Raw genomic sequence first — 56,193 nt, 5'->3', positions numbered from 1 at the left:
GGTTAAAATCACCCACACCGGCGTTTGCCATACCGATGCTTTCACGCTGTCCGGCGACGATCCGGAAGGCGTATTCCCGGCGGTGCTGGGCCACGAAGGCGGCGGCATCGTGGTGGAAGTGGGCGAGGGCGTGACCAGCCTGAAGCCGGGCGACCACGTTATTCCGCTCTACACCGCAGAATGCCGCGAGTGTAAGTTCTGTAAATCCGGCAAAACTAATCTCTGTCAGGCCGTTCGCGCCACGCAGGGCAAAGGCCTGATGCCGGATGGCACCACCCGCTTCTCCTACAACGGCGAGCCAATTTATCACTACATGGGTACCAGCACTTTCAGCGAATACACCGTAGTGGCGGAGATCTCTCTGGCTAAGGTCAACCCTCAGGCGCCGCTGGATAAAGTGTGTCTGCTTGGCTGTGGCGTGACCACCGGCATCGGCGCGGTGCACAACACGGCAAAAGTGAAAGAGGGCGATACCGTGGCGGTATTTGGCCTCGGCGGGATCGGCCTGGCGGTGATTCAGGGCGCGGTGCAGGCTAAGGCCGGGCGAATCATTGCCATTGATACCAACCCGGAGAAATTCACCCTCGCACGCGAAATGGGCGCTACCGACTGCATTAACCCGAAAGATCACGAGCAGCCGATTCAGGATGTGATCGTTGAGCTGACCGACGGCGGCGTGGATTACAGCTTCGAATGTATCGGCAACGTGAACGTGATGCGTTCCGCGCTGGAATGCTGCCACAAAGGCTGGGGCGAGAGCGTGATTATCGGCGTTGCCGGGGCGGGGCAGGAAATTAAAACCCGCCCATTCCAGCTGGTGACTGGCCGCGTCTGGCGTGGCTCAGCGTTCGGGGGCGTTAAAGGCCGCACTCAGCTGCCGGGCATGGTGGAAGAGGCAATGGCGGGCAAAATCAATTTGGATCCGTTCATTACTCACCGCATGCCGCTGGACAAGATCAACGAAGCGTTTGACCTGATGCATGAAGGCAAATCGATTCGCACCGTGATCCACTTCGGCGAAGAGTAAGCAGTAAAAAGGGAAGGCGAAATGCCTTCCCATATAGCGTTAAACCAGGGGAGGCCAAAAGCCTCCCTTTCGTTTTACTGCTGCAGGTCGAAACGGTCGAGATTCATCACCTTTGTCCATGCGGCGATAAAGTCTTTGACGAACTTCTCTTTGGCATCCTGGCTGGCATACACTTCCGCCAGGGAGCGCAGCACGGCGTTAGAGCCAAAGACCAGATCGGCGCGGGTGCCGGTGTATTTTACTTCTCGGCTAAGGCGATCGCGGCCCTCAAACACTTCGGAGCCTGCGTCAGCGGCTTTCCATTCGGTGCGCATATCCAGCAGATTGACAAAGAAATCATTCGTCAGTTCACCCGGGCGAGAAGTCAGCACGCCGTGCTGGCTTTCATCGTAGTTAACGCCCAGCGCGCGCAAACCACCGATTAAGACCGTCAGCTCAGGAGCCGTCAGCGTCAGCTGCTGTGCCTTGTCGATCAGCAGCGCTTCGGTTGAGGTTGCATTCGCAATGCGGCGATAGTTTCGGAAGCCGTCGGCGGCCGGTTTCAGCAGCTCGAAGGACTCGATGTCGGTCTGCTCCTGAGTGGCGTCCACGCGCCCCGGCGTGAACGGTACTTTGCTGTGGCTGGCCTTCTCAATGCCTACCACACCGGCCAGCACGATGATGTCCGCCAGCGACGCTTTGCCGGATGCCTTTTGAATTGCTTCAAGCACAGGTAAAGCACGGGCCGCCACGGCGTTCACTTCCCAGCCGCGCTGCGGAGCAAGTGCCAGCCGCGCCCCGTTGGCACCGCCGCGTTTGTCCCCGCCGCGGAAGGTTGAGGCAGATGCCCAGGCCACCGAAACCAGCTCGCTGACGGACAGGCCGGAATCCGCAATCGCTTTTTTCAGCGCGTCGATATCGGCGCTGGACGGCGCGTGGGTAGCTTTCGGCAACGGATCCTGCCAAATCAGATCTTCTTTTGGCACTTCCGGGCCGATATAGCGCGCTTTTGGCCCCATATCGCGGTGCGTCAGTTTATACCAGGCGCGGGCGAAGGCTTCGTTGAAGGCCTGTGGATCGTTCAGGAAGCGGCGAGAAATTTTCTCGAACTCTGGATCGAAGCGCAGCGTCAGGTCGGTCACCAGCATCGTTGGTTTGCGTTTTTTGGACGGATCAAACGGATCGGGAATGATATCCGGGCCGTTGGTCGCCTCAAACTGAATGGCGCCTGCCGGGCTGCGGGTTTGTACCCAGTCGTAGCCGAACAGGTTTTCGAAGAAGTAGTTGCTCCACTGGGTTGGCGTTTGCGTCCAGACCACTTCGAGACCGGAGGTTATGGCATCCGCGCCGACGCCGCTATTGTAGCTGTTTGCCCAGCCAAGCCCCTGCGCCTCAAGCGGAGCATCTTCCGGGTCTGCGCCAACGTGGGTGGCGGCTGCAGAGCCGTGGGTTTTACCGAGCGTATGGCCCCCGGCAATCAGGGCGACAATCTCTTCATCGTCCATCCCCATGTTGCCGAAGGTGGCGCGAATAGCAGGCGCTGCGGAAAGCGGGTCGCCGCTGTGCTCAGGGCCTTCCGGGTTGACGTAAATCAGACCCATTTCGGTCGCACCGAGCGGAGCCTGTGCCAGGGATTCCGGGTGGCGGTGCTCAAGCCACTCTTTCTCAGCCCCCCAGTTAACGTCGAGATCTGGTTCCCAGACATCTTCGCGCCCGGCACCAAAGCCGAAGGTGCGGAAGCCCGCATTTTCCAGCGCCACGTTACCGGCGAGAATAATCAGGTCTGCCCAGGAAATTTGCTGACCATATTTTTGTTTAATTGGCCAAAGCAGGCGGCGGGATTTATCGAGGCTGACGTTATCCGGCCAGGAGTTAAGAGGCGCAAAACGCTGTTGACCGCGTCCGGAGCCACCGCGACCGTCGCGGGAGCGATAGGTTCCTGCACTGTGCCACGCCATACGGATAAAGAGACCGATATAGCTGCCCCAGTCGGCAGGCCACCAGGATTGAGAATCCGTTAACAGCGCTTTGATGTCGCCTTTCAGGGCGTAATAATCGAGTTTGCTAAATTCTTTGCGGTAGCTGAAGTTTTCATCCAGCGGGTTGGAGCGGTTGGAGTGTTGATTCAACAGGTCGACGCGCAGCTGGTGCGGCCACCAGTCCTGGTTGCTGGTTCCCTCGCCGGCAATGTCCGTGCTCTGGCCGTGGTTAAATGGGCACTTTCCTGCGCTCGCTGAGGAAGCATTGTGTAAGTCAGTAGAATTGCTCATTTTGCTCTCCGTTATATGTATGCCCGATAACGATAATCTGTACGATCAATAATTAATATCTGGATGGGCCTACGAATTTGATAGCCGTTGCCTTTTAAACACAAAATTTTACAGCCCTATTATTTTAGTTCTGATTGAGTGGTTTGCAGGAAAAACCCGTCTGATTGTCTGGAAAATAGACGAAGCGGCAAGAAGGCTGGCGGGAGATACAGGGGAAGGACAGATGAACGCTCACGCAGGGCGGCATTCATCTGTGAAAAGCGGTTACTGAGCCGTCGGCTTCAGCAGGGTTTTTTCCGGGGTTTTCTGCGCCAGGAATTGCTGCTGGAAGATGCACATCCGAATGGCATCGCGGTACTGGCCGTTAATGAAGAACTCGTGGATCAGCTCGCCTTCCACGATAAAGCCCAGTTTTTTATAAATATGTACCGCTTTTTCGTTCTCTTTATCGACAATCAAATAGAGCTTATAGAGATTGAGCACGGTAAAACCGTACTCCATGGCCAGTTTGGCCGCGCGCGAGGCGAGCCCTTTGCCCTGGAACTCCGGCGTGATAATTATCTGAAACTCCGCCCGGCGGTGGATGTGGTCGATTTCGACCAGCTCAACCAGCCCGGCATTCACGCCGTTGCAGTCGATGACAAAGCGGCGCTCGCTCTGATCGTGAATATGTTTGTCATACAGGTCAGACAGCTCCACGAAGGCTTCGTAAGGCTCTTCAAACCAGTAGCGCATGACGCTGGCGTTATTGTCCAGCTGGTGGACGAAGCGGAGATCTTCGCGCTCAAGCGGACGAAGACGAATAGGCAGTTCGTTACTCATAGCAAATCCTTGCGCTGATGATGGTGAGGCTTCTTAAGCAGAAGCCTCGTTTGAGAGGGGAACTATTATGGATTGATCGCGCGGCCGGTGCGACGATCCAGGCAGCGCAGGGTGTTCGGCTCCCAGTAGGCGTTCACGTTGGCGCTCTGCTGGCATTTGTCGAAGGTATCCTGGGCGGCATCTTGTTTGGCCCAGTCTTTGTCCCCGCGCGCCGACTCACGGTCGAACACTTTTTCGTTATGGCGGTTGATCTTCTGGCGCAGGGTACGGGTGTCATTCCACTGCTCTTTTTCTTCCGCTGCGCGCTGGCGGGTCAGGGAGTTCTCCTGACCACCGACGCCGTTCGTTCCGCCCGGAACAACGATTACGTTAGTATCGGCCTGTGTTGGCATAGAAACCATGAATGCAGCTCCCAGCAAGGCTAACGGCATCCATGACAAAGACTTACGAAGGATTGAGTTCATTGCGATTTCCTTTTTAGTTTAATAAAACTAATCATATCATTGAGGCTGATTCGTGCCTAACGTCAGAGTTAGTGGGCATCATTATTACTGAAGAAAAGACAATATGATCAAAACAACGTTGCTATTTTTTGCCACCGCTTTGGCGGAGATTATTGGTTGTTTTCTGCCCTGGCTATGGCTTAAACGCAACGGCTCTCCGTTGTTATTGCTGCCGGCGGCGCTGTCGCTGGTGATTTTTGTCTGGCTTTTGACGCTGCATCCGGCGGCCAGCGGGCGGGTCTATGCGGCCTACGGCGGGGTTTATGTGGTGACGGCGCTGCTATGGCTGCGCGTGGTGGACGGCGTGAAGCTCAGCGTTTACGACTGGACCGGAGCGGCCATTGCTTTCTGCGGGATGCTGATCATCGTTGCTGGCTGGGGCCGGGCCTGATCGCTATGTGGTCAGATGAAAAAACGGGGCTGCAATGGCCCCGTTTCACTATGACTTTCGCCAGAATTACCCTTCGCGATGGACGCTCAGACCGGCAAACGTCTGGCTGACCGGCATCATTTCCAGCGTGTTGATATTGACGTGTTTCGGCAGCGTAGCCACCCACCAGACGGCCTCGGTAACGTCTTCCGGCGTCAGCGCGTTGGCGTTTTCGTAGGTTTTGCCTGCTTTGTCATCGTCGCCCTTAAAGCGCACGTTGGAAAACTCGGTGCCGCCCACCATGCCCGGTTCGATGTCGGTCACGCGAACGGCCGTTTTATGCAGGTCGGTACGCAGGTTCAGGCTGAACTGGCGCACGAAGGCTTTGGTCGCCCCGTAGACGTTGCCCCCGGCGTAAGGCCAGCTGCCCGCGGTGGAACCGATGTTAATAATGTGGCCGCGATTGCGCTCGACCATGCCCGGCAGCACGGCGCGGGTCATATAAACCAGGCCTTTGTTGTTGGTGTCGATCATGTTTTCCCAGTCATCGACGTTGGCTTTATGCGCAGGCTCCATGCCCAGCGCCAGCCCGGCGTTGTTGACCAGGATATCAATCTGTTGCCAGTCGGCCGGCAGAGAAGCCAGCGCTTCTTCTATTGCCGCGCGATTGCGCACATCCAGCTGTAGCGTAAACAGGTTGTCACCCAGCTCTTCTTTAAGCTCGAGCAGGCGTTCCTGACGGCGGCCGGTGGCAATAACCTTATGGCCATTCTTAACGAAACGGCGGGTAATGCTTTCACCAAAGCCCGCGGTAGCACCCGTAACCAGTACAATCATCTCTCTGTTCCTCAACGCTTTTGTCCGGCACTACCTTAGCACGCTAACGGGCCACGGTAATCTTAGTTTTTCTTTTAAGAAACGAAGCTAAATGCGCTATAACTAACCCACATTTCAGGTCACCGGGAGTAGAGGATGTTGCAGAGCAACCCGTTTTTCCAGCCGAGTTTATTGCCTTATCAGGCCCCGCATTTCGACGAGATAACTAACGACCATTACCGACCGGCTTTCGATGAAGGTAAGCGCATCAAACGCGCAGAAGTCGTCGCCATTGCCGGTGATCCGGCTGAGCCTACGTTTGAAAATACTTACCTGGCGCTGGAGAAAACCGGTGCGATGCTGGGCCGCGTGACTACAGTGTTCTACGCCATGACGTCGGCGCACACCAGCGATTTCCTGCAGCAGCTTGATGAAGAGTTCTCCACCGAACTGGCTGAGCTTGCCGATGAAATTCGCCTGAACGACACCTTATTCGCCCGGCTGAATCGCGTTTATCAGCAGCGCCACGACCTCAATCTGGATGCGGAATCCCTGCGGCTGGTGGAAGTGACCTGGCAGTCGTTCAAGCTGGCGGGCGCCACGTTAAGCCAGCAGGATAAAACGCAGCTGAAAGCGCTGAACAAAGAGAGCGCCCAGCTCACCAGCCAGTTCAACAATCGTCTTCATGCGGCGGATAAAGCCGGTGGCCTGGTGGTTGACCATGCTGAGGCGCTTCAGGGCCTGACCAGCGCGGAAATTGCGGCTGCGGCGCAGGCTGCGGCTGACAAAGGCCTGCCGGGGAAATGGCTGCTTCCGCTGCTGAATTTTACCCAGCAGCCGGCTTTACAAAGCCTGAGCGACCGCGCCACGCGAGAAGCGCTCTTTGAGGCTGGCTGGACGCGTGCCCAGCGCAACGATGCGAACGATACTCGCGCCATCGTCGCTCGCCTGGCTACGCTGCGGGCTGCACAAGCTCAGCTTTTGGGCTTTGAAAACTACGCGGCCTGGAAAATGGCCGACCAGATGGCGAAAACCCCCGATGCGGCGCTGCGCTTTATGCGGAACATCGTCCCTGCGGCCACCGGGCGGGCGCGCCGCGAACTGAAAGACATTCAGGACGTTATTGATGCCCAGAACGGGGGATTCCAGGCCACGGCATGGGACTGGCAGTTTTACGCCGAGCAGGTGCGTAGCGCGAAGTACGATCTCGATGAAGGGCAGATTAAACCGTATTTTGAACTCAACGGTGTGCTGACTAACGGCGTATTCTGGGCCGCCAGCCAGCTCTTCGGGCTGCGTTTCGTGGAACGTTTTGACATCCCGACTTACCACCCGGATGTGCGCACCTGGGAGATTTTTGATAACGATGGGCGCGGCATGGCGCTGTTCTACGGTGATTTCTTCGCCCGAGACAGCAAAGGCGGCGGGGCGTGGATGGGGAACTTTGTCGAGCAATCCACGCTGTTTGACGCCATGCCGGTGATCTACAACGTATGCAACTACACCAAACCGGCCAGCGGCGAGGCGGCACTGATTTCATGGGACGATGTCATAACGCTGTTTCACGAGTTCGGCCATACGCTGCACGGCCTGTTTGCTACCCAGCGCTATGCGAGCCTTTCGGGGACCAACACGCCGCGAGATTTTGTGGAGTTCCCTTCGCAAATTAACGAGCACTGGGCGAGCCATCCCGAGGTCTTTGCCAATTATGCCCGGCATCACCAGACCGGCGAGCCAATGCCGGAGTCGCTCCGCAGCAAACTGTTCCGCGCCGCGCAGTTCAACAAAGGCTACGACATGACCGAGCTGCTGGCGGCGGCGCTGCTGGACATGAACTGGCACAGCCTGGCGCCAGACACGGCCATTGACGATGTGGCGCGCTTCGAAGCTGAAGCGCTGGAAAAAGAGCACATCAAGCTGGCCGAGGTGCCGCCTCGCTACCGCAGTAGCTATTTTGCCCATATTTTTGGCGGCGGCTACGCGGCGGGTTACTACGCCTATATCTGGACGCAAATGTTAGCGGACGACGGCTATCAGTGGTTTGTGGAGCAGGGGGGGCTCAGCGCCGCAAACGGTCAGCGCTTCCGGGAGGCGATTCTCTCAAGAGGCAACAGCAGCGATCTGGAAGCGTTATACCGAGACTGGCGAGGGCACGATCCGCACAGCGAACCGATGCTGAAAAACCGCGGGCTGGCGGAGCAATAACGGCAAAGAAAGCGCTCTCACTAGTGTAGCCGCAGTGAAATCGCACTTAACGCAAACTGCAAAGCCCTGATTTGCGTTAAGTGCCTTAAAAATCAAACAGAATATATCCGTGCAATGTCCAGGGTTGCTGGCTATAAATTTCAAACCTGCTCGGGAAAATGCAGGGTACTTCTGGGTTATTTTGAACGATTACGGGGCCTGATCGATGTCGGCAGGCTCCCGGATTTTCCCTCTTAATCGCGGCGTCCGCTGGCGGTAAATAACGCGACTGTTCCTTCAATTTTTACGTCGACCCGTTCGAATCTCGCGGTCAAAACATCCTTTAGCAGCCCTGCTGAATCCTGCCGATTAGAAAAGATCCCTTTCTTGTTATAAACGTTCATTAGCTTGCGGCCAAAAGCATTGTGCGCCACGCCTTCACCCAGAATCGTCGCGCCAAAGAGCGTGCCTTCTGTTTTAAGCGCACGGGCAATGTTATCTATCGCCAGCGCTTTGTCGTTTAGCGAGCCGGGCAGGCAATGCAGTAAATAGAAAAGTGAGATGGAGTCAAAACGATCGTGCCAGCTCTGCGGCAGGGGCTTAAACACATCATGCTGCAGATGGTCTTTGATTCTGTGGCCCGCTTTCTCCGAGGCCGCCTGCAGGCTGCTGGTGTTCAAATCCATCAGGGAAAGTTCAACGGTGGCAGGCAGGTGAGGCAGGTAATAGCCCGTTCCCACCCCGATATCCAGATGATTTTCGCCGGTGTGGGCCTTGAAATGCGGGAGCAAGACGGTGTCTGTCGGACAACGCCAGGCGTACTGATTTGAGATCTTTAACACCCACCAGTCGTAAAGTTTTAGAGTGATAGGGTTGTAAGCCCTGACGCCAGCGTGAGTATTATTTTGCATAGTTCCCTCTGGTAATAATTTAAAGAGGAAATTAAAACAGCTGCCCTTAATACGGGCAACCGTTAATTAATGCAAAAATGTGTCAGCCATTCAGTGGGTTAAGCCTGAGATGACTCGTCGTCCTTGCCGTAGAACAGCTTGCCGATTTTAATCATCGGCCGGTTATTGGCTTTCCGGTGCAGGTTGGTGTCGCGCAGGGAATAGACGCAGCCGCAGTATTCCTGCTGGTAGAACTGTTCGCGCTTGCTGATTTCAATCATGCGAGCGGAGCCACCCTGTTTGCGCCAGTTGTAATCCCAATAGCTCATGCCTTCATAAGGCGCGGCGGCGCGGTGCCCGCAGTCGTTTATCTGCTGCATGTTTTTCCAGCGGGAAATCCCCAGCGAACTGCTGATGACATTAAATCCGTGCTCATGGGCGTAAAGTGCGGTACGCTCGAAACGCATATCAAAGCACATGGTGCATCTCACTCCACGCTCCGGCTCCCACTCCATCCCTTTCGCACGCTCAAACCAGTTATCGGTATCGTAATCCGCATCCACAAACGGCACGCCGTGCTGTTCCGCAAAGCGAATGTTTTCATCCTTGCGCAGTAAATACTCTTTCTGCGGGTGAATGTTTGGGTTGTAGAAGAACACGGTGTATTCGATACCGGACGCGTGTATGGCCTCCATGACTTCACCCGAGCAGGGGGCGCAGCAGGAGTGCAGCAGCAGTTTCTTCTCGTTGTTAGGCAGGTTCAAAACCGGCCGGATAAATTCTTGCATGCGGGTGATCCTAAGTCTTATTCACTTTTTTGCCAGAGGGTAGCAGGAACGAGGGCGTGGAATCACCATAAATCAGTAAAGAAAATAATGTTTGGGAGGTTTATGAACAATATTCAGGTGAAACGTGTGGTGCTTACCGGCGGGCCAGGTTCCGGGAAAAGTACCCTCATTAATGAGCTCAAGCGCCGGGGTTTTGATTGTCAGCCGGAGGCCGGGAGGAGCATTATTCAGCACCAGCAGCAAATTGGCGGACACGCCTTACCCTGGCAGGATCCTGCGGCATTTGCTGAGCAAATGCTTGGGTGGGAAATGCGCTCCTGGTATGGCGCAGACGAAAAACAGACTTATTGTTTTTACGATCGCGGCGTGCCGGACATCCTGGGTTATCTCACCCTGATGCAGTTGCCCATTCCCGATCATCTGTTGGAAGCCGTTAGACGGTTTCCCTACCATTCTGATATTTTCCTGACACCGCCCTGGAAGGCTATTTATGCCGGGGATGCAGAAAGAAAGCAGAGCTGGGAAGAGGCGGTGCAGACGGCTGCAATCATGGCTGACACTTACGGCAAGCTAGGGTATCGGATAATCTTGTTGCCGGAGGGGAGCGTGGAGTGGAGAACAGATTACATCCTCCAGGTGCTGGAGGAAGGCTAGCGAAGAGCGCGGTTGCCCTTCGCTAATCGATGTTAAAGCTGTTCCAGTGCGTTCAGTACGGCTTCCGGCATGGAAGGGCGGCCATTGGCCAGGCAGGTGGCGACAAACGTCGCTTCGGCATAAACCACGCCATCAACTTTGATTTGCTGCGCGAAGTTCACGCGGTTGCGTTTTTCGTTGCGTTCAAGCTGGCAGGTGACCTCAACGTTGTCGCCTTTCTGCAGGCTCTTACGAAAGCGCAGGGAGTACTCCAGCACCATGTAGAGCTTGCCCTGGCGGAACTCTTCCTCGATATCAATACCGAGCGCCTCGCGCATGTAGGCGTGGCGTGTCCACTCCATGTAAAACGGATAGTACAGGCCGTCGACTACGCCCTGAAAATCAATATGGCTTTCATCCACTTCATAATGCTTAGAAAACATGTTTCAGTCCTGATGTTGTTATAAAAGTTAAGCGCCAGAAATCCTGATCTGGCTGTTTTTTGAACAGCGCATTGGTGGTACAATAGTGCCGATTTCACAACCCAACAGAGGATTACCATGGACACCGAGATAACCCCAACCACCTTAGCGTTTGAATTTCTTCGTCGTGAACAAGAGCAGTTAACCCCCGCGCAATTCCTGATCCGCCTGCAACAGCTCAAGCTGGAGTTTGCCGATCTGCTGGGTTTAACCCACCTCGAACTGCGTGAAGAGATTTTCCATGCGCACCGGTTGGGGATTCACTGATCCCACTCTGTCTGAGCCACCGCAAGCGGTGGCTTTCTGTTTTTTAGCGTGAGAAGAAAATCAGCTTCAGCCCCAAAATCCCCATCACGCCGCCCGCTAAGCGGTCAATCACGGTTTTAAAACGCAGGTAGGCATTGCGCGGTTTCTCGGAAGAGAGCACCAGCGTGACAATTGAATACCATCCCGCATCAATCACAAAGCACAGCACCGGCAGCACGACGTAGTAGAACGCCGGGATCTCGCGCGGCAGCAGCGCGGTAAAAATACTGGCAAACACGACGGCGGTTTTCGGGTTGCTCAACTGGGTGAACAGCCCGTCACGGAAGGTGGCTATCATGCTTTTATCGCTTTTCCCCACGGCGCCCACGTGCAGCGGCTCGCGCGAGTGTTTGATTATCTTATAAGCCAGCCACAGCAGATAAAGCCCGCCGGCTATCTTGATCCCGGTATAGGCCACCGGCACCGCCAGCAGAAAAGCCTGTAAACCCAGCAGCGCCATCAGTGAAAACGCCGCCGCCCCGACGCCGGTTCCCAGCGCGGTCACCAGCCCATGCGCGCGTGAACGCGCTACGGCATTTTGGGCGACATAAACAAAGCTTGGGCCCGGGCTCATGGCGCCCAGCGCGATGGTGGCGGTAATAGCAAAAAGGGGAGTGATAACGCTCATTTACGGGATCCTGTTGGTGGAATAACGTTTTTTAACCTGAAAGCCGTGCGGGTGACAACCGCAAGTGTGTGCCGAGTTATTACCGCCGCTCGCGTAGTCGGTCGATCATCCAGCGGCCAGCCGGGCCGGGCGGCGTTTTGTTCGACCAGGCGACATCCACCTCAAGATTTTGCGGCCAGCCTTCCACCTTCAGCGGCTTAAGCACGCCGTGACCAAACTGGTTCACCAGCCAGCTCGGCAAAATTCCCCAGCCAAAACCCTGTTCCGCCATCTCAAGCAGCAGCAGTAAAGATGGAGACGACCAGATAGGGCCGCGTGCGGCGACCTTACCGGGGCGCACAAAGGTTTTAAGCACCAGTTGCCGCACGGTATGTAGCTCATCCATCCGCACCTCTGTCTGCTTCGCCAGCGGATGATCGCGATGGATAAAAATGGTCATTTCTGCACCAACCTGAAGGCGGGCGACGGTGATATCCGGCGGGTAACTCTCCTGAACACGCAGGACGCCGACGTGGGCGCGACCAATCTGCAGGCTATCAATCACGTCCTCATCCTCAGCAATAATGCATTCAAATTCGATGTCCGGGTAACGCTCGGAAAACTGCTGCAGGATGGATTCGTGGTGGGCGGTTTGCCACATGTCGGAAAGCACAAACGTCAGGCGCGGCTCGACGTTATCCGCCAGACGGACGGAAACTTCATCCAGCCGCTCGCTGGCGGCAAAAATAGCCTGTACATAGGGCAAAACGCGCTGCCCGTGCGGGGTAAGCGTGGGCTGCCTGGCGTGGCGATCGAACAGCGTCACGCCAAGGTCAGCTTCCAGGTTGGCAATAGCGCTGCTAACAGTGGACTGGCTCTTTTTCAGCTTGCGTGCGGCGGCGGAAAAAGAACCCGTTTCAACGGCCTGTAAAAAGGCTTCCAGTGATTCCGGGGAGTAACGCATAAACTATCGCTTTTATCGATGGCTGTTAGCTATATCATATCAATAATTACGATGATAATGGCGACCTTGTGAAAAAGGAGTCATCAAAATGAAATCGCAAAACAACAGAAGCCTGTCTGAGCGCATTGTGCATGCCGTCGGCTTCGAGGCTATCGCCATCGGTATCTGTGCGCCAACCGCCGCCTGGCTAATGAACAAACCGCTTTTCCAGATGGGTGCGCTGGCTATCATGCTGTCCACCGTCGCGATGGTCTGGAACATTATTTACAACGCCGGGTTTGATAAATTTTACCCGCCGTCACTCAAGCGTGGTATGGGATTGCGCGTTGCGCACGCGCTGGGCTTCGAAGGGGGCTTTATTCTGATTGGCCTGCCGCTTGCCGCCTGGATGCTGAATGTCACGCTGCTGCAGGCGCTGATGGTAGAGATTGGTTTCTTCCTGTTCTTCCTGCCGTACACCGTGGCTTATAACTGGTGTTACGACTGGCTGCGCGCCAGACGCTTTCAGAACGTGGCCAGCAGAGAGATGAAAAAGCAGTCCTGATTTGCAGGATTGTGCAAGCATCAAACAGGATTGCGCTACAGGAAAACGGCCGCGTTCGACGACACTTTAAGCGTCAGACACAACCCCCTGGAGCGCAATAAATGAAAACCATCGACACCCTCTATATTAACGGTCAGCACGTCACGCCCCACGGCACTGAGGTGCTGACCTTAATTCATCCCGTCAGCGAACAACCTGTCGCTCAGGTTCGCCTGGCAGACGAAGAAGACACCCGCCTCGCCATCGCCGCGGCAAAAGCCGCATTTCCGCAAATGCGCCTCTCCAGCCGTGAACAAAGAATGATTTGGCTGCAGCTGCTGCACGACGCCGTGAAAGCCCGTGAAGACGAGCTGGTGGAAACTATGGTGGATGAATACGGCTGTCCGGTCGCTTTCGCCCAAAGCACCGTGGCTCGCTCGTACAACAGCTTCCTCCAGGCTATCGATCTGCTGAAAGACTACGCTTTTGAATCACAGGCGGGGATGGCGAAAGTGGTCATGGAGCCGCTGGGCGTGGTTGGGCTCATTACCCCCTGGAACGCTAACTACGGCTTTATCGCTGGCAAACTGTCGATGGTGATTGCCTCCGGCAGCACCGCCGTTATCAAGCCCAGTGAACTCAGCGCCCGTCAAACGGCGATCATCACGGAATGCCTGCATGCCGCCGGGCTGCCTGACGGCGTGATTAATATCGTTACCGGCCTGGGCAATGTGGTTGGGGCGGAAATCACGCGCCACCCGGACGTGGCTAAAATCTCGTTCACTGGCTCAACGGCGGTGGGCAAAACGATTGCCCGTGACGGGGCGGCAACCATGAAGCGCGTCACCCTTGAACTGGGCGGCAAATCTGCCAACGTGCTGCTGGACGATGCCGATCTTGATACCGCTATTCCGCTGGCGCTGCAGGTCATGAGCTGGAACAGCGGCCAGGCCTGTATCGCAGGGACTCGCCTGCTGGTGCCAGAAAGCAGGCTGGCCGAGGTCAAAGCGCAAATTCTCAAACATCTGGCTATTCTGGTACCAGGCAACCCGCGGGATCCGAAAACGAACATCGGGGCCGCCGTGACCGCCCGGCAGTACCAGCGCGTGCAGGAGTATATTCGTAGCGGGATTGCCGAAGGGGCGGAGCTGCTTTGCGGGGGAGAAGGGCGTCCCGAGGGGCTGGCAAGCGGTTACTTTGTGAAACCGACGGTGTTTGTGAACGTTCGCAACGACATGACCATCGCCCAACAGGAAATTTTTGGCCCGGTGCTGTCGGTGATTACCTACCGCGATGATGCAGAGGCGGTGCAGATCGCCAATGATACGGTTTATGGCCTGCAGGCCTACGTTAGCGGGAAAGATACCGTGCGCACGGCGGCCGTCGCCCGGCAGCTTATCGCGGGGCGCGTGTTCGTCAACGGCGTTTATGACGAACCGCTCGCGCCGTTCGGCGGTTTTAAACAGTCCGGCCTTGGCCGCGAATTTGGCACTTACGGGCTGGAAGCGTATCTTGAACCCAAAGCCATCATGGGGCAGTAATATGCAACCAACCGAGCGGCCTTCGGGCCGCATTATTGACGAATTGCACCAGCGTGTCGCCCGTCGTTACCCGGCGGGCGGCGGCGGTGGGGTGAAGGAGCTCAGCTGCGCGCTGCCGTGGCTCAGCTTTATTCGCATCGAACAGCCGACGCTGCTCAATCGCGGGATGCTTTCTCCGTCCATGTGCATGGTGCTGCAGGGCAGCAAAAAAATGCTTATCGGTGACAACGTCACGGAGTACGGTCCCGGCAGCTATTCGCTGGCAGCCGTGGATATGCCGGTGTCCGGGCAGGTGACCCGCGCGAGCGAAGCCGAGCCTTACTACGGCGTGCGCATCGACCTTGACGGGAAAGAAATTGCCGACCTGATCATGAACATGAACGTGGTGCTGCCGGAGGGCAAAGGGGAGAAAATCGGGGCCTGGGTCGCCGCCGCGGAAGAAGAGCTCCAGGGCGCTTTTCTGCGCCTGGTCACGCTGCTGGACAGCCCGCAGCATCTGCATGCCCTCGCGCCGCTCATCAAGCAAGAAATTCTCTACCGGCTGGTCATAGCTCCCGCCGGGGCTTCATTCTGGAAACAGGCGCTGGGCTGGACGCAGGGCAAAGGCGTAGGGGAAGCCATTAACTGGATCAAACAGAATTATGCCGAGCCGCTGGTCATTGATGAGTTGGCGAAGCGCGTCGGCATGAGCGCTTCCAGCCTGCATCACCGCTTCAAAGCTCTGACCATCATGAGCCCGCTGCAGTACCAAAAACAGCTTCGCCTGCTGGAGGCCCGCCGGCGTTTATTGAGCTGCGAAGGCGATGTGGCCAGCGTCGCCTGGAAGGTGGGCTATGATTCCCCCTCCCAGTTTAACCGGGAGTATCGCCGGGCATTTGGCGCGTCGCCGCTGCAGGACATTGATGCCCTGCGTCAACAGGGCACTTCATTCTAGGCCGTTTTCCGCGCCACAATAAACAGGCGGGGGAACGGCATCAGCACGTTGCCGTCATGCTGCTTACGGTAGGCGCGCTGCAGCAACTGGTGATAGCGCTCAAGAAACGCCTCCTGCTGAATGGCATCCAGCCCGTGCAGGTAAGGGCGCAGGCCCGTCGAGCTTAACCACTCGATGATGGCGCGCGCGGATGGCATGACGTGGAAATACGTCGTGCGCCAGATATCCACCGTGCAGCCACTTTCGGCCAGCAGATCGTAATATTCCTGAGCCGTCAGCAAGGCTTCGCGGCTCGAGCGCGAGATCCCCAGTTCGTCGGCAACCTGGCGCATCAATGTATGCGTGGGCTCCTGCCAGTTATCGGGCATTTGTACCGCCAGCACGCCGCCGTCTGCCAGCTGTGCGGCGAGATGTGGGAAGACCTGTTTATGGTTGGCTATCCACTGCAGCGATGCATTGGCGAAAATCACATCCTGCTTAACGGTGGGCTGCCAGGTGGCGATGTCCGCCTCTTCAAAGCGGCAGTCGGGGAGTGCGGCACCGGCTTTGGCGAGCATCGCGGGAGAGTTATCCAGCCCGGTAATCGAAGCTTCTGGCGCCAGATTACGCAGCAGCGCCGTGGAATTGCCGGGGCCGCAGCCCAAATCGGTAAAGGTGTTTGCGCCAGGGTGGTTAATTCGGGCAACCAACTCAGCGGCCGGGCGGGTACGTTCAGCTTCAAACTGCAAATAGAGCGCGGGGTTCCAGTCCTGCATCGTTTTATCCTCGTTGCTTTGCTAACATTGCCGACAAATTATTTTATACGCTATTGAAGGTAACGCATGGCTAAACATCCGGTTGGCAAATATTTGAGACTAGAGCTCACCCATAACGACAATGATCTGCTGATTTATGTGGTAAAGGGCAGCCGCATCGAGGACATGCCGCCTGACGAAGATGAGGATTACCCGGGGGAAATGCATCTGGCGATGCCGAAAATGAACCGGGAGCTGGACGCCGAGCTGGCGCGTTTGCTGGAGGAAGCCAACGGGGGCGACGTTATCGTGATCATCTGTGCCGCCGACAGCGTGTTCGAGCACGGTTTTTCGCAGGTCAGGGCGCTGCGAAAATAACATCCGTTACCCGGCGGCAGGCCGGGTAATTTTTAGCCATCAGTGTAAGCCCAGGCGGAATAATTCCGTCGGTTCAAATTGCCCTTCACAACCTTCCACTTCCACGCATTTACTGCGGCGAATTTGTTCGGCACTTTTACCCTCACCGTGAATGGCTTTAATCAGCCCGGTTTTGCCCGTGCCGTTAATCAAAACGCGGCTGCCGGTGGTAATGGCATTTCGGTTGCGGTCCCAGGTCATCATCATGTTGAGCACTCCTCTTAACGAATGAAACAGTTTGACCGGAGACTATTTAAGGCCGATGCGCGGCAGGATTCATTAATCAAAATCAAATTGTATGATGAATTGGCTATTATTTGGCGATGAGTAAAGTGGACAGAATGATTTCCACCAGGCGGTTTTTCTCCATAATTAACTCAAGCGAAACGGCTGGTTACGTATTGCTGGTTTAGAATATGACTTTAGACACACTCTTTTGGCATAGTGATTAACCTGTATTGTCAGGAGCTTACTATGGATCGTCGCCATTTTATTACCTGTGTTACCGCCGGATTACTCGCGGCTAAAGCGGGCGTTTCTTTTGCTGCATCGGGCGTGAAGCGTTCGGTTATTCCGCTGTGGAAAGGTTCGCCTCCCGGCGGCGGTGGGCCGACAGGGAGTATTCAGACTTCGGCTCGCGGGGCGCAAAGCAATATTGCGATCCCGATTCTGACCGTGATTGAACCCGAATCCCCTAATGGCCAGGCGGTGCTGGTGGCTGCGGGCGGGGGCTATAAGCGTATTGAAATGGGGTCAGAAGCCTGGCCCGCGGCGGAATGGCTGGTGGCGCGGGGGTATACCGCGTATGTGCTGAGCTACCGCTTGCCGTCGGAAGGATGGACTGATGGCAATCTGGTTGCTTTCCAGGATGCACAGCGCGCATTAAGAATCGTGCGCGATCGTGAACATAACGTTAGCGTGCTGGGCTTTTCCGCCGGTGGGCATCTGCTTGGCCTGGCCGCCACGCGTCCCGATTACCGCTCGTATCCAAAGCAGGATCGTTTAGACGAGAAATCGGCTTTTGCCGACCGGGCGGCGTTGATTTACCCGGTGATTACGCTGGAAAAACCTTACGAGCATACCTCCACCCATAAGATCCTTGTCGGGAAGGATGCTTCATCTGCCGAGAACGCCGCCTGGTCTGTGCAGAATTATGTCACCCCGCATTCGCCGCCGTTTTTCCTGGTCCAGGCCGAAGACGACCCAATTTCCGACCCGCAGAATACGTTAATTATGGCCGCCGCCTGTGAGCAGCAGCATGTGCCGGTAGAAATGCACCGCTACAGCAGCGGCGGCCACGGTTTCGGCATGGGCAAACCTGGCACACCGACCGTGAAATGGCCCGATCATTACGCGAAATGGTTGGCGAAAAGTTAGTGTCGGATCGTTATCTGAAATAAGTATTACGCACGCCCTCAAGAAATTTCCCCGCAATCCGATATCCATAGGGATGTATTTCGGCAGGATGCCGTTTCCCATTCCCAATGATGGCACGCAAATAACAATTAACTTTACGTGGTCAATATGGATATCAACGAAAAAATCAAAACCTTTGGTGAGGCTCTTAAAAACCGGCTCGATTCGTCACTCATTGACTTCGCGCTGGAATATATCGACTTCTCAGAAAATGTACTGGCTTTTGAAACGCTGTGTGGACATATCGCAAATTATCAGGTGCGTATTAGCCCTGATGAGTACAGGCAGGTACTGGATATTGCGGGGTTACTGGAGATCGATAATCAATATACTGAAATCGATCCCCTGAGAAATTTATTAAATTAAACCCTTTCGGTGTTAAGGATATCCAGCCTCAGGGTTGGATTATCCTTAGTGCTGATAAAATATATCGCCAGCCATTGCCTGAAGGATCTTTCCTTCAGCGTCGGTAATTAAGACATAATTGCCGCCCATGTAGGTCCAGTGGCTACCGGCCTGTGGCGCAGGGAGATGGCGAAGCTGCCAGCTTTTGATGTTATAGGGTTCGGTCCGGTAGATGTCGGGCGCAATGTCGCCGATCTTGTACATTTTGAAATCTGAGGAGAATTCTTTCAGTTCATAGGACTGTGCCGACGTGCCCGGTGCCGTCGCCTTTAGCTGCTTATCACCTGAATAGGCAAAGGCCAGAGAGGGCAGCGCGCCCGCGAGCCATACCGCTGTTAATACCGCTACTTTTGTTGACTTGCGCATAAATTCTCCAGAGTGAATCCAGTCTGCTTTTGTTGATTCCGTATAGGAAGACAACAAATTGTGCCGATTTACTCATTACGCGCTGTATTTTTTTGTTAGCAAATCCTCCACCGCGGTGGCGCAGAAATGAAAACGCCTCCCGGAAAGTTTATTTCGCGAGAGGCGTCGTAGGTGGGGGAAGGTCACCGTTCATTAGTCATCCCATTTGTGGCTAAACCAGGCGGCAAGAAAACCGGAAAATAAGATGAATCCCAGTACTGCCATAAATACGTTCATGTTCCCTAACATAGTTAATCCTCCAGATTACTGCATTTCTATAGAAATACCTCGCGTGATAAAAAAGGGTTTACTCAGATGAGTGGAGCTATCATACCGTACACAACTTAAACAATCCCTAACCGCAGGTAAATTATTCGTTTTGTGAAGTAAATGAGTTTCTGTATGTGCCGGGAGACGTTCGAAGATGTTTCCGGAAGTGGTGACGCAGCGTCGCCGCTGAGCCAAATCCCGTCTGTTCGGCAATATGCTCTATCGGCAGCGTGCTGTTTTCCAGCAGCTCCCGGCAGCGTTTAAGGCGGGTTTGCAGCAGCCAGGCGGCGGGCGTGAGGCCCGTCGCGGCTTCGAAGCGGCGTAAAAAAGTTCTCGGGCTCATGCCGACATAGGCGGCCAGGCTTGCCACGGAGTGCCGCTCGTTTAAATGGCGCTGCAGGTGATCAAACAGCGGCGCAAACCGCTCACCTTCGTACTCTACGGGGACTGCTTGTTCGATAAACTGCGCCTGGCCGCCCTCGCGATGAGGCTGCACGACTAAGCGCCGGGCAACGCTGTTGGCCGCAGCGGCACCAAAATCCCGGCGCACCAGATGCAGGCCGAGATCGATGCCCGCCGCGCTGCCTGCCGAGGTCAAAACATCCCCGTTATCCAGATAAAGCACGTCCGGGATCACTTCGATCGCCGGGTAACGCGCCTGCAGCGCTTCCGTGTAGCGCCAGTGGGTGGTTGCCCGCTGGCCATCAAGCAGACCAGTTGCCGCCAGCACAAACACGCCGGAGCAAATGGACATCAGGCGTGCACCGCGCGCATGTGCCTCCTGCAATGCCGCAATAAGCGACTCTGGCACGGGTTGATCGATCCCGCGCCAGCCTGGAACCACAATCAAACTGGCTTCAGCCAGCAAATCCAGCCCGCCATCAACTGCCAGGCGAATACCGCCCATCGCCCGCAGATCGCCAGGCTCAATGCCGGCGACGGCAAAGCGGTACCAATTCTCACCCAGCTCGGGGCGCGGCAGGCCGAAAATTTCTACGGCAACGCCGAATTCGAACGTGCAAAGGCCGTCGTAAGCCAGCGCAACGACAAGAGGATTTTTAGGCAAGGGGGCTAATTTTGTCATGATATTTACGCTAATCGTCATTCGTGCCAGCTGTCAAGCATCCGTCTCGGCGTCAGAATCAAAGCTCAAACCAAAAGGAGATAAACATGAGCTACGTGACTGACCACCCTGCGGCAGCCTCAGAAACCGTCGCCGCGCATTACCTGCACAAACTGTCGCTTGAAACTGACTGTGCCGACGTCAACGCGGCGATCCAGAGCGGCGATCCTGATTTTGTGCTGCTGCACGTGGTGGGTTCTGATGAAACATTTGCCCGACGGCACCTGCCGGGGGCTATTCATTTACCCCATCGGCTTATCACCGAATCCCGCATGGCCGAATGGCCCGAGGACACGCTGTTTGTGGTGTACTGCGCCGGGCCGCACTGCAACGGTGCCGACCGGGCGGCCCTGAAACTGGCACAGCTCGGTAGGCTAGTGAAGGTGATGCCTGGCGGCATCACCGGCTGGGAAGATGAAGGTTTGCCTTTCGCCTAAATCAGCGCGCGGAGCACCATATCACCGCCAAGCAGAACGAGGCAGATCAGGAAGCCGCGCTTGAAGACTAATGGGCTGATGCGCCTGCGGATACGCTGGCCTGCAAACAGGCCGATAAGCGCGGCGACAACCGCCATGACGGACGTGCCAATGGCTATTTCCTGCAGCGCGCCGTGCCACCAAAGCCCGGCGGCCAGTGCAAGGGTTGAAAAAGTAAAGGACAGCCCGAGCGCCTGCACCAGTTCATCGCGCTCAAGCCCAAGCGACTGAATATAGGGCACGGCGGGGATCACAAATACGCCCGTGCCACCGGTCAATAAACCGGTGAGGAGGCCGATCAGCGGCGAGAGCCAGCGCTCGTGGCGGGCGGGAACGTGCAGCGGCCTGGCAAACAACGTCCATAAGGCATAGACGATCAGGGCAATGCCCAGCGCCACGGTGGTTGCATGACTACTGCCCGAGGCCAATAAACTGCTGCTGCCAAGGGTACCCAGCACAATGGTTAGCATCATCGGCCACAGGCGTTGGAGCAATGCCGCCAGGTTGCCACCTTCATAAAGCTGGAAAATATTGGTCAGGAAAGAGGGTAAAAGCAGCATGCCAGCCGCCGCCACCGGGGAAATCAATGACCCCAGAATCCCCATGGCGACGGTAGGTAACCCCATCCCCGTGACGCCCTTGACGGTGCCAGCGAGAACAAAAGTAGCGGCAATGGCAAGGCTCAGGCTGAGATCATTCATTCGTGTTTTCCTTATGTGCGTTGCGGCTATCCTGCGGAGCATGTTCGCGCTCAAACATGCCGTAATCGCGGATCACGTCCGCCACCCTGAGCCGGTAATCGCTAAAGACCGAGTGGCGGCCCTGGCGCTGAACGCTGCGGTGTAATTCCTGATTGCGCCATTGCAGCACGGCGGCCTCATCTCGCCAGAACGAAAGCGACAGGATTTTTCCAGGTTCGCTAAGGCTTTGAAAACGTTCAATGGAAATAAACCCATCAATATCGGCAAGCAGGGGTTTTAGCTCTGCCGCCAGTTCAAGATAGCGGCTATAGTGTCCTTCTGCAGGCAGGACTTCAAAGATTACGGCGATCATCAGGTTGCTCCTTATTGTTATCTCCTGCTAACCCTAATCCATCGTCAGACAGGACGCTTCGCTGAGTATCGAAATATGGAAACAGATTTTCTCGAAACCCGGCTTGCCGCCGTTGCCGCCGCCATTGCGGACAAAACAAGGGCCAGCATGCTGTGCGCGTTAATGGATGGCCGGGCGTGGACGGCAACCGAACTGAGCATCATGGCTAATGTGGCACCGTCCACGGCCAGCAGCCATCTGGCAAAGTTAATGGAGCAATCGCTGATTGCCTGCGTGCAGCAGGGGCGACATCGTTACTACCGGCTTCACAGCAGCCAAATTGCCGGGGCGCTGGAAGGATTAATGGGGCTGGTTGGCCGCGATGACGCGACTATGCGCACCAAAACCCCCGGCAATCTTCGCTACGCCAGAACCTGCTATGACCATATGGCGGGAGAGATCGCCGTGGCACTACATGACGCATTATTTCGCCTTCGCTGGCTGGAGGGTGAAGAGTATGCGGTCACCGCCAGGGGGGAAGAACAATTGCTGCTTCTGGGAGTAAACGTGGAAAGCGGGGCCTCGCGCCGGCGCTACGCCTGCGGCTGTCTGGACTGGAGTGAAAGACGCGAACATCTGGGAGGGCAGCTAGGCAAAGCGTTGCTGCACACCTGCGAACAAAAAGGGTGGATGCGGCGGGATCTGGTCAGCCGTGAGCTGCACGTGTCGGAGAGCGGGAAGCGTAAGCTGGCAGGATTGTTTGGGGTGGCGTTTTGACAGAGTTTTCACCTCTCCCCAATGGGAAAAGGGAGAAAATAGCCGACGGGGAGCATGATTGATCCCCTCTCCCTTTCAGGGAGAGGGTTAGGCTGAGGGTGAAATCAGCTCAGCCGATAATGCCTGTTCGGCTGCAGCGCCTCTGGCTTCTCCGCCTCATCGTTCATATCCCGTAAATCACGCTCAATCGCCACGCAAATAGCATCCAGCGGCAGGTCGTTGTCCTCGGTACCAAACGGATCTTCCAGCTCTTCGGCCAGCGAGTCGAGGGAAATAAAGGTATACGACACAAACACGGAAACAAACGGCGTCATGTAGTGGAGGTCGGTCACCAGAGCAAACGGCAGCATGATGCAGAAGATATACACCGTGCGGTGCTGAATCAGGCTATAGGCGAAGGGCATCGGCGTAGTAATAATGCGTTCGCAGCCGCCGGACACCGCCGACAGTTCGTTCAGATGATTGTCCAGGCTGCGCCATAGCACGTCGGAAATCACGCCTTGCTCGCGCTGCTGGTTCAGCCAACTGCCCATCAGCATCAAAATACGGTTACACGGCGCATGGCTTGCGCTGACCCAGGCCAGATCCTGCGGGCTCAGGTAACGACTAAGCGTTTCCTGCTGCGGCTTTTTGCGCAACGTCATGCGCAGGCTGTTGCAAAAGGCGACCTGTAAATTCACAAACCGCTGCACCGTTTCGGGCTGATCCCCCGCCAGCGTTTTCACCTCGCGTAACAAAGAGCGCGAGGTGATGGCCAACTGGCCCCACAGCAGACGCGCTTCATTGAAGCGTGCGTAGCAGGCGCTGTTGCGGAACCCGAGAAAAATGGCGATAGCCACGCCGAGAATGCTGAATGGCGCGATGGTGAGCTTGATCCCGAGGGTTTCGTACCACGGCAGGAAAAAAATAACGCTAATAGAAAGCAGCAGATTCAGCAGCAGGCGGGAATAAATCTTTTCCAGCACTGAGCCGTGCCAGACGAAGAGGCGAGCCAACCAGTGTTGATGCGGGCGAACGATCATGATGAGTAACAGACTAGTAACAAGAGACTGTATTTAACGGCAGACTGTGACGCAGATCAATCTTTATCGCTACAGAAACTTAACAAAGGCTACCCCAAAGCGCGTTGAGGTAGCCCCAGGGTTATCAGGCGAGTTTAAACACTGAAACCGACTCATTGAGCCGCTGCGACTGATCTTTTAGAGAATGCGCGGCGGCAGAGGCCTGCTCAACCAGCGCGGCATTTTGCTGGGTGACCACGTCCATTTGCAGCACGGCCTGATTAATCTGCTCAATGCCGCGGCTCTGCTCATCGGTAGAGACGGCAATCTCAGCCATCAGCGTGGTGACCTGGGTAATCGACGTAGCGATGCGTTTCATGCTTTCCCCGGCCCGGTTGACCAGCTCGCTGCCGTTGGTGACCTGCTGGCCGGACAGCTCTATCAGCTCTTTAATTTCTTTTGCCGCCACGGAAGAACGTTGGGCGAGATTGCGTACCTCCGCTGCGACCACCGCGAAACCGCGACCTTGTTCCCCGGCTCGTGCGGCTTCAACCGCCGCGTTAAGGGCAAGAATATTGGTCTGGAAGGCGATGTCTTCGATGATGGAAATAATGCTGTCGATTTTGCCGGAGCTGGTTTCGATATTGCGCATAGAGCCGATGACCTGATCGACGATTTGCTGACCTTCGCTGGCCGCCGCGCGCATACCGTTAGCCAGCGTATTGGCCTGATGCGAGCTTTCTGACGTCCGTTTAACCGTGACGGTCAACTGTTCCATGCTGGCCGCCGTTTCACCCAGCGACGCCGCCTGCTCTTCGGTGCGAGCGGACAGGTCGGTATTGCCCGCCGCAATCTCTTCTGATGCATAGCCGACGGTGGTGCTGGACTCGCGCACCTGGCTGATGATTTCGGTGAGCGACAGGCGCATTTGCTCGAGGCTGTGCATCATCTGGCCGATTTCATCATTGGATTTGATATCAATGGTACGGTGCAGCAGGCCGTTGGCAATTTCAGCGCAGTGGGCCTTCGCGGTGTCCAGCTCTTTGAGGACGCGAACTTTCAGCAAAACAAACACGGCGGCAAGAATCGCGATAAACAGCGCGGCAAACAGGCCGATGGCGACAAAACTCGACTGAAAACCTGCCTGTGCGTCGGCGTTGAGCTGGTGTGCGTGTTGCTCCCGGAATGCCAGCAGCTTATCCAGCGTGATTTCGAACCCCCGATCGAGCGCCGGGATGGTGCCCGTGACCAGTTCCGCGCTGCGGGCTTTGTCATTGGCCTGGGCGGCCTCTAACAGAGGCTGCAGCCCTCCGTCACGATAGGCGAGCCAGGCGGCTTTATAGTCATCGGCGAGCGCTTGTTCCCCGGGCTGTTTCGTCGCTTCAAGGTAAGCCTTAAAGCTGGTGTCTGCTTTACCCAGCGCTTCTTTTGCCCCGGACAGGCTCTGGCTGGCCTGCTCGGCGTTGCCGGATTCCATCTCCTGAATGGCCTGCATGGCGCGAACGCGCATCGTGCGGCTGTGGTTAATGGGGTCAATGACGGATAACACTACGCGTATTTCGCTGTTGACGTCATTGAGGGCGTGGTTGCTGCGGGTGAGGGACCAAATATTGGACGCCGTGCTGGCGAGAAAAATAAGCAACAGCGTGCTGAAAACCAAAATCGAAAAACGCCTGACTGACATACTAAATCCTTAAGTCGGTGAAATATTCTTATCCCAGCCGCGCTGAAGAGCATTCAACACCGCTGGCTGTAGGGTTATCGGCAGCTGGAAGGGGATATTTACCGGGCGGGAAATTTAGAGCACAAAGTGTAATCTTACTGTCATCTGGCTATTTTATAACTCCGGTACCTCAACCACCGATATATATAAAAACCATGAAATTAAAAACACTTGCCTTACTTTGCAGTACCGTATTCCCTCTGGCTGGTCACGCTGCGGATGCGCAGGTTGACCGTTACGTTGTCACGTTTCCGCAAGGGGACAGCGTGGCCTACAAAGGTGAATACGCCGCTAACTTCCCGCACGGACTGCCGGTAGGCGTTGGCTCGGGCCTGACCTTTATGGGCAAGCAGGGCGACGACCTGATCTTTACTACCGTGACGGATCGCGGGCCCAATGCTGACTCGCCGAAAGCCGGGAAAAAAGAGTCCAAGATTTTTGCAAATCCTGACTTCACGCCGCTGCTGATGACCATCCGCGTGAGCAACGGTAAAGCCGAAGCTATCGACGCGAAGCCGCTGCATGATGCGCAGGGGCCGATTAGCGGGCTGCCGCTGCCGGAAGGGCTGATTGGCGCAACCAATGAAATTGCCCTGAGCGATACGCTCCAGAAGTTGAAGAGTGACCAGCGCGGGCTGGACACCGAAGGCATCACGCCGGACGGCAAGGGCGGTTACTGGCTGTGCGACGAGTACGGCCCGTTCGTTATCCATGTGGATGCTGACGGAAAAATCCTGAAAAAATATGGCCCGCAGGCCGAGCACGGTGAACAGGGCGTGGCGGGCGGATTGCCGAATATTGTCAAATGGCGCCAGCCTAACCGTGGGTTCGAAGGCATCACCCGTATGCCGGATGGCCGGATTATTGCGGCGGTGCAGAGCACGTTGGATATTGACGGCAAAACCAAAAACAGCGCGCAGTTCACGCGTTTGGTCAGCCTCGACCCGGCGACCGGTAAAACCGAAATGTACGGCTACCCGATCGACGTGGACGTCTATAAAAAATCCAAAGATGCCAAAATTGGCGATATCGTGGCGCTGGACAACCACCGCCTGCTGCTGATTGAGCAAGGCGGTGACAAAAACAAACAGATGCGCAACCTGGTCTACGTGGTTGACCTGAACGGCGCGTCCGATCTGGCCGGGTTCGATAAAGAAAAAGCCCCGGAGTTTGATGATGCTGAGCAACTGAAGGCGCGCGGCATCAAGCTGGCGAGCAAAAAAGAGGTTGTCGACCTGCGCAAGCTGGGCTGGCAGCAGGAAAAAGCCGAAGGCATGGCGCTGATTGATAACCAGACGATTGCCGTGATCAACGACAACGATTTTGGCCTGCAGGCCGTGCTGGCGAACGCCGATGACTACCAGGTGGACGGCAAAGGTCACCTGCTGAAAGACGGCGCGGAAGTGGCGACCAAAATTGAGCTGAAGCCGCTGGAAAAACCAGAATCACAAAATGATTTCTGGGTGATTAAGCTGCCCGAACCCCTGAAGTAATTTCTGCCCTTGCTCCTTTGTCGCCTGCGGCAGAGGAGCAAGCTACTGAAGTCTTGCCGTTTACCTGGCCCCCGAGAGCCTTTTATCCGGAACATTTCTGCCCATGGAAGGACTATTTCCTGAGGAGCGGATTGTACGCTATAATCAATAATGCCGTTTATACTCCAGAAAATTGATTTTCCAGCATCTGACATAAAGTCAACCAATCATATATTCACGCTGATTATAGTTTTCCCTCCGAAGAGTGCTTGCTTGTGTCGAGCATAATCGATGATGTGCCAGTCCAGGAATAACTGATCTGGTAAGGTTTTACGGCCATCAGTACGGTATTGACACATCACTGAAAAGTACTGGTGTAATGAAAATTGCTCGCCAACGCAGTATTGCCTGCGCCACGATTTATAAAACCCAGCAAGACGAAAAAATCTTGTGATATATTACTGTTTATAGATTTAACTATTTGATAGTTAATGCATTTTTAACATTGCATGGTGTTTTTCTGGAAAGTATGCATGGGGCTACAAGGCGATAGTCTGGATAATGAGCTAAAGCAGCGCCATGTTTTTCTTGAAAACGATATGAGGCTGATTAATTATGTCAGTAGATAATGGAATCGATAGTATTAAGTGTCATTGAACTTCAGCCTATTAAAAATTAAGAGATAGAAAATTATGCTACCAGAGCCCACATCCCTTTTTCCTTATGCCGTAAGTCAGCGTGTAATAGCTGACTTCCCAGAAAGAGAAACATTCATCAAATCTATCAATTTGGTTAAAAATAACCCTATTAGTGAGATGGATTCTTTAGTCTCATTTGATAGTGATATGCATAAAATAGATTTATTAAAATCCTGGAGTAGAGGGTTAAATAGAAAGAATTTTTGTCTAATGCATAGTGTAAGCAGTAATAATTATTCAACTCCGTTATTCAAAGGTTCTGCAAATGCCATCTTATCTAAATGGGATGTTATTTCATGCAGCTTAGTCAATTATGCCAATAGAGGAGATGCTAACTTTTCATCTGACGCTAATGGTGCACACCCTATTCATTTAGAGTTGGACGTTCCAGTGCAAAATATTCTTGGAACCCATAGCAGTGATGTAGCATTCCCTAATCATGCAGGCAGGAAATTTAATAGCCCGACAGGGAAGGTGCTGGATAGCTCTGCATTAACTCGACATATATTTAAAGGTATCAACAGATTTTCATTAAAAATCGACTCTCATAATGGATATGCCAATATAATTAATTTTCAGGATTTTATTGTTAAATGTTTTAGTTCGAGGGGCATGGGACATAATGAGATATTGTTAATAGGAAGGCCAGGTATTAATTTATACCGCGACATGCCTTGCACCAGAATGATAAAAGTCAAAGGAATAAGTTATGTGCCGGCACATCTTAAACGTTGTTACTATAATGCATTTTTACATGGAGGCCGTGATCATGCATTGAAAAAAGTCTCAGAACAAGTTGTGGTTGATATTGAATCCATCAAAAAATTAATGCGGGAAAATAATTTAATTTGTTTCACCAATCGCCTTTATAATGATCGCGGGGAATACGGTAAAACAGTAAGTGATTTATTATCCGAGCATTTTTTTAGTTCCGGCGTGGGGGTTTACAGGGGGGGTTCGTAAAATTTCGAAGGTTACGGAGTATGACGAAAATTTAGCATGACTGTGGGTTATGAATATGCTTTTTTATGATGTTGACTGATTGTGCGTGTATACGTAAATACAACAGACCGGGTTGACAGCCATCGTACCGAGCGCCGGGCATTCCATGTCGTGGGAGAACCCGGCCGGGCTGGCGCGGGTGCTGGCCGAGCAATGCAGAGCGTAATAAAAAAGCCATCCCGAAGGATGGCTTTGACGTTGTTGACCGGAAGGGAAAAAGCGTGGTTTTTTCCTTCCGGTGGCTATCAGGCCGAAAATCAATGAGTTGATTTTCTTGTTTCTTTTGACGAATCGTCCGGTAATTCTTCTATTTACTGAGAGTTGTCAGCGGTCTGAAAGCCATCCCGAAGGATGGCTTCAGGTTTAAATCGCTAACTTTTTATTTAACGTCTCAATCTCTGCCCGCCACTGCTTTTGCAGCGCCGGTTTCTGGTGCTTTTCCTTGCGCGCCACGTCCTCCGCCAGCTTTTCTTCCAGTTCGATAAGCCGTTCCAGCAGCGCATCGCTTTCTCTATAGTGCGGTGCTTGCTGGATGACTTGCTCTGGCTGGGATTTCACTTCGGTCAGCGGTAGCCCGCTTTCCTCTGCTGTCAGCAGGGCGTACAGCGCGTCCAGGTCGTGCCATTCGCTCAGCACGCCGTTGTTCACCAGCCAGAAGCGGTTACAGCCTTTGGCTATCAGCTCGCGGTCGTGCGTCACCAGCAGCACGCCACCTTCAAAGGTTTGCAGCGTTTCCGCCAGCGCCTCTTTGCCTTCCATGTCCAGGTGGTTGGTCGGTTCATCCAGCATCAGCAGGGAGTAGCGGGCCAGCGTCAGGCCAACGAACAGCAGGCGCGAACGCTCTCCGCCGCTCAGCGTACTGACGGCTTGCTGGTGTCGCAGCCACGGAAATCCGGCGCTGATTAACGCCATTTTCCTGTCCTGCTCGCTGAGCGGGGCAAACGGCTCCAGCGCCTCCAGCAGCGAATCACCGTCGTTAAGCTGGTGCAGCGTCTGGTCGTAATACCCCAGATGCACCCGAGGATGCAGGCGAATAGCGTCCTCACGCTCTGACTGCTGGTACTGCTGCCAAAGCAGGCGCAGCAGAGACGACTTGCCGCAGCCGTTCCGGCCTATCACCGCCACGCGGTCGCCGCTTTTCACTCGCTGCAACGGCAGAGTGAATAGAGGTTCACACTCCGGCGCAGGCCGAACGTTTAACGCTTCCAGCTCCAGGAGTCTGTCGGCAATCAGCGCTTCACCTTTCAGCTTAAGCTGCCACTGGCTGCCCGCCGTGAGCTCAGTTTGCTCGTCCTTCAGCCGGTCAATGCGCTTTTCCATCTGCTTGGCTTTTCGGGAAAGATCTTCGTTGTCGTAGACCCGGCCCCAAATTGCCAGCCGTTTGGCGCTGGCGGTAATACGGTCGATTTCCTTTTGCTCCGCCTGATGGCGGTGGGCATCGGTTCTGTCCCGTTCCTCCAGCGCACTGCGCGCCTGAGAACACGGTAGCGCAAAGAAATGCAGCGAACGATCGCGCAAGATCCAACTGCCGTTGGTGACGTTATCCAGCAGGCTGCGGTCGTGCGAAACCAGCACGAAGCTGCCGCTCCAGCCGCGCAGGAACTGTTCCAGCCACAGCAGCGTGGGCAAGTCCAGGTGGTTGCTGGGTTCATCCAGCAGCAGTAAATCTGGCTCACTAATTAGCGCTCGCGCCAGCAGCAGGCGAGTATGCTGCCCGCCGCTCAGCGTGCCGGAAGTCAGTCGCCAGTCCGTTTCGCTAAAGCCCATACTTGCCAGCAAAGCTTCTGCCCGCCAGCATTCGCTATCTCGCTGGTTTTCCTCAATTTGTGCCAGCACAGCATCGAGCATGGTCATCGTATTGAGGCTTTCCGGCAGATGCTGTTCAACCCTTGCCATCAGGCAGCTAGCCGCCTGCGTCACCGAGCCGCTGGTGGGCGAAAGAGTGCCGTCCAGCAGTTTCAGCAGGGTGCTTTTGCCGCAGCCGTTATGACCGATCAGGCCAATACGGTCGCCTTTTTTCAGGGTAAAAGTGATGGACTCCAGCAGCGAACCGAAAGCGGTGTCGAGGTGCAGAGATTGGGCGGTTAATAAAGTGCTCATATGTGCTTACTCAAGAGTTATGGCGTGCAAACGCCTCGTCGTATAACGCTGACGATAACCCGGTAAGCCCGAGAGAAGGGATTCAGTAAGTTTCTTCGCTCAAGCCGAAGTTATCGCAGCACGGAACCGATAACGCTTGAGCAGAGACGATCGCCAAAAGTATGCGAACGGTTAAAGCGCTCACAAGACATCATGGGGATCCTCCTTATATATATTGAGTGAATGGGTGGGCGGATTGTAGCGGGAAAGTGAATGGGTTGCCACCTGCCAGAATTTGTTACGAATGCATTTAACGGCGGCGTCGCTGCTTACCCTCACCCTAACCCTCTCCCTGGAAGGGAGAGGGAATAGATGACCTACAGTTTTGACCTGTTGTTTCTCCCACGCCGCCTGGGGAGAGGGAATAGATTGCGTTCTGTTCTGACCTTTTATTTTCCCCCTCTCCCCTTTGGGGAGAGGGCCGGGGTGAGGGGCTGACGCCCTCAAATTCATCCCAGCAGCTTCACCAGCGTCTGCCGCTGCTTCTCATTAATATCCAGCGGGTTTTGATAGCCGATATTCTCCGTGGCCCGGGTATATAGCGCGACCAGCCAGTCGTACACGTAGCTGGCGTTGCCGCGCGTTGGCTGCTCGCCCAGTTTTGTCAGTCGACGGCTGATATCCGCCTGGGCAGGGGGGGCAAACACGGCCTGGCCTTTATTGACGCGGCTTGCCGGGCGATCGGAAACCGGCACGCTGGCGTAGCCCAGCCAGGCAATAAAATCACCCAGCACCGTGCTGGCACGGGAAATATCCAGCTCAAGCCCGGAGTCGCCGTTTTGCATGCTGCGTTCCAGCCTCATCGGCACATCCAGCCGGTAGCTGGCGACGATCAGCGTGTTGCACAGCGCCTGAAGCTGAACGCTGTCCAGGCCAAACTGGTGTGCGGCTTCCCGACGCTGGCCCAGCAGGCGCAGGTGGTTAACCCAAAGCTGGTGCACGGCGCGGGCGTAGCTGATGCCTTCGGTCTGAGGGGCAACATGCTCGGCCGCGTCGGCAAACAAGTCTATCTCCAGCGCAAAGCCTTCCGGTTTAGGCTGATGCTGTTGCTGGTGCTGCAGCCAGATCTGCTGCAGAGCATCCCGGGATGGCACCAGGCTTGCCAGCAAATCACCGTGCTGGGTCGCCCGGGCCTGCAGAGCACGCACCAGATCTTCTGCCTGCTGGCGAGCCTGCTGTGGGGTGGCCTGCTGCGTGTCAATAAAGCGCTGGAACAGTTCGACGGTTTGCGTTTCCAGCTCACCGCGCAGGGCGGTGAGACGCTGTTCACGGCGAGTGGGATTTAGCGCATCGGTTAGCCATTCCAGCAGGCGATGCATGTTTCTGCTGTCGAGCGCCTGCAGCGTGCCCCAGCGCTTGCCCGGGTTGCCAATCAGGCGCTGAACGCCATCGTCCAGGCTGGCACCCAGCGTAAAGCGGGCGTCAAACGGCGTGATGGCCCAGACCAGGCCCGGCAGCGAGCTGTGCCCTGGGCTTTGGGTGCTGTCTACCCACCATGCCAGCGCTTTCCCTGTCGCCTGAACTTCACTGCGTTCGCTGACGGCGTTACACACCAGCAGCGTGTCCGGCTGAAGCCGGGTGGTGTACCAGCTAAGCTGACTCGCCGGGATATCCAGTAAATCCACGTTGCTCAGCGCAGTCGGCTGACTGAGGGTGAAAATAACTTCGGCGCACAGCAGCGCCAGGTCGTTCTGCGGCAGGCTGAGGTGAGAACCAGGCTGATTTCCCACCAGCGGGCAAACCATCACATCCGCCTGTTCCGGTGCGTCTTCCAGGCCGGAAGGAATGAGAAAACCTTCGGCAGGCAGCAGGAAACTGTCCACCACGAGGCTTGCCGGAGCCAGAACCTGTTCCACGCAGCCCAAATGCTGCAAGGCCTGCGCCAGTCGCAGCCAGGTTTCCGTCAGGGCGCTATCTTCGCCCCACAGCAGGGCGAACAGCAAGGCGCGATCTTCTGTCGAAAGGTAAGGTGCAAGCTCGGCCATGCGGTAAACCAGGCGCTCATCCAGGTGATGCTGACGGCGCTGGAGTCGGTGGTAGCCGTACAGCAGATCGGCCGTTTGCTCACGGGTTAATCCTGGTGCAGCGGCAGACAGACGGCGGGACTCCAGTTCGGTCAGCCGCAGGGCAACCGCGCTTGACGTTGCCAGACGGGGCGCTTCAGAGGCGTGATACCTGTTGATAAACTGCTGCGCCAGTTCGGCCTCGCTAAACAGCGTCAGCAGCAGCGGGTAATTCTCTACTTCAGGGGGCCGTTGGGCGCTGAAGCGCACCGCCATCGCCGCTGGCGTATGGCCTGGGTTGATGTGCGTCAGGTAGTCCAGCCGTTTATCACCGAGCTGAATATCAATGCGGCTATTCGGGCTGCCCTGCAGGGTATTCAGCAGATGATTTTTGCCGTCCAGGGCGTGGCCATAAATGCCTAGCGTCAGCGGAGCGTCCTCCAGCGCGCTGATGCGACGGTGGCGTTCGCTTAGCTGTTGGAGGCGCGCCAAAAGACTGTCCGCTTCATTGTCGAGCAGCGGAGAGAAAGTGCGGGTCATCCGAACCCAGTTAACCAGATGGCTGAGCGTGGTAGTTAGCTGCTTCATTTTTGGTATACGCTCCCGCTGTCTATCCAGTAATGCGTCGCCCCGCTGTAGCTGCCGGCGAGGGTATTCAGTTTAAAACTCAGTTGTTCGAGGGGGACTTTGCTGCCGTCCGACAGCCAGGCTTCGGCAAGGCTGAATGACTCGGCCTCGCGGGTCTGCTTCAGGCGCACGTTCAGCACGCCGTCTCCGGCAATTGATTTCGCCAGCTGCGGCGAGTTGATTGCCAGCGTGTAGAGCGGCGTGGCTGGCCAGCGGGCGTTATCTAGCTGACGGAAGCCCAGGCAGGCGTTGCCGCGCAGCGGGAAGTGGACTCGGGTGTCCAGGTTCGCCTGCGGGCTGTCGAGATCGATATCCCGGTACCAGACGTTATCTTCCAGCAGCCGGTCGTTGCCGTCCAGCATGCCCAGGTAGCGCACGGTGGAATAGGCCTGAATATCGGCGGCTTTAAAGTTAAAGCTCGGCAGGCGTAGATCCATCGCCAGGCTGCACAGCATTGCGCCCACCGCGGCGGTAGATTTCGGGTTACCGATGCGCCCTTGCTGGCTGAACGGATACCACTCGTGGGTCTGGTAGTTATCGAGCCAGACAATGCGGTTAACCGGTACCGGCTGCAGGTGACGCAGAAGCGCCTGCACGCCAGGCAGACAGCCAGGGCGACCGGTGACTAACAGCACGTCGCAGCAATAATGGTTGATCACTTCGCACAGCGCCTGCAGCGGCGCGGTGAGGGTGAACTGGCCCGCCAGCAGCGCATCCTGCAGCGCGGCAATTTCCGCCTGCAGCGGCACGCTCATGATGTCAAACTGCGGTGCGTCGGCTGGCAGCTCGTGCTGAACCGCCTGCTGAACGTAGTTGATCACGTTGCGGGTTGGCTGCTGGGTCAGTAGCTCGCCGAAGGTTGCTTCCAGCACCGAATCCGGCTCTTCCGGGTCGCTCTCTTCCCAGAAAGAAAGCACCGCATGGCCGAGCGGAATAAACAGCTGGAGCGCAGTTTGCTGGCGTAGCGTGGCGCGGGTGTCCATGCGGCCGGATTCCCCAAACAGCGTGGTCATCAGGCCTGGCGCGTCAGCTACGCCCGCTTTGTGGATGTGGGCCTGCAACGCAGGCAGGACGCAGCGCTGAATCACGTCCAGCAAAATATCGTCCCCGGCGACTTTAAAGCCTTCACGGAACAGCAGGCGCGGCGCGATTTTCACGTTGCTGCCCACACCGTCGTCCAGTTGATACTGGGTGATCGCCATATCGGTTGTGCCGCCGCCGATGTCAATCGACGCCACGCGCAGGGTTTTGCCGACGGGTTCGTCCGGCGTCAGGGCGCGGTCAGGCCGGGCGAGGCTTTCAAAGAAGCGTCCGGTTTGCCCGGCGTAGTTCACCAGCGCCTCGTTATACAGCCAGACCAGCTGGCCGCAGGTGGCTTCGTCCCACTCCATCTGCACTTCCGGCACCGGCACGATACTTTTCTTTTTGTCGCGCTCGAGGGTGAAACCTTCGTCGGTCGGGTGCCAGTCCATCGCTTTCCACACCAGGCCGACCGCCTCCTGCATACGCTGGCGGAACAGCTCGCGTTCCGGTTTTGGCATAGCGGAAGGTAAAGTCAGAATCAGGTTGCGCAGCTGGCGAGGCGAGGTCGGGTGCCCCATGCTCTGGCGGGAGCCAATACTGTTGATTTGCATCAGCGCCTGGGAGAGCAGCTCGCACAGCATCAGGGTCATCAGCGAGCTGCGGCTGTACTGCGGCGAAAACACCGGCAGGCGTTCATCCATCGGCAGGGCGTACAGCGGCTGGCCGTCGTCGTTCATCAGGTTCATCAGCGGGAATGCGGTCGCCAGCGGCTCACGCTGGGTTTTCATGCCCATCTGGCTGAAGCGCCAGTCCTGGCTGGCTGGCGTGACGTCCCACAGATAGCGGCGCGGGCTGGAGATCCCGCTGGCGCCTTCGGTACCCAGGCGAGCGCAGGCCATACGGCGAGCTTCGTCGCCCACGCGGGCAATAGAAGGCCAGACAAAGGCGTCGTCGCGCCCGCTTTCAACGGAGAAATGCTGCTTGCCAAATTTTGCCTCGCTGAACTCCAGGCGGCTGGTAAACATCGCGTCGTTTATCAGCTGTGGTTCGCTCAGGGAGCGGATCTGCAGCTCGGCAGTCTGGCGCAGACCGTCGTTTTCTTCGCCGTGATCTTCGATCAGGACGCCGCAGGTGTGGGTATTCCCCACATCCAGCACCAAATCTACGTCAATCGGCGGGGATTGCAGCGTGGCGGTGACGATCTTCACTTCCGGCACGGCGAGCTGGTTGCCGATAAGCTCCAGAATGTTCAGATAGTGAGCCTGATATTCAAAGGCTTTCATCGCGGCGGCGAGCTCACGCTCGGTGCGCTCTTCCACGCGGGTGGCAAACTGGGTGAAGGTTTCGCGCAGCCAGCCGTCCACCCAGGTCTGGTCGAGAAAATCTTTGATCTCGTGGTTGTGCCAGGCCAGCGCAAAACGGGCGCCGTTGCGGACGTCGTTTTCCGTCGGCGCCAGATGGGCGGCGGGGTGATCGTCCGCGTAAATTTTGCTGTCCAGCGCGAGGCTGATACGCACCGTATTCCCGGCGGAATCGGGCGTCTCCAGAACACGCACCTGCACGCGGGCCCAGTTATCCGGTCCACCCACAAAGGTACGCGGCGGGTTAAAGCGCAGGAACGGCAGCGGCAGCCAGGTTTTGTCCATCACCCGCAGGGAGTGGCCAAGCGTAATGGTGCTTTCGGGTTTCACCACTTCTGGCGCGGTGCCGTTTTCGCCCGGCAGGGTAAATTTCCCGGGCACAACATCGTAATCAAGGCGTAACAGCGGGCCGTTGGCCGTCTGGCGCACAAAGCGCCCGGCGTGGGCGGCGTTAGTCTGCGGCGCAAGGCCAAAGTCCAGGAACTGAATGCCGCTGTCTTTGATGAGCGTGACGCTCGGCTTGTAGTGAAAAAGGGTCGCCAGCATGATCAGTTACTCACTTTTCGGAAGGTGATCGGTATGACTTTGTCGCCTTCATAGCGGCCGGTGCAAACGGCGGCGCCGTTGCTGCCGGTTTTACAGGTCACTTCCGGCATCGGGTAGCGGCTGCCGTCGCCGCAGCGCGCGCTGCCGCGGGTTTTAATCATCAGCGCGCCATTTTGATGCAGGCCGGAAAACACCTCGGCTTTACAGACAATGTTATCGCCGTGCACCAGGCGCACTGTGCCTTTGTTGTTGGCTATCTGGTAGCGCAGGCTTGGCGCTTTACCGGTGATAGGGTCACTGAAATCGATCTGTGCTCGCCAGGTGCCGTTGAGGAATTTAGTGGAGCCAATTTTCACGGCTTCTGCCGGGAGAATTAACGCATTTTTCGGCACGTCTGCGGCAACGGTAATTGGCTCAGGATTTTCTTCCGGCGCGGCAACCGGCGCTGGCTCAGGCTTAGGCGGCACCACAACTTCGGCTGGCGTCAGCGGCAGGGTAGTTTTGGCCACATCGACGGCCTGTATTGGCGCTGGCGCAATAGGTTTAGGCGGGACTTCGGCCTGGGCGGTTGCCACCGGCGCGGTCTGGCTCCCGCTAAGCAGCAGATAACCCACCGGGGCCGCAATGGCGACGGCAATCACGGCGGCGACCGGCAGCAGCCAGCGGCGGCGCGGCTTCGCGGCTACGGCGACAGGTTCCGGGCTCGGGGCCGGTTTTTCTTCTTCGGCTGCGGCTTTTTTCACTGCGGTGAGGCTATAAACCGGAGAATCATCATCCACCTGAACCGCCATCGGGGCTTCAAGCAGCGGCTTTTCTGGCTCGCTAATTTCTACCGGCAGTGGCTCTGGCTCCGGCATCGTTTCTTCAGGGATAAACGCAATTTCAGGCTCGCGCGATTCCACCACCCGCAGGCATTCCAGCACATCGTCCCGTGCGCCCTGGTTAAGATTCACGAACCCCCAGAAGGTGATCACCGGCTTGCCGTTCACCAGGTAGACGTGCTGGCTGCCGGGGAACTGCAGAGCTTTTTCCAGCAGTGCGCCAAAGAGGCGAATCGAGGTTTTCTCCGCCTGCTGGCAGCGCGCGCTGAGCGAGGCTACGTTGGATAAGCAATTATCCAGATAGCGAAGGGCGGTGCGGCGCTCTTCGTCGCTGGCGGCTGCCCAACTGGTGACGCTGCCTTCCTGAGGCGCATACCAGTCGACGCGGTCGCCTTCGTCGTTGGGCTGGGGAATGGCCAGCGCGTCGGCGACGGCCTGCTGTTTACGAAGGCGTAATGTTTCGCGTATTTGAAACGCGGAATCAAACACTGCCTGACCGTTTTCGCCCAGCGCGAGAAAGTCATCCAGGCATCCGCTGCGCAATAATGTTTTTGCCACGTCATCAATCCTGCTGTTAACGGCTCACCCGAGAGCCATCTTCACGCTTTACAGTTTAACGAAGCGGCCCTAAGTCAAACGGCAGAAGAGACGGCAAAATGGGTAAATTATCTGGCTATTAGACAAAATGGGGCGGTTTGAAGCCGGCGATACTTACCCGGAAGTAAGTCACTTACTGGCAGGTAACTTATTGACCAGAAAGGAAAAGACAGGCACGATGAACCCCGATTTTGCGGCCTTGTGGCCGGGGCTTTCCCTCTAACCATGTCGAGAAAAATTATGGCTAAAATCGTTGTTATTTACTTTTCCGGATACGGTCACACCAAACGTGTGGCAGAGCATGTTGCACAAGGGGCAAACGCCGACCTCGTCGCCGTGGACAGCAATGGCGATATTCAGGAAGCGGACTGGCAAAAACTGAACGATGCCAAAGGGATCATCTTTGGGGCGCCTACCTACATGGGCAACGTGCCGTGGCAGTTCAAAAAGTTTGCCGATGCTTCCTCCAAAGTGTGGTTCACCCGTGGCTGGCAGGACAAAGTGTTCGGCGGCTTCACCAATAGCGCCAGCCTGAACGGCGACAAGCAGGTAAGCCTGCAGTGGATGCAAACCCTGGCCTCTCAGCACGGCGGCATTTGGGTGAGCCTGGGCCAGTTGCCTTCGAATACCCTGGCGGCAACCCGCGAAGACGCGAACAACCTGGGCGGCTCGGTCGGGCTGCTGGTGCAGTCTCCGTCTGACGCAGGCGCCGAACAAATTGCCCAGGGCGACCTGGACACCGCCGTCAAATACGGCGCACGCGTGGCGGATATTGCTGCCCGCCTGAGCTAAAAAATCCTATCTTTTCTAAAGCGCCTGCGGGCGCTTTTGTCTTTGCCACTTCCTCAGTAATTACCCCTGGTTATTGTCAGTTGTATTCATCAAATAAATACTTATCATGATAATTATCATAGTGACTATTTACATGGGGATTACCCGATGCATGACGATAAATACGACATTGTCGATTTTCCCGATCGCCCGCTGGGGATGCGCCTGGCAATGCTGGTGCGCCTGTGGCGTGGCATCGTGGATGACGCCGTGGCGTTTACCGGCCTAACCCAAAGCAGCTGGACGACGCTGATGCAGCTCAGCGTGGCGGGGGAGAAAATCACCGTCACGGATCTGGCCCGGGCGCAGGGCATCGACCTGCCGCCTCTGACGCGCATGCTGGCACAGCTGGAAAAAGAGGGCTATGTCACCCGCACGCCGGACGAAAAAGACAGACGGGTGAAATTTATCTCGCTGACGCCCGCGGGCCAGAAAGCGATTAAGGCGGTAAGTGAAACGGTGGAGCGCTGCCAGGCGCAGGTCGCGCAGGGCATTCCGGCTCAGCAAATAGAACAGTTCAGCCAGACGGTAAACCTGCTGGCCGCCAACATGATCAAAATTCGATAGTTCTTTCACGCCTGGTTTCCCGGCGTGTTTCTCATTTAGCGAGTAGTTATGACCCCTGAACAACGATTTACCCGCTGGGTAAAAGTCACGCTGGCGCTGTTTGCCGCGATGTTTTGCTATTTTCTGGCCGCCGACATCTGGGTGCCGCAAACCCCGGACTCCACCGTGATGCGGGTGGTGACCCCGGTTTCATCACGTGTATCGGGCTACGTGACGCATATCTACGTCAGCAACAACAGCGTGGTGAAGAAAGGGGATGTGCTGTTCGACATCGACAATAAGCCTTACCAGAATCAGCTCGAACGCGCGGAAATTGCTTATCAGCAGGCGATTCTCGACAACCAGCAAATTGACGCCCAAATCAGTGCCGCGCGGGCAAAAATCAAAGCCGCCCAGCTGGATGCCGACAACGCCGGGCGCAGCTATCACCGGTTTAACGGACTTAGCAGCGGTAACCTGATTTCTAAACAGGATCTGGACGGGGCTTTTACGCGCTGGCAAAGCGCGGTGCAAAACGTCAATAACCTCCAGGCCGCGCTGGCACAGCTGGTGATTTCGCGCGGGGAACGCGGGGATCAAAACGTCACGCTGCAAAAATACCGTAACCTGCTGAACGACGCCCGGCTCAATCTGGATTACACCCGCGTGGTTGCCAGCAGCGACGGTATTATCAGCAATTTACAGCTGAAAGAGGGCTGGTATGCCGGGGCGGGATCCCCCGCGCTGGCGCTGGTTAACGACAAGCTCGATATCGTGGCCGACTTCCGTGAGAAAAGCCTGAGTAAAACCCGCCCAGAAACAACGGCGGATATAGTATTCGACGGGCTGCCGGGGCAGGTTTTCAAAGCCAGGGTCACCAGCAAAGATGCGGGCGTTTTGCCGGGGCAGCAGGCAATCAACGGGCAGCTTTCCGCGCCGGAAACTTCAAACCGCTGGGTGAGGGACGCGCAGCGCATGCGCATTCATTTGCTGCTTGAAGACGGGAAAACGCCAGATCTGCCGGCTGGCGCACGGGCCACGGTGCAGCTCTACAATTCGCCTTCCGCTTTCGCGTCGTTTATCGGCGGGATGCAAATCAGGCTGGTGAGCTACCTGCATTATGTTTATTAAATTTATTCTTGGCCCGCTGAAGCGCAATGCACCGACGCCGTTCAGCGGCAATGATTTCCGCCATATGCTGCGCATCGTCATGGCGGGCTGCGTGGGGATGTTTGTCTACAGCTGGGTTAACACGCAGTACGGGGTATTCTACGTGGTTTACCCCATCATGCTCACCGGGCTGGTGCCCATTTTTAACGGCCATATTGCCAGGCAGATGATCGCCAACGCGCTGCTGAACTGCGTGGAAATGACGCTGCTGTTTGCGGTGCTGGCGAATTACCCGCTGCCAATGACGCTGATTGTGTTCCTGATGTACATGACGCGCTTCTACCTGATGAGCCGGGGGCCGCTCTTTCTGTTTGGCTCGATGGGCGTGGTCTGTTTAAGCGTGATGGCTAATTTCCTGAGCTACCCGACCACCGACATGAGCGACCTGATGTTTTCTAACATCATTGGCAGCCTTTTGGCGGTGGGGCTGTCGGCGCTTAGCTGTTATTTGCTGCCGGACGTGGAGCCGCGCAAGCCGCCGCCTGCGATTCAAAAGGACGGGCCACGGGTAATGCATGAAACACTGCTCGCCTCGTTAACGGCAACTATCTTATTCACCGTGTTCCAGGTCTACACGCTGAATGACTCCCTGGCCGCGCTGATGGCGGGCATTTTTGCCCTGTTCCCCATGCATTTTCGAGGGGCGATACTTTCGTCCTGGTGGCGCATTGTCGGGGTGATTGCCGGGTGTCTTTACGCGATTCTGGTGCAGCTGGTGATCTACGATTTCAGCCGTCACCTGATCCTGCTGATGCCGCTGATTAGCCTCGGTCTGCTGCTGGCCGCGCGAATTCACGTGTTTGAGAAGGTCGGGCCGGGCGTGGGCTTTTCTATTCTGACCACGCTGGCGCTGATGTTCGGGCAATACATGCACCCTAATCAGGATATCGTTTTTAGCGCGCTGTACCGCATTTCATCGGTGTCGGTGGCGATTGTCGGCACCCTGGCCGTGACCTTTATTATCCATAAGATACTGAATAACTTTGCCTCAACGCGCTATATCGTGAAATGACGTTAGTCCTGTTCCGGCCAGTCGCGGGTAATGCCCGGCTGGACAGGGCGCTCAAGATAGGTGGACAACACGATATACGTCCTGGTCGCCACCACGCCGTTGATCTCATACAGATGCGCCAGCAGGGCCTCAAGCGCCCTTGAATCCTCGGTGCGGACCTTCAACAGCATGGACGTGTCCCCGGCGACGGAATGGATCTCCTCCACTTCCGGGTAGGCGGAAATTCGCAGCAGATCCGGCGTTTTTCCCCAGCCTTTGGTATCAATGTGCACGAAGGCCAGCAGGGATTTGCTGATGGCCTTTGGGTCGAGCAAGGCCGCCGTCTGCTGGATCACCCCGGAGCGCTTCAGGCGTTTGACTCTTTCGTGTACCGCCGGGGCGGAAAGGGCGACCTTTTCGCCGAGTTCGGCGTAGCTGATGGTCGCGTCCTCCACCAGCGCGCCTAATATTCTTCGGTCGGCGGCATCGAGAGTTCGCTCTGCCGCACCGTTCTGCTTAATACCGTCTGTTTCTTTTTTCATATTGCCCCTGAGTAATGACGCTGAATTTCATTCGGATAAAATTGGTTTTTATCGAATGTAAGTCAAGTTTAATCCTTGTCAGGAAGAAAAATGAAAAACAGCCAGTGTCTGGAACTTCATCCAGAGCCGTCTCTGTCTCCCGCCAAAGCCGTGTATGTGCTGACCGGCTGCGTCGGCGTTATCGGTGCCAACTCAATGGTGCTGGGGCCTATTGCGCCGGCAGTGGCATCGTCTATAGGCGCGGGAGTGCCGACGGTGATGATGGCCGCGGCGGCTTTTGGCCTGGGCACGGCGGCGAGCGCACTTTTTCTGGCTCGTTTGATCGACTTAGTCGGCTCGGCGCGGATGCTCAAATTCACCATGCTGCTGCTGGGCGCGGCGCTGCTGCTTTGCGCGGCTTCGCCTTCCGTGGCGGTATTTATTGCTGCTCAGCTGATTGCCGGGATGGCTTCCGGTATCGCGCTGCCTGCGATTTACGCCAGCGCGGCCGCCATTGCGGAGCCGGGGCGTGAAAGCCGGACCATCGGCAAGGTGCTGACCGGCTGGACGCTGAGCATGATCGCCGGCGTGTCGTTTTCCGTGGTGCTGACCGAGTTGTTCAGCTGGCGCGCGGTGTATGTGTCCGTGAGCTGTCTGGCGGCCCTGGCGCTGATCGCACTCGTCAGGTTGAACATACAGGATCGCCCGGCGGCGGGCATTGCGCCTTCACCGCTGTCTGCCCTGGGGCTGCCGGGCATCAAGTCGTTGCTGGTGGTGTGCGGGGCGTTTATGACGGCGTTTTACGGGATTTATGCTTATTTGGGCGACCATCTTCATCAGGATCTCGGCCTGCCGGTGACGGCCAGCGGCGGGGTGGCGATTGCCTATGGGGCGGGGTTCGGCTGTGCCGCTTTGCTCAGCGGGATGGTGGATCGGTTTGGCCCTAAACGCCTGATGCCGCTGGTGCTTTTGGTGGCAGCCTTTGTTTACCTGGGCCTGGCGATGCTCGGTGGTTCGCTGGTGGGGGTTATCTGCCTGCTGTTTGTGCTTGGCCTGATGAACCACCTGGGGGTGAACTTACTGATTCAGCGCCTGACGGCCATCGACCCGGCCAGGCGCGGCACATTGATGGGATTGAACAGCGCCGTGACTTATCTGGCTGTGTTTGCCGGCAGCAGTAGCTACGGGCCGCTTTATACCGAGCACGGCTTTACTACGATTTCGCTGCTTTCCCTGGCGCTGATGGTCATTGCGGTGCTGACCTGCCTGTGGCGTGATTTTGCCGGGCAGGGCGTGAAGGTTGTGGGCTAAAGCTTCTACGTTATCGCTTTTTTATCTGAGACAAGCCGGGTTGCCTGTGCTAATTCTGAAGCCATTATATGGCTGCAGAGGTCCGAAATATGAGTCAAAGATTGCCGGTTTTGTTGGTGCAAATGGGGCGGCCCCCCGAGGAAATTCAGCAAGCCGTAGGGGATCAGCCGGCCTGGTTTGCGCAGGCGCTAAAGCACCCGGATATCGAACTTAACATCGTCAGGCCGTTTCTGGGCGAGCCTTTGCCCGCGCCAAAAAGCTTTCAGGCGGCGGTGATTTCGGGCTCATGGTCGATGGTGACGGAGCATGAAGCGTGGAGCGAGCGTACGGCGGAATGGGTTAAAACCGTTGTTGCCGCCGGTACGCCGCTATTTGGCGTGTGCTACGGGCATCAATTGATGGCTTACGCGCTCGGCGGGAAAGTGGATTATCACCCGCAGGGTAGTGAGGTCGGGCAACTGCCGGTGGCACTGACAGAGGCAGGGCGAGACGATCCGGCGCTGAGTCATCTGCCTGAGTCGTTCCCGGTCTTTTTAAGCCATGCGCAGAGCGTCCTGGCGCTGCCGCCCGGGGCCGTTTGTCTGGCGTCGTCGGCCCACGATCCTCACCAAATCATCCGCTACACGCCCAATGCGCTGTCGGTGCAGTTTCACCCGGAATTCACCGCCACGGTGATGAACAAAATTCTCGCCAGCCGCAGCGAGCAGGCATCGTTACGGCAAGAAAATAAACAGACATTGTCGAACGATGTCAGCGCTACGCCCGGGGCCAGAGCAATTTTGCAGCGTTTTGTTTTGCCTTCGGCCTGAACGCCCGCCTTAACCGCCACAATTGTATAGAAAGGAAGGGTTTGTTATTTGCTTGTCGCTAAGGGCTGTGCTGTTATTACTGTGAGAAATAATAAGTAGCTCAACCATTTGGCAAGCAAATAAAAGGCAAACACTATGTCTAAAGGGAAAACACTGCTCGGCCTGCTGCTGAGTGCGCTCCTCCCGGCAGGAAGCGCGATGGCGGCAGCCAACAGCACGCTGGTTTACTGCTCCGAAGCCTCTCCTGAATCCTTTAACCCACAAATTGCCAGCTCTGGCCCAAGCTTTGTTGCCAGCTCGCAAACCCTCTACAACCGCCTGATTGATTTCAGCCTGACCGACAACACGCCGGTGCCGTCGCTGGCGACGGAATGGAAAATCAGTCCCGACGGTAAAACCTATACCTTCACCCTGCGCAAGGGCGTGAAGTTCAACAGCAACAAATTCTATAAGCCAACGCGCGACTTCAACGCCGACGACGTGGTGTTCTCGGTCATGCGCCAGAAAGACGCCAATAACCCGTATCACAAGGTGTCGCAGGCGAACTACGAATACTTCAACGACGTTGGCCTCGACAAGCTCATCGTGGACGTTAAAAAGCTGGATGACTATCACGTCCAGTTTACCCTGAGCGAGCCGAATGCGGCGTTTCTCGCCGACTGGGGCATGGATTTTGCCTCTATTTTGTCTGCGGAGTACGCGGATGCGATGCTGAAAGCCGGTACGCCGGAGCGGGTGGACAACAACCCGATCGGCACCGGGCCTTACGCGCTGCAGGACTACAAAGTGGATTCCGTGATTCGCTACGTCGCCAACCCGAATTACTGGAAAGGCGAAGTCCCGACCAAACACCTGATCTTCTCCATCACCCCGAACGTACAAACCCGGCTGGCGAAGCTGCAGAAAAATGAATGTCAGATTATCCCTGCGCCAAGCCCGGTACAGTTCGATGCCATTAAAGCGGACAAAAACCTGGCGCTGCACAGCATTGATGGCCTGAACGTCGGTTACCTGGCGTTCAACACCAGCAAGAAGCCGTTCGATAACGCGCTGGTGCGCCAGGCGCTGAACTATGCGGTGGACAAAAAAGCCATCGTCAACGCCATCTTTATGGGGTCCGGCTCGGTAGCTAAATCGCCGATCCCGCCAACCATGCTGGGCTACGACAAGGATCTGAAAGACTATGGATACGATCCAGAAAAAGCCAAAGCCTTGCTGAAGCAGGCCGGGCTGGAGAAGGGCTTTGATACCGATCTGTGGTCTATGCCGGTGCAGCGGCCGTACAACCCGAACTCGCGGCGCATTGCGGAGATGATCCAGAGTGACTGGGCGAAAGTGGGCGTGAAAGCCAAAATAGTCACCTTCGAATGGGGCGAATACCTGTCCGGGATGCGGAAAGGAGAACACTCCTCGGCGCTGTTTGGCTGGATGTCCGACAACGGCGACCCGGATAACTTTGCCGATACCCTGCTGGGCTGCGGCAGCGTTGCCAGCGGCTCGAACGTCGCCCGCTGGTGTGACAAAAATTACGATTCACTGGTACAGAAAGCGAAGCTGACCAGCGACCCGGCCGCCCGCGCGAAGCTCTACGTCCAGGCGCAGGAAATTTACTATCAGCAGGCGCCGTGGATCGCGCTGGCGAACGGTAAAACCTTCTACGCGACCCGCAGCAACGTGAGCGGTTATACCGTTAGCCTCGCCGGGAGTGATTTCTCCAAAGCGAAGCTGGATTAAATTTTATTAACCCTCACCCCGGCCCTCTCCCTGGCAGGGAGAGGGGGAATAAAGAAGCTGGCTTTTATATTCGCTCGACCTGGCAGGGAGAGAGAGGAATAAAGAAGCTGGTTTTTTTCTCCCTCGACCAGAAAGGGAAAGAGGGAATACAGATGCCTGTTTTTTTACCTCCTGTCTCCAGGGGAAAAGGGTTTCTCTTTTTATTCCCTCTCCCCTCTGGGGAGAGGGTTAGGGTGAGGGGCAACACATGATAAGGAACATGCCATGACCCATCTCGCAGACGTTATCAGCCGCGTAGACGACGCCATTGCCAAAGACATCATCATTCCGATGAACGAACTACTGATTGAACTCAGCGACGACGCAGCGCTCACGCGGGAAGACCGCTACGCCCAGCAGCAGCGGCTGCGTATCGCCATTGCCCACAAAGGCAATCACCACACAGAAGACGCCGAAGAACGCCGCGAGCAGTTGACCCGCGGCGGCACTATTCTCTAGCCGGGAGTTATTATGCGTATTGGATTTATCGGGCTGGGCGGTATGGGCCAGCCAATGGCCGAAAACCTACTGAAAGCCGGGCATCAGGTTGCCGTCTGGAACCGCTCTCAGGCACCGGCTGAAGCCTTAAAAGCGAAAGGGGCGACCATACACGCCACGCCAGCCGCTTTCACCGACAGCGAAGTGTTGATCACTATGCTGGCCGACGACGACACCAGCCGCCGCGTGGTAATTGAGCAGGGCGCGCTGGAAGCACTGCCGCAGGGCTCAATCTGGATCAACATGGCCACGGTTTCCGTCGCGTTTACCAATGAGATGGCGGCAAAAGCCAGCGCAACCGGGCATCGGTATATTGCCGCGCCGGTACTGGGGCGTGTGGACGTTGCCGCCGCAGGCAATCTCAATATTCTTACCGCCGGGCCAGCGGAGCTGCTGGACAGCGTGCAGCCGATCTTCGATGTGCTGGGGCAAAAAACCTGGCGCTTTGGCGACAGGCCAGAGCAGGCTGCGGCGGTGAAGCTGGCGGCTAACTTTATGCTCGCCAGCGCCATCGAAGCGATGGGGGAATCTTCTGCGTTGGTGGGGGCCTATGATGTGGCCGCCGGGGATTTCCTCGGTATGCTGACCAGCACGCTGTTTGCCGCGCCAGCGTATAAAAACTATGGCGCGATGATCGCCGAATCACGCTACAGCCCGGCCGGGTTTACCATGAAGCTGGGGCTGAAAGACGTGCGCCTGGCGCAGCAGGCGGCGGAAAATAAAAATGTGCCAATGGGCTTTGCGGGCGTGTTGCGGGATAACTACCTCGATGCGCTGGCCCACGGCGATGAACATCTTGACTGGGCGGCATTAGCCACCGTTTCCGCGCGCCGCAGCGGGAAATAACCTTATCTGGCGGCGAGGATATTACTTTCGTCGCCAGATATATCCCTCTAAATATTCATCCGCACTAAAATAACGCCCCGTCGCGGTGCTTTAAATATAATAAAATCTTATTTATTAATATAAAGTCATTGATAATAAACAAGTAATATAATCTGGCATCGTAATTGCTTTATCTATTCCATCTTGTATACCAGGTGGGATGCCAGCTTATGTCAGTCGCTTTATTGTCGCAGTGGGTAGCCGATTACCAGCCTCAGCCGGAAAGGTTGTCAGACGCTTATCAGCAATTAATGGCCAGTATTTCACGCCAGGATAATGCGTGGATTTATATCGCCAGCGAACAGCAAATTAATGAGCAAATAAAGGCTTTATTGCAGGTCATTAAGGCCGGAGACAAAACACCGGCGGATTTCCCCTTATTTGGCGTGCCGTTTGCAGTCAAAGACAATATAGACGTGGCCGGGATGCCAACCAGCGCCGCCTGCCCGGTGTTTACTTATCATCCCGCTGATGATGCCACGGTGATTGCACGCCTTCGCGCCGCTGGGGCCATTGTGGTAGGCAAAACTAACCTCGATCAGTTTGCGACCGGCCTGGTCGGCACCCGCTCTCCGTATGGCGCGGTGGTGAACAGCTTCAACCCGGACTACGTCAGCGGGGGCTCGAGTTCAGGCTCCGCATCTGTGGTGGCGCGCGGTTTGGTTGGCTTCTCACTGGGAACGGACACCGCAGGCTCCGGGCGCGTACCCGCCGGGTTCAATAACATCGTTGGCTTAAAACCGACCAAAGGCTGGCTATCGACGACGGGCGTAGTTCCGGCCTGCCGCCTCAACGACTGCGTTTCTGTCTTCGCCCACTCGGCGGCGGATGCGGCCCTCGTCGCCAGCGTAGCAGGTGGGTACGATCCGCTCGATCCCTACTCCCGAAGCAACCCTCACACCGCCCCGGCTCGCTTTAGCCCGCGCCTGCGCTTTGCCATTCCAGACCGCCTGGCCTTCTTCGGCGACAAACTCAGCGAAGAGGCCTTTCAGCTGGCGCTGGACAGGTTAATGGCGATGGGGGCGGAGCTGGTGGCGATAGATTTCAGCGATTTCACCCGGCTGGCCGGGCAGCTGTATAACGGCGCGTGGGTGGCCGAGCGCACCGTCGCGGTGAAAGAGATCCTCGAAAAACACCCCGAGGCGATGGATCCCACCGTACGCGGGATCGTCGCCAGCGGGCTGAGCTTCACGGCCTGCGATGCCTGGCAGGCGGAATATACCCGGGCCGAGCTTGCCCGCCGCATTCAGCAGCAGCTTGCCGTGTTTGATGCCCTTGTGGTGCCGACGTCGCCGACGATTCACACGCTGGCTGAAATGTGCGACGAGCCGGTGGCCTATAACTCGCAGTTTGGTACCTACACCAACTTCACCAACCTGGCTGACCTGAGCGCGCTGGCGCTTCCGGCGGATTTCCGGGCCGACGGCCTACCCGCAGGGATCACGCTGATTGCCCCGGCCTGGCACGATGCCGCGCTCAGCCATTTTGGCACGCAGTGGCAGGCGCAGCTTGATCTGCCCGCCGGAGCAACGTCCCAGAAATTGCCTGAACAGCAGACCATCACGCCTGCCAGCAGCTTCGTGCGCGTCGCTGTTGTAGGTGCCCATTTGCGAGGGATGCCGCTGAACCATCAGCTCACCGGCCGTAACGCCGTCTTCGTAGAAGCAACCCACACGGCAGAAACCTATCGCCTTTACGCCCTGGCCAACACTCAGCCACCGAAACCGGGCCTGGTACGTGCCGCCGAAGGGCTGCCGATTGCCGTTGAGCTGTGGGATATCCCGCTTGCGCGTTTTGGCGAATTTGTTGCCGAAATCCCCGCGCCGTTGGGAATCGGCACGTTGACCCTGCAGGACGGGCGCAGCGTGAAGGGCTTCATTTGTGAACCGTGTGCGACAGAAGGCGCCACGGACATTACCGCATGGGGCGGCTGGAAAGCCTGGCTTGCTCGTCAACCTGCCGCTTGAGGAGAGGGATTATGTTTAGCAAGGTTTTGATTGCCAACCGCGGTGAAATTGCCTGCCGCGCCATTCGCACGCTGAAGAAAATGCATATCACCAGCGTGGCCGTTTATTCCGAGGCCGATGCCAGCGCGCAGCACGTGATTGATGCCGATGAGGCGATAGCGCTCGGCGGAGATAAAGCCAGCGATACTTATCTGAATATCGAAAAAATACTGGCGGCGGCAAAAGAGAGCGGCGCGGAGGCGATTTTCCCCGGTTACGGATTCCTTTCCGAACGCGGGGAATTTGCCGAGGCTTGTGAAGCGGCAGGCGTTGTTTTTATCGGGCCAACGGCGCAGCAAATCAGCGATTTTGGCCTGAAACACCGCGCCCGCGAGCTGGCCTCCGGCGTAGATGTGCCGATGACGCCGGGCACCGGGCTGCTGACATCCCTTGCTGAGGCGCAGCTGGCGGCAGCGGAAATCGGCTATCCGGTGATGCTCAAAACCACGGCGGGCGGGGGCGGGATCGGACTGACCCGCTGCGACAGCGAACCGGCGCTGCTTGAGGCCTGGGAAAGCGTGAAGCGTATGGGCGCGCAGTTTTTCAGCGACGACGGCGTGTTTATCGAACGTTTTGTCGACAAAGCCCGGCACCTGGAAGTGCAGATCTTTGGCGATGGCAGAGGCAAGGTGGTTGCCCTGGGGGAGCGTGATTGCTCGCTACAGCGCCGCAACCAAAAAGTGGTCGAGGAAACGCCCGCTCCAAATCTGCCGCAGAGCACGCGTGAAGCGCTGCACCGTGCCGCCGTGGCGCTGGGTGAATCCGTTGATTACCGCAGTGCGGGAACCGTGGAGTTTATCTACGACGCCGCGCGGGATGCATTTTACTTCCTGGAGGTGAACACACGCCTGCAGGTTGAACACCCGGTAACCGAATGCGTCACGGGGCTGGATCTGATCGAATGCATGGTGCGGGTGGCGGCAGGCGCGTCGCCGGACTGGCAAAAAATGGCCGAAGCGCCTCAGGGGGCGGCGATTGAAGTCCGCATTTATGCCGAGGACGCGCTGAAAAATTTCCAGCCTTCGCCGGGCGTATTAACCGATGTTTATTTCCCTGAGGGCGTGCGGGTTGACGGCTGGGTCAGCACCGGCAGCGAAGTCAGCGCGTTCTACGATCCGATGATCGCCAAGATCATCGTTCACGGCGATGATCGCCTGCAGGCGTTAAGTAAACTGAACGAGGCGCTGGCCGCTACCCGCCTGCACGGGATCGCCACCAATCTGGATTATCTGCGCCAGATCGTCCGCCTGCCGGAGTTCAAAGCTGGCGTAATGTGGACGCGGCTGCTGGATAGCGTGAGCTATCGGTCGCAGGCCGTGGAAGTGCTGGAGCCGGGCACCTGGAGCAGCATTCAGGACAGCCCTGGCCGCCTTGGATATTGGGATATCGGCGTGCCGCCGTCCGGGCCGATGGATGATTTTGCCTTCCGTCTGGCGAACCGCATTGTCGGCAACCATCCGTCGGCCGCCGGGCTGGAATTTACCCTGCAGGGGCCGACGCTGCGCTTCCACAGCGAGGCCACCATCGCGCTGACCGGGGCTCCTTGTCCGGCCACGCTGGATGATCAGCCGGTAACTTTCTGGCAGCCCACAGTAGTGAAAGCCGGGCAGATCCTGACGCTGGGCAGGGCGACCAGCGGGTGTCGTACCTATCTGGCGGTGCGTAACGGTTTTGACGTGCCGGTGTATCTCGGCAGTCGTTCCACTTTTGCCCTTGGCCAGTTTGGCGGCCATGCCGGGCGCACGCTGCGGGTGGCCGATGTGCTGGCTATTTCTCAGCCTTGCCTGCCGGCCTGCACGACGCCAGCGCCGATTAGCCTGCCGCAGGCCCCGGAACCGGCGCTGATCCCGCAGTATGGCGAACTGTGGGAGATAGGCGTGCTGTACGGGCCGCACGGCGCACCAGACTTCTTCACGCCGGAGTCGATGGACACCTTTTTCAACGCCGAGTGGCAGGTTCACTACAACTCTAACCGCCTCGGTGTGCGCCTCGTCGGGCCTAAGCCTGAGTGGACGAGAGCGGACGGCGGCGAGGCTGGGCTGCATCCCTCCAACGTGCACGACTGTGAATATGCCATCGGCGCGGTGAACTTTACCGGCGACTTCCCGGTGATCCTGACGCGCGATGGCCCAAGCCTCGGGGGATTTGTCTGCCCGGTGACGATTGCCAAAGCGGAATTGTGGAAAGTCGGGCAGGTGAAGCCGGGCGACCGCATTCGTTTTCACGCCATCAGCTTTGAGCACGCGCAGTCGCTGGAGATTGCCCAGCAGGTGGCGGTGACCAATCTGTGCGCCGGAGCAAGCCTGCCGGATCTGCATCCTTCGATTGAACCCGGCTCGACGACCAGCGCGGCGATTCTGGCGGAAATCCCCGCTCAGGCTTCGCTACCGGCGGTGGTTTACCGTCAGGCGGGTGACAACTATGTGCTGATTGAATACGGCGATAACGTGCTCGACCTGGCGCTGCGGCTGCGTATTTACCTGCTGATGCAGGCTATTAAGCAGGCGGCGCAGGCGGGCATTGAGGAACTCTCTCCGGGCGTGCGTTCGCTGCAGATCCGCTATGACAGCCAGCGTATTTCCCAGAGCCAGCTGCTCACGCTGCTTCTGGGCATAGAGAAACAGCTGGGAGATGTGACCCAGCTGAAAATTCCTTCACGCATCGTGCATTTACCGCTGGCCTTCGAAGACAGCTCCACGCTTGCGGCAGTGGAGCGTTATCAGCAAACGGTGCGGGAAGACGCGCCGTGGCTGCCGAACAACGTGGACTTTATTCAGCGCACCAACGGGCTGCAAAGCCGCGACGAGGTGAAGCAGATCCTGTTTGACGCCAGCTATCTGGTGCTCGGTTTGGGAGATGTGTATCTCGGTGCACCTTGCGCCGTGCCGCTCGACCCGCGTCACCGGCTGTTGAGTTCGAAGTACAACCCGGCGCGGACGTGGACGGCAGAAGGCACGGTAGGGATCGGCGGGATGTATATGTGTGTCTACGGCATGGATTCGCCGGGGGGCTATCAGCTGGTGGGCCGCACGCTGCCCATCTGGAACAAATTCCTCAAAAACGAACAGTTTGGCGACGAACCGTGGCTACTCAAGTTCTTCGACCAGGTGCGCTTCTACCCGGTGAGCGAGGAAGATTTAACCGCGTTCCGTACGGCGTTCCGGGAAGGACGTGCGCAGGTTGAGGTCGAAGAAGTTGAGTTCGATTTTGCCGAATATAGCCGTTTTCTGGCGGACAACTCCGACGATATTGCCAATTTCCGCAGCCGCCAGCAGGAGGCTTTCCTGAGCGAAGTGGCGCACTGGAAAGAGCAGGAAAGCGCGGCGGTGGAGAGCGCGCTGATGGCGGCGGATCTGCCGGAGGAGCAGCAGGCCGGGCAGCTCGTCAGCGCCGACCTGAACGGCAATATCTGGAAGATCCTGGTTGAGCCTGGGCAAAGCGTGAAGCAGGGCGAGCCGCTGCTCGTCGTTGAGGCGATGAAGATGGAGCTGCTGGTTAGCGCCCCGTGCGACGGCAAGGTGGTGCGGATCCAGTGCCAGCAGGGCCGACCGGTGGGACCTGGGGATGCGCTGCTGTGGCTGGAGGCGGTGTAGGGGAATCTAGCCCCTCACCCTAGCCCTCTCCCCAGAGGGGAGAGGGAATAAAAACAGAGCCTCAAATCCCGAACGGGGAGAGGGAATAAAAACAGAGAAACACACTCACTTTTTCCCGCTCTCCCAGAAGGGAGAGGATCTTCATGTTTTCTCCCTCTCCCTTCCAGGGAGAGGGCCGGGGTGAGGGTAACAACACGGAAACCACTATGCCAAAGCGACCAGAAGCCGTAGCCGAGCGCATCTACCAGCAGCTCAAAAAGGAAATTTTCGACTTCCTGCTGCTGCCGGGGGACCGCTTTAGCGAAAACGAAATTGCGGAGCGCATGAGCGCCAGCCGCACGCCGGTTCGCCAGGCGCTTTATGCCCTGCAGCAGGAAGGCTATGTCGATGTACAACCCCGCAGCGGCTGGCAGATCCGCGCGGTGGATTTCGATCATCTCGAGGCGCTTTACGATCTGCGCATCGTGCTGGAGCTGGAGGCGGTGAAGCGTCTTTGCCTGCGGGCAGACTCCGTTTTCCCGCTGCCGCTGCAGGCGCTGAAACAGTTCTGGCTGGATGAACCACCGCTGGCTGAGGGAATGAACGTCGCGCCGCACGACGAGGCTTTTCATATGACGCTGGTCTCTGCGGCGGGCAACCCTGAAATGGCGAGGGTTCACCGGGAGATCACCGAAAAAATTCGCATTGTGCGCAGGTTGGACTTTACCCGTCAGCCGCGCGTCAGCGCGACGTATGCCGAGCATGGGCAGATCCTGCTCGCCGTTCGGGACCGTAACCTTGAGGAGGCCCAAACCCGACTACACGACCATATCGCCGCCAGTCAGAAAGAGGTTCGTCAGATAACGCTTCATATGCTGCACCAGGCCCGGCAATTCAAGCTGAGCTAATCACTTATTGTTTCTTCAGGGGAGTCAGACTTATGCCACGTCGTACCTTTGTTAAAGCTTTCGCGCTTTCCGCTTCGTTTGTCAGCTTCGGATGGGCCTTCGCCGCCCAGGCGGCGGACACCATCAAAGTCGGGATCATGCACTCGCTGTCGGGCACCATGGCTATCTCAGAAACGCCGCTGAAAGACGTGGCGTTAATGACCATCGACGATATTAATGCGAAGGGCGGCGTGCTGGGGAAAAAACTTGAGCCGGTGGTGGTTGATCCGGCGTCTAACTGGCCGCTGTTCGCTGAAAAAGCCCGCCAGTTGCTGAGCCAGGACAAAGTGGCCGTGGTCTTTGGCTGCTGGACGTCAGTGTCGCGCAAATCCGTGCTGCCGGTGTTTGAAGAGCTGAATGGCCTGCTGTTCTACCCGGTGCAGTACGAAGGGGAAGAGATGTCGCCGAACGTGTTTTATACCGGGGCGGCACCTAACCAGCAGGCGATCCCGGCGGTGGAATACCTGATGAGCGAGGACGGCGGGGCGGCTAAACGCTTCTTCCTGCTGGGCACGGACTACGTTTATCCGCGCACTACCAACAAGATCCTGCGCGCCTTCCTGCACTCTAAAGGCGTTCAGGACAAAGACATCGAAGAGGTCTACACGCCGTTTGGCCATAGCGACTACCAGACCATCGTGGCCAATATCAAAAAATTCTCCGCTGGCGGTAAAACGGCGGTGATCTCCACCATCAACGGCGACTCCAACGTGCCGTTCTACAAAGAGCTGGCGAACCAGGGCCTGAAGGCGACCGACGTGCCGGTGGTGGCCTTCTCCGTGGGTGAGGAAGAGCTGCGCGGCATCGACACTAAACCGCTGGTGGGTAACCTCGCAGCCTGGAACTACTTCGAGTCCGTCGATAACCCGACCAACAAACAGTTTGTCAGCGAGTGGAAGGCCTACGCCAAAGCCCACAACCTGCCGAACGCCAATACCGTGGTCACTAACGATCCGATGGAAGCGACTTACGTCGGCATTCATATGTGGGCGCAGGCCGTAGAGAAAGCGGGGACGACTGACGTGGATAAAGTCCGCGCGGCGATGGCCGGACAGACCTTTAAAGCGCCGTCCGGTTTTACCCTGACGATGGACGCCACCAACCACCATCTGCATAAACCGGTGATGATCGGCGAGATCGAAAGCAACGGCCAGTTCAACGTGGTGTGGCAGACGGATAAGCCGGTGCGCGCCCAGCCGTGGAGCCCGTTTATTCCGGGGAATGATAAGAAATCTGATCTGCCGGTGAAGACCGCCAGCAACTGATGTTCGACCATCCGGTCATCTTTACCCTCACTCCGGCCCTATCCCTGGAAGGGAGAGGGGGAAAAGCGTTGATAGCCTCTGCATTTTATACCCTATCCCCTCTGGGGAGAGGGTTAGGGTGAGGGGCTGGCCGAGGGGCATCAGGGTAAAACCATTCAGGAGAACGCCATGACATTAGCAACACTGGCCCGGCTGCTGCTGGTTGTGGCCGCTTTATTGCCGGGGCTTGCCGCCGCCGGGGATGCAGAAACCTTTGCGGCGGCAAACCGCACGGCGCAGGCTGACCTGCTGCAAAGCTGGACGCTGGCGCCCGATCCCGCTCGTTTACCGCTGCTCAATGCGCTGCAGCAGGAAACGCTGGTCACCGACGGGCATGCGGCTTTCAACCAGACCGGAGCCACGCTGACGCCGTTGGGCGACGAAGCCCAGCCGCAGGGCGAGACAAAAAAACTTCGACTGACCAACCGGCTGCGCGTTTTGGCCGCCGGAGCGCTGGCCAGCCATCAATTAATAAGTGACAACGTCACCACTCGTTTAAACGCCGCGAAAGCTTTGCAGAAAGAGGCGCCGCCGGAGCTGCTGCCCGTTTTACAGAAGCGGATGAGCGCAGAAAAAGAGCAAAGCGTGCGTGATGCGCTGACGCTGGCCGCCGCCCGCCTTGAGCTAGCCAGCCCGCAGGCCGCCGTGCGCCTGGAGGCAGTTAAGCTGCTCGGCAAGTCCACCGACCCGGATACCGAAGCGTTACTCAAACCTTTAACCGATGCTGGCGCGGAGCCGGATGCCAACGTGCGCCAGGCCGCCGCTGACGGGCTGCATCAAATCGAACGCCGCCAGATGCTGGGGGATATTCTCGGCCAGGCGTTTATGGGGCTTTCTCTGGGATCGATTTTGCTGCTGGCCGCGCTGGGGCTGGCGATCACCTATGGCCTGTTGGGCGTGATTAATATGGCGCATGGCGAAATGCTGATGCTGGGGGCCTACTCGGCGTGGGGCGTACAGGCAGCCTTTCAGCAGTTTGCTCCGGCGTGGCTGGCGCTCTATCCGCTGGTTGCCCTGCCGGTGGCTTTTGCTATCACCGCCGGGATTGGCATGGCGCTTGAACGCACCATTATCCGCCATTTGTACGGCCGCCCGCTGGAGACGCTGCTGGCGACATGGGGTATCAGTCTGATGCTGATTCAGATCGTGCGCATGCTGTTTGGGGCGCAGAACGTGGAAGTGGCTAACCCGGCCTGGCTGTCCGGTGGGCTGCAGGTGCTGCCGAACCTGATCCTGCCGTGGAACCGTCTGGTGGTACTGGGCTTTGTGCTACTGGTGCTGCTGTTTACCTGGCTGCTGCTGAATAAAACGCGGCTGGGCAT

At 56.8% G+C, this 56,193-nt stretch carries 52 protein-coding genes (2 of these 52 running past the window's edge); 29 read left to right on the top strand and 23 right to left on the bottom strand.

Features of this window, described 5'->3' with window-relative positions; translation table 11 throughout:
• Window positions 1–1,027, top strand: the 3' portion of a protein-coding gene (locus tag F3J28_RS06885) for an S-(hydroxymethyl)glutathione dehydrogenase/class III alcohol dehydrogenase (RefSeq protein WP_166874124.1). 92 nt of this gene lie to the left of the window's left edge; only the last 1,027 of its 1,119 coding nucleotides appear in the window; the start codon falls outside the window, past its left edge; the stop codon is at window positions 1,025–1,027.
• A gap of 74 nt (window positions 1,028–1,101) precedes the next feature.
• Here the strand turns inward: F3J28_RS06885 and katG are convergent, their stop codons facing one another.
• The 3 genes from katG to F3J28_RS06870 all read right to left on the bottom strand — a co-directional run bounded on the left by katG (window position 1,102) and on the right by F3J28_RS06870 (window position 4,562).
• Complete coding sequence (katG, locus tag F3J28_RS06880; protein ID WP_166874122.1) at window positions 1,102–3,276, bottom strand: catalase/peroxidase HPI; 2,175 nt, start codon at window positions 3,274–3,276, stop codon at window positions 1,102–1,104.
• A gap of 264 nt (window positions 3,277–3,540) precedes the next feature.
• A complete protein-coding gene (gene speG, locus F3J28_RS06875) occupies window positions 3,541–4,098 on the bottom strand; it encodes a spermidine N1-acetyltransferase (protein ID WP_008459155.1) in 558 nt (185 codons plus the stop codon).
• Between the two features lie 65 nt (window positions 4,099–4,163).
• A complete protein-coding gene (locus tag F3J28_RS06870) occupies window positions 4,164–4,562 on the bottom strand; it encodes a DUF1283 domain-containing protein (RefSeq protein WP_008459153.1) in 399 nt (132 codons plus the stop codon).
• A gap of 103 nt (window positions 4,563–4,665) precedes the next feature.
• Between F3J28_RS06870 and F3J28_RS06865 the strand changes: the two genes are divergently transcribed.
• Entirely contained in the window at window positions 4,666–4,992 is a 327-nt protein-coding gene (locus tag F3J28_RS06865; protein ID WP_166874119.1) for a YnfA family protein, read from the top strand.
• Between the two features lie 66 nt (window positions 4,993–5,058).
• On the opposite strand, the gene ydfG is transcribed toward F3J28_RS06865, so the two are convergent.
• Window positions 5,059–5,808: a bifunctional NADP-dependent 3-hydroxy acid dehydrogenase/3-hydroxypropionate dehydrogenase YdfG gene (gene ydfG / locus F3J28_RS06860; RefSeq protein ID WP_008459146.1), complete on the bottom strand. Its 750-nt coding sequence runs from the start codon at window positions 5,806–5,808 to the stop codon at window positions 5,059–5,061.
• 135 nt (window positions 5,809–5,943) lie between these two features.
• Between ydfG and dcp the strand changes: the two genes are divergently transcribed.
• Window positions 5,944–7,992 (top strand): peptidyl-dipeptidase Dcp, encoded by a 2,049-nt coding sequence (dcp, locus tag F3J28_RS06855; protein WP_166874115.1) that lies wholly within the window; start codon window positions 5,944–5,946, stop codon window positions 7,990–7,992.
• 233 nt (window positions 7,993–8,225) lie between these two features.
• Here dcp and F3J28_RS06850 read toward each other — a convergent pair whose 3' ends face one another.
• A complete protein-coding gene (locus F3J28_RS06850) occupies window positions 8,226–8,882 on the bottom strand; it encodes a methyltransferase (protein ID WP_166874112.1) in 657 nt (218 codons plus the stop codon).
• Window positions 8,883–8,980: 98 nt separating this feature from the next.
• Window positions 8,981–9,649, bottom strand: a complete 669-nt coding sequence (locus F3J28_RS06845; protein WP_008459139.1) for an epoxyqueuosine reductase QueH — start codon at window positions 9,647–9,649, stop codon at window positions 8,981–8,983.
• Window positions 9,650–9,751: 102 nt separating this feature from the next.
• Between F3J28_RS06845 and F3J28_RS06840 the strand changes: the two genes are divergently transcribed.
• Window positions 9,752–10,303 (top strand): AAA family ATPase, encoded by a 552-nt coding sequence (locus tag F3J28_RS06840; protein WP_166874110.1) that lies wholly within the window; start codon window positions 9,752–9,754, stop codon window positions 10,301–10,303.
• Window positions 10,304–10,335: 32 nt separating this feature from the next.
• Here the strand turns inward: F3J28_RS06840 and F3J28_RS06835 are convergent, their stop codons facing one another.
• Window positions 10,336–10,725 carry an acyl-CoA thioesterase gene (locus tag F3J28_RS06835; protein WP_008459134.1) on the bottom strand — a complete coding sequence of 130 codons (390 nt, stop codon included), beginning with the start codon at window positions 10,723–10,725 and terminating at the stop codon, window positions 10,336–10,338.
• 117 nt (window positions 10,726–10,842) lie between these two features.
• Here F3J28_RS06835 and F3J28_RS06830 point away from each other — a divergent pair, with 117 nt between their 5' ends.
• Window positions 10,843–11,031 (top strand): YdiH family protein, encoded by a 189-nt coding sequence (locus F3J28_RS06830; RefSeq protein WP_008459131.1) that lies wholly within the window; start codon window positions 10,843–10,845, stop codon window positions 11,029–11,031.
• Between the two features lie 43 nt (window positions 11,032–11,074).
• Here F3J28_RS06830 and F3J28_RS06825 read toward each other — a convergent pair whose 3' ends face one another.
• Together F3J28_RS06825 and F3J28_RS06820 are read right to left on the bottom strand one after the other, a co-directional pair.
• Window positions 11,075–11,698, bottom strand: a complete 624-nt coding sequence (locus F3J28_RS06825) for a LysE family translocator (protein WP_008459129.1) — start codon at window positions 11,696–11,698, stop codon at window positions 11,075–11,077.
• Window positions 11,699–11,777: 79 nt separating this feature from the next.
• The gene (locus F3J28_RS06820) at window positions 11,778–12,641 is read right to left on the bottom strand and encodes a LysR family transcriptional regulator (RefSeq protein WP_166874107.1); all 864 of its coding nucleotides are present in this window, start codon (window positions 12,639–12,641) and stop codon (window positions 11,778–11,780) included.
• A gap of 88 nt (window positions 12,642–12,729) precedes the next feature.
• Here F3J28_RS06820 and F3J28_RS06815 point away from each other — a divergent pair, with 88 nt between their 5' ends.
• The 3 genes from F3J28_RS06815 to F3J28_RS06805 all read left to right on the top strand — a co-directional run bounded on the left by F3J28_RS06815 (window position 12,730) and on the right by F3J28_RS06805 (window position 15,639).
• Window positions 12,730–13,185 (top strand): multidrug/biocide efflux PACE transporter, encoded by a 456-nt coding sequence (locus F3J28_RS06815; protein WP_008459125.1) that lies wholly within the window; start codon window positions 12,730–12,732, stop codon window positions 13,183–13,185.
• Between the two features lie 101 nt (window positions 13,186–13,286).
• Window positions 13,287–14,705 carry an aldehyde dehydrogenase family protein gene (locus F3J28_RS06810; protein ID WP_166874104.1) on the top strand — a complete coding sequence of 473 codons (1,419 nt, stop codon included), beginning with the start codon at window positions 13,287–13,289 and terminating at the stop codon, window positions 14,703–14,705.
• Between the two features lies 1 nt (window position 14,706).
• A complete protein-coding gene (locus F3J28_RS06805; RefSeq protein ID WP_166874101.1) occupies window positions 14,707–15,639 on the top strand; it encodes an AraC family transcriptional regulator in 933 nt (310 codons plus the stop codon).
• On the opposite strand, the gene tam is transcribed toward F3J28_RS06805, so the two are convergent.
• Window positions 15,636–16,394, bottom strand: a complete 759-nt coding sequence (gene tam / locus F3J28_RS06800) for a trans-aconitate 2-methyltransferase (RefSeq protein ID WP_166874099.1) — start codon at window positions 16,392–16,394, stop codon at window positions 15,636–15,638. The two genes, F3J28_RS06805 and tam, sit on opposite strands and share 4 nt — an antisense overlap.
• Before the next feature lie 66 nt (window positions 16,395–16,460).
• Here tam and F3J28_RS06795 point away from each other — a divergent pair, with 66 nt between their 5' ends.
• Entirely contained in the window at window positions 16,461–16,751 is a 291-nt protein-coding gene (locus F3J28_RS06795) for a hypothetical protein (RefSeq protein WP_061276457.1), read from the top strand.
• Window positions 16,752–16,790: 39 nt separating this feature from the next.
• On the opposite strand, the gene ydfZ is transcribed toward F3J28_RS06795, so the two are convergent.
• The gene (gene ydfZ, locus F3J28_RS06790) at window positions 16,791–16,994 is read right to left on the bottom strand and encodes a putative selenium delivery protein YdfZ (protein ID WP_166874507.1); all 204 of its coding nucleotides are present in this window, start codon (window positions 16,992–16,994) and stop codon (window positions 16,791–16,793) included.
• A 270-nt stretch (window positions 16,995–17,264) separates the two neighbouring features.
• Between ydfZ and F3J28_RS06785 the strand changes: the two genes are divergently transcribed.
• Together F3J28_RS06785 and F3J28_RS06780 are read left to right on the top strand one after the other, a co-directional pair.
• Window positions 17,265–18,167 (top strand): alpha/beta hydrolase, encoded by a 903-nt coding sequence (locus tag F3J28_RS06785; RefSeq protein WP_166874096.1) that lies wholly within the window; start codon window positions 17,265–17,267, stop codon window positions 18,165–18,167.
• A gap of 147 nt (window positions 18,168–18,314) precedes the next feature.
• The gene (locus F3J28_RS06780; protein ID WP_008459113.1) at window positions 18,315–18,572 is read left to right on the top strand and encodes a MafI family immunity protein; all 258 of its coding nucleotides are present in this window, start codon (window positions 18,315–18,317) and stop codon (window positions 18,570–18,572) included.
• Window positions 18,573–18,617: 45 nt separating this feature from the next.
• Here the strand turns inward: F3J28_RS06780 and F3J28_RS06775 are convergent, their stop codons facing one another.
• The 3 genes from F3J28_RS06775 to ftrA all read right to left on the bottom strand — a co-directional run bounded on the left by F3J28_RS06775 (window position 18,618) and on the right by ftrA (window position 20,391).
• Window positions 18,618–18,977, bottom strand: coding sequence for an RcnB family protein (locus F3J28_RS06775; RefSeq protein ID WP_008459111.1), 360 nt, complete (start codon window positions 18,975–18,977; stop codon window positions 18,618–18,620).
• Window positions 18,978–19,169: 192 nt separating this feature from the next.
• Window positions 19,170–19,265, bottom strand: coding sequence for a protein MgtS (mgtS, locus tag F3J28_RS06770; RefSeq protein ID WP_008459108.1), 96 nt, complete (start codon window positions 19,263–19,265; stop codon window positions 19,170–19,172).
• Between the two features lie 121 nt (window positions 19,266–19,386).
• Window positions 19,387–20,391: a transcriptional regulator FtrA gene (ftrA, locus tag F3J28_RS06765; RefSeq protein WP_205247085.1), complete on the bottom strand. Its 1,005-nt coding sequence runs from the start codon at window positions 20,389–20,391 to the stop codon at window positions 19,387–19,389.
• A gap of 65 nt (window positions 20,392–20,456) precedes the next feature.
• Between ftrA and F3J28_RS06760 the strand changes: the two genes are divergently transcribed.
• Entirely contained in the window at window positions 20,457–20,846 is a 390-nt protein-coding gene (locus F3J28_RS06760; RefSeq protein ID WP_166874090.1) for a rhodanese-like domain-containing protein, read from the top strand.
• Here the strand turns inward: F3J28_RS06760 and F3J28_RS06755 are convergent.
• Window positions 20,843–21,586 (bottom strand): sulfite exporter TauE/SafE family protein, encoded by a 744-nt coding sequence (locus F3J28_RS06755; protein WP_166874087.1) that lies wholly within the window; start codon window positions 21,584–21,586, stop codon window positions 20,843–20,845. The genes F3J28_RS06760 and F3J28_RS06755 overlap by 4 nt on opposite strands.
• A complete protein-coding gene (locus tag F3J28_RS06750; protein WP_166874085.1) occupies window positions 21,579–21,938 on the bottom strand; it encodes an antibiotic biosynthesis monooxygenase family protein in 360 nt (119 codons plus the stop codon). The genes F3J28_RS06755 and F3J28_RS06750 overlap by 8 nt, the downstream gene beginning before the upstream one ends.
• A 75-nt stretch (window positions 21,939–22,013) precedes the next feature.
• Here F3J28_RS06750 and F3J28_RS06745 point away from each other — a divergent pair, with 75 nt between their 5' ends.
• Entirely contained in the window at window positions 22,014–22,694 is a 681-nt protein-coding gene (locus tag F3J28_RS06745; protein ID WP_166874082.1) for an ArsR/SmtB family transcription factor, read from the top strand.
• 104 nt (window positions 22,695–22,798) lie between these two features.
• Here the strand turns inward: F3J28_RS06745 and F3J28_RS06740 are convergent, their stop codons facing one another.
• Together F3J28_RS06740 and F3J28_RS06735 are read right to left on the bottom strand one after the other, a co-directional pair.
• Complete coding sequence (locus F3J28_RS06740) at window positions 22,799–23,716, bottom strand: bestrophin family protein (protein WP_166874079.1); 918 nt, start codon at window positions 23,714–23,716, stop codon at window positions 22,799–22,801.
• A gap of 124 nt (window positions 23,717–23,840) precedes the next feature.
• Window positions 23,841–25,379, bottom strand: coding sequence for a methyl-accepting chemotaxis protein (locus F3J28_RS06735; RefSeq protein WP_166874076.1), 1,539 nt, complete (start codon window positions 25,377–25,379; stop codon window positions 23,841–23,843).
• A 194-nt stretch (window positions 25,380–25,573) separates the two neighbouring features.
• Between F3J28_RS06735 and F3J28_RS06730 the strand changes: the two genes are divergently transcribed.
• Together F3J28_RS06730 and F3J28_RS06725 are read left to right on the top strand one after the other, a co-directional pair.
• Complete coding sequence (locus tag F3J28_RS06730) at window positions 25,574–26,911, top strand: esterase-like activity of phytase family protein (RefSeq protein ID WP_166874073.1); 1,338 nt, start codon at window positions 25,574–25,576, stop codon at window positions 26,909–26,911.
• Window positions 26,912–27,582: 671 nt separating this feature from the next.
• Window positions 27,583–28,551: a hypothetical protein gene (locus F3J28_RS06725; protein ID WP_166874070.1), complete on the top strand. Its 969-nt coding sequence runs from the start codon at window positions 27,583–27,585 to the stop codon at window positions 28,549–28,551.
• Window positions 28,552–28,953: 402 nt separating this feature from the next.
• Here F3J28_RS06725 and F3J28_RS06720 read toward each other — a convergent pair whose 3' ends face one another.
• The 4 genes from F3J28_RS06720 to F3J28_RS06705 form a co-directional block, all read right to left on the bottom strand.
• Complete coding sequence (locus F3J28_RS06720; RefSeq protein WP_166874067.1) at window positions 28,954–30,690, bottom strand: ABC-F family ATP-binding cassette domain-containing protein; 1,737 nt, start codon at window positions 30,688–30,690, stop codon at window positions 28,954–28,956.
• Between the two features lie 488 nt (window positions 30,691–31,178).
• Window positions 31,179–33,320, bottom strand: coding sequence for a virulence factor SrfC family protein (locus F3J28_RS06715; protein WP_166874064.1), 2,142 nt, complete (start codon window positions 33,318–33,320; stop codon window positions 31,179–31,181).
• Complete coding sequence (locus tag F3J28_RS06710) at window positions 33,317–36,289, bottom strand: virulence factor SrfB (RefSeq protein WP_166874061.1); 2,973 nt, start codon at window positions 36,287–36,289, stop codon at window positions 33,317–33,319. Before F3J28_RS06710 ends, F3J28_RS06715 begins: the two co-directional genes overlap by 4 nt.
• A gap of 2 nt (window positions 36,290–36,291) precedes the next feature.
• Window positions 36,292–37,668 (bottom strand): SrfA family protein, encoded by a 1,377-nt coding sequence (locus tag F3J28_RS06705; RefSeq protein WP_166874058.1) that lies wholly within the window; start codon window positions 37,666–37,668, stop codon window positions 36,292–36,294.
• A gap of 279 nt (window positions 37,669–37,947) precedes the next feature.
• Here F3J28_RS06705 and F3J28_RS06700 point away from each other — a divergent pair, with 279 nt between their 5' ends.
• The 4 genes from F3J28_RS06700 to F3J28_RS06685 all read left to right on the top strand — a co-directional run bounded on the left by F3J28_RS06700 (window position 37,948) and on the right by F3J28_RS06685 (window position 41,266).
• Window positions 37,948–38,499: a flavodoxin family protein gene (locus F3J28_RS06700; RefSeq protein ID WP_008459077.1), complete on the top strand. Its 552-nt coding sequence runs from the start codon at window positions 37,948–37,950 to the stop codon at window positions 38,497–38,499.
• A gap of 147 nt (window positions 38,500–38,646) precedes the next feature.
• Window positions 38,647–39,105 (top strand): MarR family winged helix-turn-helix transcriptional regulator, encoded by a 459-nt coding sequence (locus F3J28_RS06695; RefSeq protein WP_166874055.1) that lies wholly within the window; start codon window positions 38,647–38,649, stop codon window positions 39,103–39,105.
• A 48-nt stretch (window positions 39,106–39,153) separates the two neighbouring features.
• A complete protein-coding gene (locus tag F3J28_RS06690; RefSeq protein ID WP_166874051.1) occupies window positions 39,154–40,215 on the top strand; it encodes an HlyD family secretion protein in 1,062 nt (353 codons plus the stop codon).
• Entirely contained in the window at window positions 40,205–41,266 is a 1,062-nt protein-coding gene (locus tag F3J28_RS06685) for a DUF2955 domain-containing protein (RefSeq protein WP_052045603.1), read from the top strand. Before F3J28_RS06690 ends, F3J28_RS06685 begins: the two co-directional genes overlap by 11 nt.
• A 2-nt stretch (window positions 41,267–41,268) precedes the next feature.
• Here F3J28_RS06685 and F3J28_RS06680 read toward each other — a convergent pair whose 3' ends face one another.
• Window positions 41,269–41,787: an Lrp/AsnC family transcriptional regulator gene (locus tag F3J28_RS06680; protein ID WP_166874048.1), complete on the bottom strand. Its 519-nt coding sequence runs from the start codon at window positions 41,785–41,787 to the stop codon at window positions 41,269–41,271.
• Window positions 41,788–41,877: 90 nt separating this feature from the next.
• On the opposite strand from F3J28_RS06680, the gene F3J28_RS06675 reads away from it, so the two are divergent.
• The 10 genes from F3J28_RS06675 to urtB all read left to right on the top strand — a co-directional run.
• Window positions 41,878–43,077, top strand: coding sequence for an MFS transporter (locus F3J28_RS06675; protein ID WP_166874046.1), 1,200 nt, complete (start codon window positions 41,878–41,880; stop codon window positions 43,075–43,077).
• 89 nt (window positions 43,078–43,166) lie between these two features.
• Window positions 43,167–43,886, top strand: coding sequence for a glutamine amidotransferase (locus F3J28_RS06670; protein WP_166874042.1), 720 nt, complete (start codon window positions 43,167–43,169; stop codon window positions 43,884–43,886).
• Window positions 43,887–44,021: 135 nt separating this feature from the next.
• Window positions 44,022–45,620, top strand: a complete 1,599-nt coding sequence (locus F3J28_RS06665; RefSeq protein ID WP_166874039.1) for an ABC transporter substrate-binding protein — start codon at window positions 44,022–44,024, stop codon at window positions 45,618–45,620.
• Window positions 45,621–45,884: 264 nt separating this feature from the next.
• Window positions 45,885–46,118, top strand: coding sequence for a DUF2526 family protein (locus F3J28_RS06660; protein WP_166874036.1), 234 nt, complete (start codon window positions 45,885–45,887; stop codon window positions 46,116–46,118).
• Between the two features lie 12 nt (window positions 46,119–46,130).
• The gene (locus F3J28_RS06655; RefSeq protein ID WP_166874033.1) at window positions 46,131–47,003 is read left to right on the top strand and encodes an NAD(P)-dependent oxidoreductase; all 873 of its coding nucleotides are present in this window, start codon (window positions 46,131–46,133) and stop codon (window positions 47,001–47,003) included.
• A gap of 209 nt (window positions 47,004–47,212) precedes the next feature.
• Window positions 47,213–49,009, top strand: a complete 1,797-nt coding sequence (gene atzF / locus F3J28_RS06650) for an allophanate hydrolase (protein WP_166874030.1) — start codon at window positions 47,213–47,215, stop codon at window positions 49,007–49,009.
• Window positions 49,010–49,020: 11 nt separating this feature from the next.
• The gene (uca, locus tag F3J28_RS06645; protein ID WP_166874027.1) at window positions 49,021–52,641 is read left to right on the top strand and encodes an urea carboxylase; all 3,621 of its coding nucleotides are present in this window, start codon (window positions 49,021–49,023) and stop codon (window positions 52,639–52,641) included.
• 206 nt (window positions 52,642–52,847) lie between these two features.
• A complete protein-coding gene (locus F3J28_RS06640) occupies window positions 52,848–53,528 on the top strand; it encodes a GntR family transcriptional regulator (protein ID WP_166874024.1) in 681 nt (226 codons plus the stop codon).
• Window positions 53,529–53,560: 32 nt separating this feature from the next.
• Window positions 53,561–54,832: an urea ABC transporter substrate-binding protein gene (gene urtA, locus F3J28_RS06635; RefSeq protein WP_166874020.1), complete on the top strand. Its 1,272-nt coding sequence runs from the start codon at window positions 53,561–53,563 to the stop codon at window positions 54,830–54,832.
• Window positions 54,833–55,000: 168 nt separating this feature from the next.
• Window positions 55,001–56,193, top strand: partial view of an urea ABC transporter permease subunit UrtB gene (urtB, locus tag F3J28_RS06630; protein WP_166874017.1) — the 5' portion only. Its footprint extends 379 nt past the window's final position; the window shows 1,193 of its 1,572 coding nt (coding positions 1–1,193); the start codon lies at window positions 55,001–55,003; its stop codon lies off the right edge, out of view.

It is taken from the genome of Enterobacter sp. Ap-1006, assembly GCF_011752835.1.
Taxonomy (GTDB): domain Bacteria; phylum Pseudomonadota; class Gammaproteobacteria; order Enterobacterales; family Enterobacteriaceae; genus Cedecea.
This window is presented reverse-complemented; position numbering and strand designations above follow the sequence as displayed.

Bases quoted from the DNA above. Each gene is read 5' to 3' on its own strand.
- katG (WP_166874122.1), bottom strand. From the start codon at position 3,276: ATGAGCAATTCTACTGACTTACACAATGCTTCCTCAGCGAGCGCAGGA.
- speG (WP_008459155.1), bottom strand. From the start codon at position 4,098: ATGAGTAACGAACTGCCTATTCGTCTTCGTCCGCTTGAGCGCGAAGAT.
- F3J28_RS06870 (WP_008459153.1), bottom strand. From the start codon at position 4,562: ATGAACTCAATCCTTCGTAAGTCTTTGTCATGGATGCCGTTAGCCTTG.
- F3J28_RS06865 (WP_166874119.1), top strand. From the start codon at position 4,666: ATGATCAAAACAACGTTGCTATTTTTTGCCACCGCTTTGGCGGAGATT.
- ydfG (WP_008459146.1), bottom strand. From the start codon at position 5,808: ATGATTGTACTGGTTACGGGTGCTACCGCGGGCTTTGGTGAAAGCATT.
- dcp (WP_166874115.1), top strand. From the start codon at position 5,944: ATGTTGCAGAGCAACCCGTTTTTCCAGCCGAGTTTATTGCCTTATCAG.
- F3J28_RS06850 (WP_166874112.1), bottom strand. From the start codon at position 8,882: ATGCAAAATAATACTCACGCTGGCGTCAGGGCTTACAACCCTATCACT.
- F3J28_RS06845 (WP_008459139.1), bottom strand. From the start codon at position 9,649: ATGCAAGAATTTATCCGGCCGGTTTTGAACCTGCCTAACAACGAGAAG.
- F3J28_RS06840 (WP_166874110.1), top strand. From the start codon at position 9,752: ATGAACAATATTCAGGTGAAACGTGTGGTGCTTACCGGCGGGCCAGGT.
- F3J28_RS06835 (WP_008459134.1), bottom strand. From the start codon at position 10,725: ATGTTTTCTAAGCATTATGAAGTGGATGAAAGCCATATTGATTTTCAG.
- F3J28_RS06830 (WP_008459131.1), top strand. From the start codon at position 10,843: ATGGACACCGAGATAACCCCAACCACCTTAGCGTTTGAATTTCTTCGT.
- F3J28_RS06825 (WP_008459129.1), bottom strand. From the start codon at position 11,698: ATGAGCGTTATCACTCCCCTTTTTGCTATTACCGCCACCATCGCGCTG.
- F3J28_RS06820 (WP_166874107.1), bottom strand. From the start codon at position 12,641: ATGCGTTACTCCCCGGAATCACTGGAAGCCTTTTTACAGGCCGTTGAA.
- F3J28_RS06815 (WP_008459125.1), top strand. From the start codon at position 12,730: ATGAAATCGCAAAACAACAGAAGCCTGTCTGAGCGCATTGTGCATGCC.
- F3J28_RS06810 (WP_166874104.1), top strand. From the start codon at position 13,287: ATGAAAACCATCGACACCCTCTATATTAACGGTCAGCACGTCACGCCC.
- F3J28_RS06805 (WP_166874101.1), top strand. From the start codon at position 14,707: ATGCAACCAACCGAGCGGCCTTCGGGCCGCATTATTGACGAATTGCAC.
- tam (WP_166874099.1), bottom strand. From the start codon at position 16,394: ATGCAGGACTGGAACCCCGCGCTCTATTTGCAGTTTGAAGCTGAACGT.
- F3J28_RS06795 (WP_061276457.1), top strand. From the start codon at position 16,461: ATGGCTAAACATCCGGTTGGCAAATATTTGAGACTAGAGCTCACCCAT.
- ydfZ (WP_166874507.1), bottom strand. From the start codon at position 16,994: ATGATGACCTGGGACCGCAACCGAAATGCCATTACCACCGGCAGCCGC.
- F3J28_RS06785 (WP_166874096.1), top strand. From the start codon at position 17,265: ATGGATCGTCGCCATTTTATTACCTGTGTTACCGCCGGATTACTCGCG.
- F3J28_RS06780 (WP_008459113.1), top strand. From the start codon at position 18,315: ATGGATATCAACGAAAAAATCAAAACCTTTGGTGAGGCTCTTAAAAAC.
- F3J28_RS06775 (WP_008459111.1), bottom strand. From the start codon at position 18,977: ATGCGCAAGTCAACAAAAGTAGCGGTATTAACAGCGGTATGGCTCGCG.
- mgtS (WP_008459108.1), bottom strand. From the start codon at position 19,265: ATGTTAGGGAACATGAACGTATTTATGGCAGTACTGGGATTCATCTTA.
- ftrA (WP_205247085.1), bottom strand. From the start codon at position 20,391: ATGACGATTAGCGTAAATATCATGACAAAATTAGCCCCCTTGCCTAAA.
- F3J28_RS06760 (WP_166874090.1), top strand. From the start codon at position 20,457: ATGAGCTACGTGACTGACCACCCTGCGGCAGCCTCAGAAACCGTCGCC.
- F3J28_RS06755 (WP_166874087.1), bottom strand. From the start codon at position 21,586: ATGAATGATCTCAGCCTGAGCCTTGCCATTGCCGCTACTTTTGTTCTC.
- F3J28_RS06750 (WP_166874085.1), bottom strand. From the start codon at position 21,938: ATGATCGCCGTAATCTTTGAAGTCCTGCCTGCAGAAGGACACTATAGC.
- F3J28_RS06745 (WP_166874082.1), top strand. From the start codon at position 22,014: ATGGAAACAGATTTTCTCGAAACCCGGCTTGCCGCCGTTGCCGCCGCC.
- F3J28_RS06740 (WP_166874079.1), bottom strand. From the start codon at position 23,716: ATGATCGTTCGCCCGCATCAACACTGGTTGGCTCGCCTCTTCGTCTGG.
- F3J28_RS06735 (WP_166874076.1), bottom strand. From the start codon at position 25,379: ATGTCAGTCAGGCGTTTTTCGATTTTGGTTTTCAGCACGCTGTTGCTT.
- F3J28_RS06730 (WP_166874073.1), top strand. From the start codon at position 25,574: ATGAAATTAAAAACACTTGCCTTACTTTGCAGTACCGTATTCCCTCTG.
- F3J28_RS06725 (WP_166874070.1), top strand. From the start codon at position 27,583: ATGCTACCAGAGCCCACATCCCTTTTTCCTTATGCCGTAAGTCAGCGT.
- F3J28_RS06720 (WP_166874067.1), bottom strand. From the start codon at position 30,690: ATGAGCACTTTATTAACCGCCCAATCTCTGCACCTCGACACCGCTTTC.
- F3J28_RS06715 (WP_166874064.1), bottom strand. From the start codon at position 33,320: ATGAAGCAGCTAACTACCACGCTCAGCCATCTGGTTAACTGGGTTCGG.
- F3J28_RS06710 (WP_166874061.1), bottom strand. From the start codon at position 36,289: ATGCTGGCGACCCTTTTTCACTACAAGCCGAGCGTCACGCTCATCAAA.
- F3J28_RS06700 (WP_008459077.1), top strand. From the start codon at position 37,948: ATGGCTAAAATCGTTGTTATTTACTTTTCCGGATACGGTCACACCAAA.
- F3J28_RS06695 (WP_166874055.1), top strand. From the start codon at position 38,647: ATGCATGACGATAAATACGACATTGTCGATTTTCCCGATCGCCCGCTG.
- F3J28_RS06690 (WP_166874051.1), top strand. From the start codon at position 39,154: ATGACCCCTGAACAACGATTTACCCGCTGGGTAAAAGTCACGCTGGCG.
- F3J28_RS06685 (WP_052045603.1), top strand. From the start codon at position 40,205: ATGTTTATTAAATTTATTCTTGGCCCGCTGAAGCGCAATGCACCGACG.
- F3J28_RS06680 (WP_166874048.1), bottom strand. From the start codon at position 41,787: ATGAAAAAAGAAACAGACGGTATTAAGCAGAACGGTGCGGCAGAGCGA.
- F3J28_RS06675 (WP_166874046.1), top strand. From the start codon at position 41,878: ATGAAAAACAGCCAGTGTCTGGAACTTCATCCAGAGCCGTCTCTGTCT.
- F3J28_RS06670 (WP_166874042.1), top strand. From the start codon at position 43,167: ATGAGTCAAAGATTGCCGGTTTTGTTGGTGCAAATGGGGCGGCCCCCC.
- F3J28_RS06665 (WP_166874039.1), top strand. From the start codon at position 44,022: ATGTCTAAAGGGAAAACACTGCTCGGCCTGCTGCTGAGTGCGCTCCTC.
- F3J28_RS06660 (WP_166874036.1), top strand. From the start codon at position 45,885: ATGACCCATCTCGCAGACGTTATCAGCCGCGTAGACGACGCCATTGCC.
- F3J28_RS06655 (WP_166874033.1), top strand. From the start codon at position 46,131: ATGCGTATTGGATTTATCGGGCTGGGCGGTATGGGCCAGCCAATGGCC.
- atzF (WP_166874030.1), top strand. From the start codon at position 47,213: ATGTCAGTCGCTTTATTGTCGCAGTGGGTAGCCGATTACCAGCCTCAG.
- uca (WP_166874027.1), top strand. From the start codon at position 49,021: ATGTTTAGCAAGGTTTTGATTGCCAACCGCGGTGAAATTGCCTGCCGC.
- F3J28_RS06640 (WP_166874024.1), top strand. From the start codon at position 52,848: ATGCCAAAGCGACCAGAAGCCGTAGCCGAGCGCATCTACCAGCAGCTC.
- urtA (WP_166874020.1), top strand. From the start codon at position 53,561: ATGCCACGTCGTACCTTTGTTAAAGCTTTCGCGCTTTCCGCTTCGTTT.